Source organism: Chitinophaga sp., assembly GCF_039596135.1.
GTDB lineage: Bacteria > Bacteroidota > Bacteroidia > Chitinophagales > Chitinophagaceae > Chitinophaga.
In genome coordinates this window covers 115,344-173,014 of the sequence record NZ_JBCNKH010000003.1, presented here as the reverse complement: position 1 = coordinate 173,014, position 57,671 = coordinate 115,344, and the positions used below count along the sequence as shown (strand labels likewise).

Genomic DNA, 57,671 nt, shown 5'->3' with positions numbered 1-57,671 from the left:
CAAGGGTATACAGGCTGCTGCCACCCATCTGAATCGCCTTAAAAATGGAGCAGTAACGCCGGGTGCTTCTTCCCGGGTACTGCTCGCAATTTCCCTCTTTAATTCAACAACGTGAGCTGATGGGTCAGAAATTTGCTGAGACAGGGCCTGCCATCCCTGTTCCTTATTAAAAGGTGTAACAGGCATGTTTTCCGCGGCATCCCATAACTGCTTCAGTTCAGCATAAAGCGTACGGTTGGCATCGGATTGCTGTAGCCATTGCCCCAGTGCTGCCTGTTTTTCTGCATTTGCAGGGTCTGTGAGGCAGTCGATTAAAAATTCCCTTATATCATCAACACTCATGATTGTATATTAATTAAGACAATTCAGGAAGGAGGTACTTTGATTGCTATTTTTCTTTTTTTTCACCAAGAAGGTGAGTGCGAAGGTGTTTTAGTGCTACAGATAGCTGAAAGTAAACAGTATTCAGTGTAATATTCAGTTTATCAGCTATTTCTGATGGTTCGAGGCCGTTGACCCTGCTTAACAGGAAAATTTCCCGGCAGCGGGGGGCGAGCCCCTGCACGAGTTGGATCATTTCTTTTTGTAAGAGGATGTAGTCGGCGGTTTCGTACAGGGAGGCAGGGTCGGCCTGCCATTGCAGGATGTCTTCACTCACGTGGCGGGATTGGCGTTTTAACTCATTGATGGCCCGGTTGGTGATGGCACGGAAGAGGTAGTGCCGGACATTGCCGGTGATGATAAGGGTGGCGCCTTTTTCCCAAAGGTGTATGAAGAGGTTGTGTACGAGGTCTTTGGCGAGGTTTTCGTCTTTCACCCATCGGTAGGCAAGCAGGAACAGGTCTTCACTGTAGGTGAGGTATAATTGTTGAAAGACTTCCATATTCCGGTCACGGAGGCCTTCGGTTACGATTGCGGCAGAAATGTCAGTTCCGTACCAGGTCATTTTGATTGTGTCTGGCCGGTAAAATATTAATATTATTTGATAAAATGACTGTTTTTTGAGGGTGGCCTGCGGCAGCATCTATCCTAATAACCCCGCATTATCCTTCAACCCCACCCCCGTAAGCCGCAACCTGATCGCCTCCTGGATCAGATATAAAATCTTCTGCGCAGCTACTTCATACTGCAACCCCTCCTCCCTGATATTGGAAATACAATTCCTCACTTCATCCGTAATCCCTGTTTTCGGCGCAAAAGTAATATACGCTCCCATACTATCTGCCGCACTCAAACCAGGACGCTCTCCTATCAGCATCAGCGTCACCTTCGCTTTTAATATTTCACCTGCCTCATCCCCACTGGCCACCCGCCCCTGCTGCACTATACAAACAGGCGCCAGTGAAAGGCCCGCTTTTTTCAGCAATGGAATCAATATCTCTAAAAGAGGTTGCGTATTTATATTCATCGCCGTTGCCGAGAGGCCATCTGCCAGAATGATAGCAACGTCCTTAAAAAGATACCCGGCTGCTGTTGATTTTAATAATGCAATACTCTCCGCATCCAGCTGCCGGCCTTTATCCGGTCGTTGCAAATATTCATGCCGATCCACTGCTTTGCTATGCAGCAATAAAACAGGTAAATGAAAAGGTTGCAGTTGCTCCTGCAAAACATTTACCGACAGTGCAGAATACACTGCATCCCGGGCATGCGCATGCGCCAGCCTGAAGTCAAGCACTTCTTTTAATGGAATCGCAGTACCAGTACGCCCTAATGCAATCCTTGCCGTTGTATAAGCTTTCAGCGAAGCCCACGGATCCTGTTCTATTATTTCCCGACTCATACGTATTTCAGTAATTTATGTGCACTCCCTACAGGTAATAATTGCCCGGAATGATTCATAATCCCCTGCTGCTGCAACCACCTATCAAACTCCGGCGCAGGCTTCAGACCTAACACCTTCCTCGCATACAATGCATCATGAAAAGAAGTAGATTGGTAGTTCAACATAATATCATCCGCCCCCGGCACCCCCATGATAAAATTACACCCTGCCACACCCAGTAATGTCAACAGGTTATCCATATCATCCTGGTCTGCTTCTGCATGATTTGTATAACAAATATCTACCCCCATCGGTAACCCCATCAATTTTCCACAAAAATGATCTTCCAATGCCGCCCGTATAATCTGCTTCCCATCAAATAAATATTCAGGTCCGATAAACCCAACCACCGTATTTACCAGCAGGGGCGAAAACTTTCGCGCCACCGCATACGCCCTCACTTCGCAGGTTTGCTGATCCACCCCACCATGCGCATTTGCAGACAATGCACTCCCCTGCCCTGTTTCAAAGTACATCAGGTTATTACCCACAGTGCCCCTGTTCAATGACAATCCTGCCTCATACGCCTCCTGCAACAAGGAAAGGTGAATGCCAAAACTGCTATTCGTCTGCTCCGTACCACCTATTGACTGAAACACCAGGTCCACAGGTGCACTTTGCATGATCTGCAATGCCGTCGTCACATGGCACAGTACACACGATTGCGTAGGGATCTCAAACTGCTGCCGCAACTGATCCAGCATTTTCAATAAGGTGATCACCGCCTGCGGACTATCTGTAGCCGGGTTAATACCAATCACCGCATCCCCACTACCATACAATAATCCATCTATAATACTGGCAGCTATTCCTTTCGGATCATCTGTATTATGATTCGGTTGTAAACGCACAGAAAGATGCCCTTTCAACCCAATGGTATTTCTGAATTTAGTCACCACCTCACACTTCTTTGCCACACTGATCAAATCCTGGTTCCGCATCAACTTCGAAACAGCAGCCACCATTTCGGGCGTAATACCCGGTGCTAATTGCTGTAATGTAAATGTATCTGCATGATCACTCAGTAACCAATCCCGAAACTGCCCCACCGTAAAGTGACTCACCAGTGCAAATGCTGCTTCATCATGCGAGTCAATGATCAACCGGGTAATTTCATCCTTTTCATAAGGGATCACAGCCTCCTGCAGGAACGTCTTCAATGGCACATCTGCCAATGCCATCTGCGCTGCCACCCGCTCCTCTGCACTATCTGCACACAGCCCTGCCAGCGCATCGCCAGAGCGAAAAGGCGTTGCCCTTGCCAGTAAAGTGCGCAAATCGCTGAACTCGTAATTAGTATGCTGAATGGTATGCCGGTAGCTCATGAAACCAGGTTTATGATGGCCTTATGCTTATGCCTGCCCATCCCTATAAATATAAGTAATGCCAGGGCCAAACCGGCAAAAAAGATCAAACTTAACATTGGGTAAGTATAAATGATGGCAAAGAGTGAAACGATCGAAAGGAACAATGCAATCCCAGGGAACCAGGGATATAAGGGTGCTTTATAGGGTCTTTCTAATGCAGGTTCTTTATCCCTTAATATAAACAGGCTGATCATACTCAATATGTACATCACCAGCGCACCCATCACCGACAAGATGACCAACTGATCCGTTTTGCCCATATATAAAGCCACCACTCCCAACAAACCGCCTATGATCAGGGATATATAAGGCGCTTTCCGGCGGGGACTCAATGTAGACATAAAAGCTGGCAAATATCCCGCCCGGCCTAGTGCAAACAATTGCCTGGAATAACTAATGATGATTCCATTAAACGAAGCAATCAGGCCAAATAAACCTATTCCTGCAAAGAGCTTCGTGATTCCATTCTGCTTTCCCAGCACAATCCCGATCGCCTCCGGCAAAGGGTAATCTATGGCCGACAATGATTTCCAGTCAGTAATGCCCCCGGTAAATACCATCACCGCTATCGCCAGCAGCATCAGCGTCAGGATCGCAGAAATATACCCTTTCGGAATATTCCGGTGCGGATCTTTCACCTCCTCTGCCACCATCGCAATTCCCTCTATACAAACATATAACCAGATGGCAAATGGCAACGCATTGAACACCCCCGTCCAGCCAAAAGGCATCGAATCATGCAGGAAATTGGTAGTCTTAAAGGACGGCCCTACTATTCCCAGGTACACCAACAATTCTCCTACCGCCAATAAGGTGATAATCAAAGAAAATAACGCGGATTCTTTGATCCCTAACAGGTTGACAATAGTCAACAGGATATAAAAAGCCACCCCGCTTCCCAACACCGGCAGTGCAGGGTGTAAAAAGTGCAGATAGTTGCCCAGTGCCAGTGCAATGGCCGGCGTAGCCAGCAAAAACTCCACTGCAGTCGCATAGCCCGCTATCAATCCGCCAATCGGCCCCATCGCCCTGTGGGTATAGGTAAAAGGTCCACCCGCCTGCGGGATGGAGGTTGTCAATTCCGTAAAACTGAAGATAAACGTAATATAAAGCCCGGTAATGACCAGCGTGGCAATGAGAAAGCCAATCGTACCGGCTACTCCCCAGCCATAATTCCACCCGAAGTATTCTCCGGATATAACTAATCCAACACCAATAGCCCACAAATGAATGGGCCTGATCACTTTTTTTAACGAATGCGAAGACGACATAACAGAACACTACCTTTTGATGAAAAAAGAATGTTCCCAAATCCCTGAAGTGGGCTTAAGATACAAATAAAAATGGGACCAGGTACACCCCGGCCCCATTATACTTAAATAAAAAAACGACTATTTTATTTCCTGCAGCATTTCTTTCACCGCAGCTTCCAGCTGGGCATCCTTACCACTCATCTCTTCTTCATATCTCAATGGCACCCTGATATCAGGCTCTACCTGCAGGTTCTCGGTAGGCCGGCCTTCTTTACCAATCGTAGCAATCATCGGAATACCAAAGATGATGGTTGGATCAATCTGTTTTTCCCACCATACGGCTGTACCGGTACCTGCTACTGGCATACCCACCAGTTTGCCTATGCCATTCTGCTTGTAGATGTATGGGAAGATGAAGGCATCGCTATAGTTGCCCTCACTCATGATCACACAACTGGGGCGTGTCCACCTGTCCAGCGGTTCAGCGCCTTCTACCTTGTCCATCTGGGGGGCAAAGGTGAGATATTGCCTGCCACTCAGAAAGGTATTCAGGTCATTGTGCAACCATCCGCCACCGTTGAAACGGGTGTCCACAATCAGTGCTTTCTTACCCCTGTTGCGCCCCATGACTGCATCGTATACAGAACGGTAGCTCGCATCGTTCATAGACTGTACGTGTACATAGCCTACTTTACCATCACTCAGTTTGTCTACCATATCCTGCATCCTGGTAACCCAGCGTTTGTACATCAGCTCTGTTTCTTCGCCTGCAGCAAATGGTATAACGGTTTCATCCCAACGCTCCTGTGAGGCAGGATTGTAAAGGCTTAACAGCACGTTATCTCCCGTGCGGCGGTTCAGGAAAATCGCCCAGTCTACATCAGGTGTGATCGTTTCGCCATCGATCTTTTCGATCACTATCCCTTTTCGAATTTTGCTCTTTGCCTTGTCAGAAGGGCCACCTGGTATCACTTCATCTATCTTCAGACCATTGCCGGTGAAGGTTTCGTCATACAGCAACCCGAGAGATGCCGTTGCATCCCCCTCCGGTGCAGATGGATAATAACGGCCACCTGTATGTGACGCATTCAGTTCGCCCAGCAGTTCACTCAGTATCTCCTGGAAGTCGTAGTTATCGCTCACGTGTGGCAGAAAACGTGCGTAGTTCTTTGCATACATCTCCCAGTCTACGTTGTGCAGTTTAGGATCGTAGAATTTATCTTTTACTTCCCGCCACGCGTGTTCATAAATATATGCTCTTTCGCTGGCAGGGTTCCAGTTGAACTCTGTGCTGATGCTGACAGGCGTGATTTTGCCGGAGGCGGCATCTACTTTTACCACACTTCCCTTATTGCTTACGAACAGGGTATTGCCATCTTTGCTCAATACGATATCGCCTGATGAACCGCCCAGTTTAGCGAGAATTTTGGTTTCACCGGTACGAGGTTCTGTTACCCACAGGTCATATCCCTTTTCAAAAGAAGCCATGTAATACAGTTTGCTGGCGTCTTTGCTCAATACATAATCACTGATGCTGGCACTGTTGATAGTGAGGCGTACTTTCCTGTTTTCCAGGTTATCGAAGTCGGGTTTGAAAGGCGTTTTGGAAGCAGTATCCTTCCTCGTCGCAGCGGTGTCGTCTTTGAGGAGGTTGAACTGATCTTTGGACAATTTGAAACGATCGTATGCCGCCTGGTCAAAGAACACGGCATAGATATCTTTCTCCTTGCTACCTTGTCTGGCGAGGGAACGACGGCCGTTTGCATTGCTCAGGTACAACAGCATTTTACCGTCTTGTGAAAACTTATTGCCTTCTTCCCCAAAGCCGCTCATTACAGGGTAGATGGTTTTACCATTGCCATCGGCAGGGATCAGCGCGGCGTTGCTGATATCAAAATACCCCTGCTGATCTTCTGTAACGATATACTTACCATCAGGGCTCCAGGCAAAATCCCAGTCTTCGTCGGAGTAAGAGTGGTTGCGGCCTTTCGGTAAGATGGTACGGCTCTTTTTAGCAGCGAGGTTGTAGACCTTCAGGATATTTCTATCTTCTACATAAGCAACTTCTTTTCCGTCAGGTGAAAATACCGGCTGGAACTCCGCAGCAGCAGTGGCTACCAGGGGTTCCTCCTTTAACAGTGTAGCACTGAAGAAGTAATTTTCTTCAGGTCTTGCCAGGGTTGCTTTGTACAAATCCCAGTTACCATTACGCTCTGCAGCATATACCAGGGTTTTGCCATCGGGCGACCAGCTGAGGCCACGCTCCTGTGTAGGTGTATTCGTAATACGGCGGGTCATGTTATTTTCCACGCTGCTCACGAATACTTCACCTCTTGCGATGAAGGCCATCTGTTTGCCATCAGGACTCATCCTGAACTGCGTCACATTGCCGCTTACAGGCAGGTGCTTTACCACCGGTGCACGGCCATCATTCAGTACCTGGATGGATAGTTTCTTAGGCTCCTGCCCTTCTTTCAGGGTGTAAATTTCACCATTGTAAGTAAAGCAGAGGGTATTATTGTCAGCAATAGATAAATGACGTACAGGATGCTTGTCAAAATGCGTAAGCTGTTTCATCTCACCTTTGGTGGTCAGGGAAGCTTTGAACAGGTTTTGCGAAATGCCGCCTTTCTCGCTCAGGTAATACAGCTGGTCGTTTGCACCCAGTACTGGCTCCCTGTCTTCACCTTCGTAAGTGGAGAGCTGGTTGTAAGATTTATTCTTTATATCGTACACCCAGATGTCGCGGGTTACGCTACTCGTATGGTGCTTGCGCAAAGGGTCTTCGTATCCCTTTCTGTCCTGGAATACGATCTGGTCGCCTTTGGCCGAATAGTGTGCATTTTCCGCACCTGCAGAACTGACCAGGATAGCACGGCCGCCTGTCACAGGTACAGTATAGAGATTATTGAACATCCTGACACTGAAGCGGATATCTGAAGCCGGCGCATTGCGGGGGCTGCCAAATAATACCTGCTTATTGTCTGGCGAGAAATCGTAGGGGTAATCGGCAGAGCTGTTGTAAGTGAGCCGTACAGGGTTGCCGCCCGTGGCAGGCATCACATATACGTCGAAGTTACCATTCCGGTCGCTGGCAAAGGCGATTTGCTTACCGTCATGACTCCATACCGGCATCATGTCGTGTGCTTCGTGAATGGTGAGTGGTACGGCAATGCCCCCGTTTACATCCACCCTGTAAATGTCCCCTTTGTACCCAAAAGCGATGGTCTTTCCATCGGGAGAAATGGCGGGATAACGTAGCCATAGTGCATTGTCCTGTGCATGGGATGCTAAAGCCAGGCCACAGGCTGCAAAAGCAAGCAGTAATTTTTTCATATAAAATGGCGATTCAGATTGTTGTTTACCTTTTAAAGGTAACAAATGCTGCTACGGCGCCATTAAATAACTGGATAAAAGGCTGCAAGCCTACAGCAAGGGTTTTTGCAGGCATACACTGTTCTCCATCTGCTCGTAGGGCGGGTAATTGTCCATGAATGTATAACCGGATTTTTGATACAGGGCAATGGCTTCCGGCTGGCGGATGCCCGTTTCCAGTACGGCCCGGGTATAACCCAGGGAGGCCGCCCAGGATTCCAGCTCTTTCAGTATAGCGTAAGCAATGCCCTGGCCACGATGGGTGTCGTGTACAAACATCCGCTTTATTTCTATAGTTTTCTCGTCAAACGGGCGGAAACAGGCACAACCTACCGGCAGGGCATCGACATATGCCACTACCACAGTAGGTATATTTTTAACTTTATCGAGAACTTCGTAATCCTGCTGTACTTCAGGATACCTGACCCATAAATCTTTGTCAAGGGCAATAATCAGATCCAGGAAATGCGGATCATCACTGTTCGTTCTTTTGAGTGCTAGCATATCCGGCTAATTTACTATTCTTTTTACCATATCCAAAGTATACAATAAAACCTAACAGCAGCCATACGATGAGGCGGATCCAGGTATCCAGTGGCAGGGAGAACATCATTACCAGGCAGGTAAGAATCCCTAAGATGGGCACTACCGGCACCCATGGTGTTTTGAACGCACGGGGAATATCCGGTTGCTTTTTACGCAGTATAAGAATACCTAAACATACCATCACAAATGCCAGCAATGTACCGATACTACACATCTCACCTACTACTGAAATAGGCACCAGACCTGCAAAGAGACTGATGAAAATACAGAGCACAATATTGGATTTGAATGGCGTAGCAAAGCGTTTGTGCAACTGGGAAAATACAGGTGGCAATAACCCGTCTTTACTCATGGAATAGAATACCCTGGATTGTCCCAGCAGGTCTACCAGTATCACGGAGGTATAGCCAACGAGGATGGCGCCGATTACTGCCAGGAACAGGTTTTTATAAGGTGTATGTGCGATGGCCACTGCCACGGGTGCAGGGTTGTCTTTAAATTCAGTGTAATGCGCCATTCCCGTCATTACGTAGCCAAACAATACAAAGAGAATGGTACATACGATGAGGGAACCTAAGATCCCTATCGGCATATTCTTCTTTGGATTGCGGGTTTCCTGTGCCATAGTAGCGACAATGTCGAACCCGATGAATACAAAGAATACCACGCCGGCCCCCCTCAGGATACCGCTCCAGCCAAAGGAGCCAAACTCCCCGGTATTGGCAGGGATGAACGGGTGATAGTTTTCAGGGTGAATATATTTCCATCCCAATGCAATGAATACCAGTACTACCCCTACTTTCAGCGCTACTACGATGGCATTGAACAATGCAGAACTTTTGGTACCGCGTATGATAATAGCAGTGATGGCCACAATAATCAGCACAGCAGGGAGATTGATAAACCCGTGTACAAAAGTATGGTCTGCCAGTTCTATTTTTTCAAATGGAGACGCCACCAGCTGGGGCGGAATATGAATATTGTAAGTGCCGAGGAACTTAACAAGATAACGAGACCAGCTAATGGCTACAGTAGAAGCGCCTACTGAGTATTCCAGCACCAGGTCCCAGCCAATGATCCATGCCCACAGTTCACCCAGCGTAGCATAGGCATATGTATATGCACTACCCGCTACAGGTACCATGCTGGCCATTTCGGCGTAGCAGAGCGCGCTGAAAGCACAACCCACAGCCGCCAGTATAAATGATAGAATGACCGCTGGCCCGGTGTTATTCGCCGCAGCGATACCAGTAAGGGAAAAGAGCCCAGCACCGATAATAACACCAATACCGATGGCGATGAGGTTCAGACCTCCAAGACTACGTTTTAATGTATTACTGCCACTTTGAGCGGCTTCCTGTTGCAGGCTGGCAATTGATTTTCTTATCACAGGCAAGTTTTAGATTGGGAGCAAAGGTAAGGGATTGAGATTACTCTACAAAACAACTAGACTTAAACCACCCCTTTGCCCTATTTACCGTTTATAAAGTTTCCGCGCTCATTAACATCGCATTAACTGATGTAAAATGGCTGAGTTGTAACTTAGCGGGATTAAAATTATTATTTCATAGGTATAGGGATATCAGACAGCTGCTCTTTTAAGGGTGGCTTTATTTTTTTAAACCATTACTGTTCGTAGCTGTTACATAAACTATAAAACCACCTTATGGCAACATTAAATCCTTATCTCAATTTCAATGACACTTGCGAAGCTGCCTTCAACCTGTACAAATCTGTATTTGGTGGGGAGTTTGCAACCGTTATGCGTTTCAAAGATGTACCCGGCGAAAATCCACCACCACCTGCGGATGCCGACAAAATTATGCACATTGCGCTTCCCCTGGGTAATAATGGTGTATTGATGGGTAGTGACCGCCCGGGACATATGGGTAAGACCACTTTTGGCGATAGTGTAACGATCAGTATCACTGCCGGAAGTGAAGAAGAGGCACATCAACTTTTCGGGGGATTATCTGCTGGCGGTACTGTCACTATGCCACTTGGTAAACAATTCTGGGGAGCCCTGTTCGGCATGCTAACCGACAAATATGGCATCCACTGGATGGTCAGCTATGACTATAAATAAAGGTACTGCGGCGCGGCATAGTTTGGCATTCATTATGTTCACTATATCTCAAAAGTTAATATTATGAAAAGCGTTAAACTGGCCTTCTATGCCCGCCTGGCCCTGATCTTACATGCGCTTATCCTGTCGCTGCTACTCATGCACCTTGGAAAGACGGTGATTATTCCACTGTTCTTTGCACTGCTCATCTCATTTGCCTTACTGCCTGTATGCCGGCAACTGGAAAAATGGGGATTGCACCGTGGCCTTGCCGCTGCTATTGCTGTACTCCTGTTTGTTGTGCTCATCGGATCCTTTATAGATGTTCTTAGTCACCAGGTGGTGAACTTCACCCATAATCTGCCTGAACTGCAAAAACGGTTTTCCGACAGCCTGGCAGATCTCAGCTCCTGGCTGTTCAATACCTATCATATCGACTATCAGCAGCAAACTGACTACCTGAAGCGGTCAACCAGCAGCCTGCAGTCTACGGCTATGAGCTCACTGGGTGCCACCTTTATCGGGTTTGCCGAAGTCTTCATCCTCACTATCTTCTTCCTCATCTTTACTTTTTTCATGCTGTACCATCGCCGGCTGTTCAAGCGCTTCGTGATCGCTCTTTTCCCTCCCGAAGAACTGCTTAAAGTAGAAGAAGTACTGGCCAGTGCCCGCAGTATGATCAACCGCTATATTATCGGGCTGCTCACTGAAATGTTTATCCTGATCATCTTATTGCTTTCTACACTGGCCATATTGGGAATCAAATATGCCCTGCTGATCAGTGTAATGGCTGCACTGCTGAACGTAATACCCTACCTGGGTATTTATACTGCAATGGTAATCAGCATGATCATCACTTTTGCCAACGGCGCTCCTTCCCAGGCGCTAACTGTTGGCATTGTTTTCATCGTCGCTCATTTCCTGGATGCAAATGTTATTCTGCCCCGTGTGGTAGGTGGTAATGTTAAACTCAATCCCCTTATTACAATTATTGCAGTGCTCACCGGCAAGCTGGTATGGGGCATACCCGGCATGTTCCTGTTCATCCCCCTGGCCGCCATTATCCGTATTATCAGTGAAAAAGTGGATTCTCTGCAACCATGGGCCATTCTCATGGGCGAGGAAAAATAATTTTGGGGCTACTGACATACTGTTGTCACCTGCCCTTTTTTACTTTGTTACAACAAAACAAACCTCACATGAAAGAAATGACCACCACTGTCGCAACGGAAACATTTATGTCCCCGGCTCAACTCCTGAAACACTGGCAGTTGCACCGTAACCTGACCCGCAAAATGATCAATGCATATCCTGAAGACAAACTCTTTAGTTATTCTGTGGGCGGCATGCGTCCTTTTGCTGAGCTGGTAATGGAATTCGTTGGCATGGCCGTACCTACCCTGACAGGGATCATCACCGAAAAATGGGAACAGTTCAAACATGAAGAAGCGCCTACTACCAAACAGGCATTACTGGAATTGTGGGATGAACAAACTGAAATCATAAACACCCTGTGGCCCAAAATTCACGGGGAAAGATTTAACGATGTAGTCATTGCCTTTGGCCAATGGGAAATGCCAGTGTACCTGTTAGTGATGTATGTAGTTGATAATGAAATACATCACCGCGGACAAGGGTATGTGTACCTGCGTTCGCTGGGTATAGAGCCACCAGCTTTCTGGGACAGAGAATAAGATATTTGCCTCATTCTAAAACCTTATAAAAGCTCCTGCTATATGGCAGGGGCTTTTATTTTATCTCTTTTCTGTAAATTACCGGAGACTGTTGGGTATGCTTCTTAAAATAATTACTGAAATGAGTGCTTTCCCCAAATCCCAGCAGATAAGCAATCTCCTTGATGGATAAATCTGAATTTTGTAAGAGCGCCTTTGCTTCGGCAATCGTCTTTTCAGACACCCAGGTACTGATCGACTTGCCGGTCTTGGTCTTGATTACATTACTGAGATAATTTGGATGCAATCCCTGCGATGCTGCATATTCCTGCACCCTGAAAGGCTTATCTGTCACTCCCCTGCTCATATCCCGGTAATGCTTTTCCAAAGCCCGCCTGAAGGTCTTTACGATCTGGGAACTGCGGTTACCTTCATAGATCGGGTTATAGTCCTTCCAGAAAAACTCTTTGATCTTCAACAGCAATACAACGAACAGGTTGCCAATCACCTTGTTCCGATAGGTGGAAGTAGATTCGTATTCCTTTTCTATCAGGAGATATAGCTGTTCAAATACTGCAAACTCCTCCGGGGGCAATACTCTTGGCGGCACAGTCTCTGCCAGCAAAAACGGGAATTCCTCGAAAATGTTCGCATGAACATTCTCTTTCAGGAAAGATTCACTGAGGGTAATGAGATAGACTTCGTCCAGCTCCAGCCACTCGAAGGACTTAAAATGTCCCGGGTTGGTAAAGTAAATGGTACCAGGCTGGGTGGCGTATACCTGGTCATCTGTTGTATAACGGCCCTTTCCATTCTTTACAAATACAAAAGAGAAGAAATTGACACGGTATACAATAGAAGTATAGGGCAATACCGAATGTATGTCCCTGATATTGTGAATTGTAAAATCGGTTTGATCATCAATAAGATCGGTGGGTAAATCCTGAAAAAGGTATTGTTCTTTTAAAGAGTTAAAAACATGCCTTTCCGTATCCTTTTTCATGGGTTGCGATTTAGTCCACGTAGCTCACGATATAAGCATCCTTCTCTTTAGCCTTTTCATAGATAGCTTTCAGCGCCAGCAGTTCTGTAGCCATATGCTGGGCATTGAAGGATACACCTTCTTTTTCATCGTCTGTCCATACCTGGCCAGGTTCTATGTCATGCTCATTCAGTTCTGCATGGTCAAACAGTGCGATAATAGTACCTGGTTCGATCGGCGACAGCAGGTCTGCAATATCCGATACGGTAGCCGGATCATTGAAATACAGCGGTTGCTTGTCGAAGTCAAAATCATCAGGAAGTTCGTCGATATCGATGTTTTCAAAATCGATCTCCTCTCCTATATAAGCCTCAGGGTAAAAGATCTGCCTAACGAGAGAAATGTCCTCAGGTCTGCTACCTTTGGTGATCAGAAATAACAATCCTTCGAAGGATTTCTCAAAAGTTGTTTTTTCCCCGGCAATATTGGCCACTGGATATTCAGGATCGTCCCCTATTTTGGAAAATTCGTTCCTGTCCACGAGAAATAGTGTAGCACTTTGTCCCATAAGAGCGTTTAAAGATTCCGCAAATTTATTTGAAGATATTAACATCTGCCAAAAAAAGCAAAAAGGATATTTTATTGGGGATTTAACCAAACATAAAGGCTTCTGCCGGAGGCAGAAGCCTTTATGTTTGGAATAGCGGGCCTGCGGCCGGCTAAGGGAGGAACGTCTTTATTTTATAATGCCAATTTCGGCGATGCCTACATACTGCTTGCCATCCTTAGCTGGCAGCACATGCACTGGCTCAAACCTGAAATATCTTGCGGTGACTGGTTTTTCCAGGTCAATCCTTTGCTCGATCGGGTTTGCCTTGATATTAGAGAACTCCCCTTCTTTTTGGAGCTCCCAGGTCTTGCCATCCCCACTGGTGTAAATTTTATACTTGTCTACCAATCCTTTATCTTTCACAGGCAGGTAGTTGAAGCCAATCATCTTCAGCGGGAACTGCATATCTACAATCACGCCTTTGGGTGCGATCTTTTTGAAAGTAGACATATCCATCTGTACCGCACTGGTGGCATCCCCGTCAATAGCGGCGGAGAATTTGGTATCGTGCGATTTCCACTGTGTCTTATCCACCACCTCGTTTTTATTATTAGTGGCAGTCTTTACTTCCGGCGCTTTGAACAAGGCTACATCACTGAGACAGATACTCGCAGCACCCTTTGTGATGCGAATCCTCACTTTATCAGTCGTCACCATCCGATCACTACGGATCAGGCGGCAATAACCAATCGCTGTACCTTTCTTCAGTTCTACCCACTGGTTATTTTCCCATACATCTACAGCCCAATCGTCTATGCGCTGTCCCAGTTTGATGTTCTCACGGAGACGAATGACGTTGAATGTCTTAGTGCCTGCCAGGTTCAATACCAGTTCGCCGGTGTTCACACCGTCTTTAGTACCCCAGTAGGTGTATGGGTCATTGTCCAGCACATTTTCAGCAGCATATGCCTTATCTTCACTTCTTACATCACTGGCCTGCACGGTTGCGCCTGCTGCGAAGTTGACACGGTACATTTCCTTAATGATATCGCCAAAGCCTTTCAGGGAAGCCACGTCAATTTCGTTTACCAGGCCCCGTTGATCAGGAGGTACGTTCAGCAGCATGGTGGTACCATGACCTACAGAAGCAAAATAATGGTTCAGCAGATCTTCCGGTGTTTTCACTTTGCCATCTTCAGTAGCATGGTAGAACCATCCTGGACGAATGGAGAAGTTTGTTTCTGCCGGCATCCATTGTTTACCATTGCGGGTACCATTCAGCCCTAATTCGTATAATACCTGTCCTGGTGCAGGATTGGAAGAATCCTTGTCGCCAATGGGGGTATAAGTAGCCCAGCACGGATCACCAGAGAAACCGGTTTCGGTACCGACCCATCTTACATCTGGTCCGATATCGCTCATAATCACTGCATTTGGCTGCAGTTGTTTTTCCAGTCCCCAGGTTTCAGGCCAGTTATAATAAGAGAAACGGTCGATTTTTACTTCTTTGCGTGCACCGCCATAATAGCCATCACCACCGTTCGCACCATCATGCCATATTTCGAATACAGGGCCATAGTTGGTCAGTAATTCTTTCAGTTGCGCGCGGTAGATGCGTACATAATCCTGGGTGCCATAAGCAGCATTGTTCCTATCCCAGGGAGAGAGGTAAACACCAAATTTGATTCCCTGTTTTTTACAGGCGTCTGCAAATTCTTTTACCATATCGCCCTGCCCATTTTTCCAGGGACTTTTGGTGATGTTGTGGAATGTGGTCCTGGTTGGCCAAAGGCAAAAACCATCGTGGTGCTTACAGGTCAGTATCAAACCTGTCAGTCCTGCAGCCTTGATAGCCGATACGATCTGATTGGCGTCAAAGTTTGTAGGATTAAATATTTTCTCGTCTTCGTCGCCATAGCCCCATTCCTTGTTAGTGAAGGTATTGACAGTGAAATGTACAAAGGCGTACATATCCATGGCCTGCCATTCCACCTGTGGTGCGGAAGGCAATACGCCGTAAGGTGCGGGTGCACCTACCTGTGCGTTGCTACAGCTGGCCCCAAGCATCAGCATAGCAAATGCCAGTCCCCTGCTGCCTATAAATTTCTTCATGCAGTATTGTTTTTTGTTAGACCTGTGTTCACATGAGCTATAAAAATAGGGTGTTTTATTAAGGAAAGGAATTATACGGAAAATAGTATTACCTATACTCAAAATACTATGAGGGCCCGCATATGCAGGCCCCCATTACAATTCAAATCCATATCAGTTAAAAAATATATCTCAGCCCCAGCTGCATCTGCCACCTGGATGGCAGGTCAGGACTGGTAGTAAAAGTCCGTGTTTGTCCGGGGTCAAACTGGTAAATCGCCTTGCCATCGGCATCCTTGCCGGTATAGGCCAATGGCTGGTAGTAACCTGTGGTGCTGGCGTATTTACGCAATCCCCATTTACTGCTGATCAGGTTTCCGAGGTTCACAATGTCCAGGCTCACCTGGATGGTGCTGGTATGGTCCTTTCCTTTGAAGTTGAAGTCCTGCAACAGGCGAAGGTCCAGCTGACTAAACCAGGGTGAGGTGCCATCATATTTTCCCGTATACTGTCCCCTGTGTGAACTGAGGTATTTATCCTGCTGGATAAATCTTTCCAACGCTGCTCCCTGGGCTGCCGCATCCTGTACGTTCCCATTTGCATCTGTCAATGTTGCAAAGTTCATTTTGCTGATCTCTGACTGTGTAGGTACATACAGGAGGTCATTGGCTGCAGAGCCATCATTGTTCACATCACCACCATATACATAGGAATAGCGGTTACCGCTGGTCCAGTTGCTGAAGAACGAAATGGTGGTCGCATATTTCCCTTTACCATATTCAAACTTCTTGATACCTGCCAGTGTAAAACGATGGGTATTGCCATATAAAGAGTGCGACTCTCTCGCTTTGTTTGCATTGCCCAATACCGGGTTACGGTCAAAGGCATCGCCTGAAATCTCTGCGGAGATGGAGCTGGCGTCTTTTGCAATCAGGTAGTTATACCCAAACATCAGGAAATAACCTTTACCAAACGTTTGCTGCGCCTGGAAAGAGGCATTGAATGAATAACCAATCTTTGTATTGGTAAATACATAGGTAGCGGTATTGCCTTTATCACTGGCCTGGTATACCTCGCGTGTATCGCCTGTACCAGAGTTCAATACCCCTGTTGGTGTACCCAACCCGTAGTCTCTTACCATCATTGAGTTCAGGTCTTTTGAATAAGCCAGGTCACCTGTCAGGATAGTTCCTGTTGGTAATTTATAATCCAGCCCGATATTGGAACGCCAGATCTGTGGCCACTTGAAGTTGTGCGCTGTCACATCGTAATAACCGGTAAAAGGGTTACCGATCTGGTTACCTATCCATACAAATGGGAAACGGCCGGTGAATAAACCGGTACCACCGCGGAGTTGTACGGTTTTATCCCCATTGATATCCCAGTTGAAACCCAATCTGGGAGAGACTAAGATCTTACCGCTGGGCATGCGGGTATTATCAATGGTCTGACCGGGACCATTCTTCACGGGGTTTCCATTTTCATCGAACAGGGTCAGGTTATCTGTATTAGGTACTGTAGGTGACCCTTCTACAAAGGTGCCTGCAAAAGTACCGTCTGCATTGATATTCGGGCTCTTGTAACTGGCCTTGGAAGGATAATACAGGGCCTTGTCAAAGCGTACACCATAAGTAAGCTTGAAGTTAGGTACGGGGTTCCATTCATCCTGTGCATAAGCAGAAGCCTGCCCTACAGTGAGGTAATACCAGGTCCACTGATCAGCGGCGGCGCGGTTTTTTGCATAACTCACATTCGCATCGTATGCGCCAGCTGCAGCTGTTGTGAGGAAAGTATTGATATCAACACCGGAGAAGAGTGTAAACCCAAAGCCAGTCAGGTTAAAAGAGTTGCCAAATTTAAACTGCTCGTACGAACCGCCAATGGTGATGGTATGCTTTGGCAGAATGATGTTGAAGTTATCTGTCAGCTGCAGTGCATCCTGGTTCAGCACATTGTTGATAGAGAACGGTTCATAGCCTGCTACGATATAAGGCACACCATATTTCGTAATATTCAAAGCCGGGAAAGGAGAAGAGAATGGATTACGGTTATCCCTGAAGATCGTATACACTGCCCTGAATTTATTGGCGTAGGTATCATTGAAGTTTGATTTCAATTCCAGTCCAAATGAGTGCAGTTTATTGACCATCTCATATCCTGAATTTCTGAATTGCAGGGTAATGGCATCAGGTCCGCGGCGGTTGATGGCATTGGGGTGAGCAGTTTTTTCCTGTGAGCCATTCAGACCATTATAAGTAAAGGCCAGTGAATGTTTATTGCTGATCACCCAGTCTATTTTTGCCAGCCATTTATAGTTACTTCGTTTCAGGTTGTAATGTTCGTAAGGTCCTGTGTTATAGCCATACTTGGAACTCAGCAGGTCACTCACCGCCTGCAGGTCAGATGCCAGTACGCGGGAGGTGGTAATGTCGCCGGCATTGTTCGCGGTTTGTGCTACATATGCACTGGCTTCATCCTTGCGCTGTTCTGATTCGAAGTTGACAAAATAAAACAGTTTGTTCTTTTTGATGGCTCCACCCAGAGAAAATCCTGCCTGAAAGGATTCGAGGGTAGGCACAGTAAATTTTTGTCCGTCTATTTTACTGCCGGACAGTGCATCATTACGATAGAAAGCGTAGACGGTACCACTGAATTTGTTGCTACCGCTTTTGGTCACTGTGTTCACACCAGCGCCGGTAAACCCTGACTGGGTTACATCATAAGGCGCGATGTTGATCTGGATCTGATCGATCGCATCGATAGAGATGGGTTGGGCATTGGTTTGCCCGCCGGGTGTGGGTGCATCTAACCCAAACGGGTTGTTGAACACCGCTCCATCCAGTGAAAAGTTGTTGTACTGCCCGTTCCTGCCTGCAAAGGAGATTCCATTGTAAGTAGGGGAAGCCGATGGTGTAAGACGCAGGTAATCGTCTGCCGAACGGGAAACGGTAGGCAGCTGACGGATCTGGGTGCTTGAAATGTTGGTTGAAGCACCCGTGCGCTGATCATTAAAAATGGTAGAGCGACCACTCACCACTACTTCGCTGAGGGTACCTGCAGCCTGGGAAAGGCGCAGATCCAGGGAGGTCGTTTGGCCCAGGTTCAGAAATACCCCGGAAGCAGTTTTAGTCGCGTAACCAGTAAAAGACACTACCACCGTGTAAGGCCCTCCCACACGGAGGTTGGGTACAAGAAAACTTCCATCTGATTTGGTGATCAATCCTTTGTTGATACCAGCATCCGACCAGGTTACCTGTACAGTGGCCCCGGGTAAAGCCTCCCCCGCTTCTGTTTTTACTACACCGCTCAGGCTGGCGGTCGTCACCTGGGCAAATACACTACTTAATGAAATACAGGCAATTAATAAGCTCAAAAGGAGCTTGCGTAGATTTGGTTGATACATCTTTATGATATTGGTGAGTAATGGCTAACATTCAAAGAACAAGTACAGCACCATTCAAATAACATACTGTACAATTTACCATAAAAACTGCACAATTCCGCCGGGTTTCCTGCAAATTATTCAGGCAAGGGCTTCAAAATAAATACATAAAGTTTTTTAGTATATATATAGGGCACCATATTCAAACAAAAGCGTTACTCTATTTTAGATAACAGGTCGGTCAGCCTGCTAATCGGTTCATTCTCCAAATTATCAATAACAGCGATGAGCTCATTCCTCCTCTCACCATCAGTCGTATCTTTTCCTAATAAATGTACCTTGTTCACCACGTCATCCCATTCCAGCGGCCTTGTATAAAATCCCTTATAATCCTCCTTCTTTTCTGCTATCACTGCTCCATTTTTTAAATGAATGGTGATCTTTGCCGGCATTTTCTCCGGATAAGGGGCTGTATAAGGATCCAGTACCTCTGCTACTTTTCGGGGAGATTTCAGGGGCAAACCTGTATCTACAAACACATGTTCAATAAATGCCTGTACATCCGGTCTTCTGATCCGGTCTGGTAACAATTGTGCCGGCAGTACTTCTCCATCCAGCATCGCTATTGCCAATAAATAGGGTAAGCTGTGATCAGCCTGTTCTTTGGTTTGTACCAGCTTACGGTCGCCGTATTTTCCACCGCCCACTATATTATAAGCGGTGAGAAAAATCGTGGCATCTATCCGGGCCACATCTTTTGCGGCAATATTATGTTTACACCTGAGTTCAAGCAATGCTTCAATCGCAGATTGTGTATGTACTTCCGCATTATAGCTCTTTAAGATACAACGTTCAATTCTTGAAAAGTCTCCCGGCTCACAGTTAAATTCGGGATCCATATCAAATTCTTCCCTGAATCCCATCGGACCTTCGAAATAGCGGAGAGGGCCTGTCACTCCTTCTTTTGCCAGCAGGGTTGTATTGGTACAGGCCAGTGCCACAAGTGAAGATGCATATCCTTTCCATTCGTAGGTATAAGAAGCCCTGGTGGTCACGGTTGTATTGAAGGTACTGCCATTAATCCCAATGGCATGCGCCGCCTGTTCCAGCGTGAGACCGTATAGCGGACTGAGTGCTGCCGTCAGCGACATGGCCAGCAACGCTGTATGGTCTATTCCCTTGGCCATCAGTGGCATCTGGTCTATAAGGGTACATTCTACCTGGTAACCTATAGCCATGGCCGTAAGGAAGTCACGCCCACTGGCATTCACAGCCTGACAGGCGGCCAATATCCCACCTATATTATCGCTGGGATGACAGGTGGCATGCTTTCCCAGGTAATTGTCCATAAAGTCAGGATACCGTATCAATAATGTATACAACTGGGCAGCCCGGTCCACACCTGTTTTCCCCAATACCGGTACAGGCACAGGACCGTCGCACTGCAGGTATCTCAGCTGCCGGAATAATTTTTCTACCGTCGGGGCCTTCATGGAATAGAGCATGGAACCGGCCGCATCCAGCAAATGCTTTTTCAGTTGCGCCCTGACAGCGGGTTGCAGGTGTTCAAAAGACGAGAAAAAAGAAAACCGGGCAATTCGTTCCGTAATATCTGATACCGACATAACTGCTTTTTTTCATGTGGAATGCTATTTTCCCGTCCAATTAGCATGCCTGTTACTATCGCGCCAGGGGTAGCCATACACTCATATCACTCTTTCCCCTGTTTGCCCAGGCGAAATAAGGTATCAACTTTATTATAATTGGTTTGGAGTTATTATTTAATTCCTGGTACAAGGTATTGTACCATTGCTGTTGTTGTTGCAAATGAGCAATGCCTTGCAGGGCTATCACTTCTTCATTACCTATCTTCATCGGCTTAGGCTGCCAGATGGTTTTAGCGGGTACTGTGATGTCGGCAATTGTTTGCCCCGGTGCCAGGTCTGTAGACTCCAGGCAATAAACGAGTGGACCTTTTTTTAAAGCTACCTGGTTTTTGCATTCTTCTACCAATGGATTGGCAGCTATGAGGGTGGCAGGCATATCGAGTACCAGGGAGATCTTGTCTCCGGGTTTCCATTTACGGCTGATGTGCAGATAGGCGCCGGCAGCAATTTCCTGGTTCAGCGGTTTGTCATTGATTGTGAGACGGGCCTTTTTGCACCAGCCGGGAATGCGGAGGTGAATGCCGTAACTACTGGCTGGTGCTTTTTCCACAGCGATGTTGATACGGCCATCCCAGGGGTAATCGGTTGTTTGTGTAATGCGGATATCTTTTGTATCCAATGTATTGCCTCCATATAGGTCTACATATAAACCATCTGCTCCTATGCTGTACATATAGCCGCTGACTTCGGCGATTGTGCGTACCACATTTGGCGGACAGCAATTGGATAATGCAATGTAAGGTTGTCTCCCGCCTGCCCAGCGTAAGGTGTAGGGATAGTCAGCAGACGCAGCCAGCGGGTTCGTATAAAAGAAGCTGGTCCCATCCAGGCTTACGCCACTTAGTACACTGTTGTATAAAGCCAGTTCCACTACGTCTGCATACTTTGCATCGCCGGTAAGTTCCAGCATGCGGCGATTCCAGAGCATATTGCCAATGTTGGCACAGGTTTCGTTGTGTGCTGACAGGTTAGGTAGCTGGTAGTTGCGGCCATAGGCCTGGTGAACCTTTTGTACAGTATCGGGATTGTAGGAGATCCCATCTACAGATACCCCATCGTAGAGGGCACCACAGCCGCCGGTGACGTACATCTTACGATCGGTCACATCTACCCACATCCGGTCGAGTGTGTTGAGTAAACTGCTATCACCGGTTTCTGCATACAGATCTGCTGCCCCTGCAAAGAGGTAATTGGCCCTTACGGCATGGCCTGCTACCCGTTGCATCCGGCGAAAAGCCACCCTGTCTGAGTTATCGTCTGTGCCGGCAGTTTTGCCCCTGAGGTCGATTAGTCTTTCAGCCAGGGCCAGGTATTTTTGATTGCCGGTAGTTCTGTAAAGGTCTATCAATCCCATATAATGAGATGGACACACTGCAGGCGTGGTGGTGGTAGCAGCGGCATCGAGAAAATCTGCTGCTTTCTCTGCTACCGTTAACAGGCTCGTTTTGCCTGTAGCGCGGTAATGCACACAGGCAGCCGTCATGAGATGGCCAAAGTTGTAAGATTCAAAACTGAGTTTATCATCAAACTTGCCTTTGCCTTCAATGATGGCTTTTGTATAGATATAACCATCTGGCCTTTGCGCCTTCGCGATGACGGCGATGGCGGTATCCATCATTTTGTCTAATAATGGATCTTTGGTGCCTGCGTACATAGCAGCTACTGCTTCCAGTGTTTTATAGAAATCTCCATCATGAAAAGAGGGGCCTACGAAATGACCAGTGTCAAGGCCGGCAGCAATCTCAAAGTTCCTGTACGAATGGCAGAGCTGTGGATCGTGATAGGTAGCCCAAAGCTGGGGTACCATTGTGTTTTTACACACGGAGAAACGATCTGCCCAGAAGCCGGAAGTCCATTGCACAGCACCTGCATCTACGGGGTGCAATTTTGCATAAGGGCTTTGTGCTGCTACATTCAGACTGATGAACAGAACCATTATTAAATACCGCATCATTTTACAGATTGATAGTTGATCACATAAGTGCTGCCCGGTGATAAGCTCAGCTCATACCAGTTGTCTTTAGTTTGTTGGATAGTGCCGGTTGTGCATGTAGGCCTGGTGCTGCTGCCAAAGCGAAGAATACCATTGCCACCGGCAGTAGTAATCTTCATTTCTTTGGTACTGACGTGCAAACTGATATTCCCTGCTGGTGTGGGTACAGTACCCTCCATCCATTGCAATCCACCCAATGCAGGTTCCACTACATAGGTAGCATAACCGGGTGCTGTAGGTTTTACACCCAGGTAATACTTACCGAGTAAGTAGATGGGACTGGCTCCCCATGCATGGCAAAGGCTTTTGCCAAATTCACGGCCATACATGGCATAGTGTGCAGGCCCGGACTCATGTGGGTCATATTCTTCCCAGAACGTAGTAGCGCCGAGTCTGAGCATACCACCCCAATAGTTTTTTATTTCTTTTAAAACATAGGATTGCTCGTGCATGGCACATAAAGCTTCCAGTTCATAAAAGCGCATATAGGGTGTGGTGATATGCTGAATGCTGTCATTTAGTAATACAGTATGTTTGACGGCTTCTTTTTGCTGTGCGTTGAAATAATCAAAGAAGATGGCGAACATGTTTGCATAGCGGGTCACGTCGTCATTCACGGTGCTGTGTACTAAAGCCTGTTTCTGATCATTCCAGTAAATGCGGAAGAGTTTGGCCTTCAGGTCGGCGGCTAACAACCTGTATTTTTCGGCGTCGGGTTGGTTGCCGGCAATATCTGCACAGAGGCTCATGGTTTCGAGACTACGACAAAACAGTAACTGCTCGAAACTGAGCGGTCCTTTTTTGCTCAGGCCATCTGCCCAGTCAATAAATATCCAGTCGCCAACCTGTCCTTCCATCAATCCATCTTTATCTCTTCTGCCAAGACAATAGTCCATGAGTGGCTGCATACGGGGATAGATCTCTTTTATGAAGGTGCGATCGCCTGTATACATGTAATAATCATATACACCAAGGAACCAGTAGAAGGTGTAATCCATAATGGTGTTGATATGACTGGTCACCGGATCTTTTCCTCTCAATGCATATATGGTTCTGAGCACAGTACCTTTATCAAAGAAGAGATAGTAGTTCATAAGGTAACTCTGGTAAGCATCGCCACTCCATACCCAGCGATCTCTTTTAATGCCGTCAATAAAGAATTCACGGGTATTGAGGTGAAAGGTATACTTTGCTACATCATAGATCTGGTTGAGTTCATCATCAGAACATCTGAAACTACCTGGCTCATTGACGTCTGCATATTCATAGAGCATGGATACATTGTCTATATGAATATCTCCTGCTGTAACCATGCGTACATAGCGGAATGCTTTGGATGCAGGCAGGGTACTATCCTGGCTTACCGCTTTATCAAATGTAAGCCAGTCTACATTTACAGCGCCTTTGTCACTCATCGCTTCTTCTTTGCTTTCGCCGTAGTAGAGTGTGATTTTACCTTTGCCTTTTATGCCATTGAGTTTTACATAGCCAAAGGTTTCTTTTCCAAAATCTATGAGCCCGTTTTCGGTTTTTACAGCGGCCATTGGTTTTACAGGCAATGTAAATGCAGAAGGCAATATTGCAGGGTCATTGAAATTCCAGCTACCAGCATGTAACCATTTGGTGGCAGTAATGTCGGAGGTCTTCCCTGTTTCGTCAATCCATTCTTTATCTTCATAAGTTACAAGCCAGCTACTGTCGGAGATGATCTTATTACCTTGTATGTAGATGGCAGGAACCGTAGCCTGGCTAAATACTTTTACATTGATCCGGTGCTTACCGGCAGGGATAGTTATTACTGTAGGTGTGCCTTCAAACGGCTGCCCGTCCAACTTTACATTGTAAGTACCTTCTGCATAAATGCGTACCTGTTCCGGTTCGGAAAGCGTAACATCTTTATGAAAATCCATTAAGGGATAATGACTATCCATTTTCCAGAAGACAGGGAAAAACGTGCCCCTATCGGTACGCCTGTTCTGCATACGGTTGCTTAACCATATTTCATAATCTCCCGGATACCAGATCCAGGTAGCCTGTGCCAGTGTGGCGGCAGACAGGAAACAGAGACAACAAAGGATGAGCAATTGTTTCATATACTATAAGTGATTGCATAACTGCACAATGTAGTGGTCAGTAATAAGTGTCTTAACGTGGCACATTCCATAGTCTTTCAAGTTCTGCGAATCCGTGAATGGCATGAGGGGGGAGTTTTTCTCCTTTTTCGCCGAACACGTACATCGCAGCGGGTTGTTCAATCGTGACGCCGGTTTCGTTCGCAGCAGTAAGATGGAGATATTGAGCCATGAATGCATATACTGCCTTGCGCTTGTTGATACCAAAGTCATGGCCTTCTGCAGGCAGGTGTACATTCGATACCTTGCCGGCCTGGTCGTAGTAACCATAAATCTTTTGCAGGTAAGGGAAATCGTGTTCAGGCATTTTATCTGTCCAGTCGCCGCCATCGCTGACTAACAACTGTGGCCTGGGTGCTGCCATCGCAGCTATTTCTACATTATCGGTTCTGTTGCCACAACCATGAATGGGCATACCGCTTTCACAGGGACAGCCACCATAGAAATAAGAACTGATGGCCACTACAGGTGCGCTCACTTTGATACGGTCATCAATGGCTGTCATCAATACCGTATGACTACCGGCGCCTGAACCACCGGTGATGCCTACCCTGCTGGTATCTGCATTTTTAAGAGACAATAAATAATCGAGGATCCTGATGGTGCCGAGGGCCTGTACACTCATGGCTAAACTGCGGCGGTGATCGGCTTCTTCAAATTGCAGTTGCGACTCGCCCCAGGCAAATAAATCGTAACTGAAGGCCATGGCTCCCATACGGGCCAGGGTGGCACAGCGGTATTGGCAATCGGGCCTGTATCGCTGATCTTTCCAATGCCCGTCGGGATTGAGGATGACGGGTATCTTTCCTTTACTTTTGGCAGGTGCATAGAGCGACCCGTTAATATATACACCAGGCAATATTTCTATAGCGATGTTGCGTACTGTATATCCGTCAAATTTTCTCTCTGCAGTAATGATGGGGGCAGATGCAGGTTTGGGTGGTAAAGGAGACAATTGTAATGCCTGCAGGATACAGGGTTTCAGTTCCGCTTTTCGGCGCTCCCACTCCTGTGCATTATGATATTGCGCAGCAATTCTATCCAGCTCTGCCCAACCATCGGCTACTGGCCAGCGGTAGTATTCAAAACTGGTGAGGCGGTATTGCTTGTCTTTTTCCTTTCTTACTTTCAGATCGAGTGGTGCCAGCACATGCTCAAGTGTTGCTTCGGCATCCGGGCGATAACGCCAGTCAGCATAAGTCACCCACCTGCCTGCTACCTCTGTTGCTGTGTACCGGATTTTAATGCCATAGCGATGCTGGATATCCACCAGTACATCCTGCAATGGTTTCTTATATCCGCTGTCGGAGTTTTGCTGTGCGTAGGCACACTGTACCAGCAACAGGCAGAATAACAATCTTATCATGGGAAAACATTAATAACGTGGTCACAACGGTGGAATTAAGTGTCAATCAAACAAATATATTTTATTTGCCTGAGAAATCAAAATACAGGGTAAGTTGTAATGCCCGCGCCGGATCTTTTTCATAGTCGTAAAAGATATTTTTCATGCCCATCGGGCCGGTGGTTTCACTACGCTGGGTCTTGGTGCCAATGGCACTGATGCCCTGCATAAAAGAGATATCGCCGTTCGGGAAGATCGGTTCATAATTATGCCACTGATCCGTTTTCCATGCCGGGGTGAACAGGCGGAGAAAAACGTCTTCTGTGGTGGTGTATACGGTGAAAGGTTTGCCACGGGTAATGAATTTGCACCAGTACAATTGTGAGTAGTAACCTTTGAACTCCGGGTAGTTCCACCGCTCCCCTGTTTCTGTATCGTTATAATCTTTATGCCAGATACCGAAACGGGTACCCTTTAAACGGTTTTTCCAGACCCTGTACGGCCCGTTCCCCATATAATCGACTCCGAGGATGTCTTTTTCAGGGAAAGAGAAATTTAGCCCTGTAAACGAGGTAAAATAAGCCCCCGGGAAATAGTTGACATGCAGCCTGACTATTCCGGATGGATAAATGGTCCATTGCAGGGTATTATAACTTTTTTGCCGGTCAAAGGAGCTACGGATGACCAGGTTGTTTCCCTCGTAAGCATAACTAAATCCGCTGAAGTTGTTTTCGCCTTCCTGCAATATGGGGCCGTGGTGTAGAGGTACCCCTTCCAGCAGGCCGGTATATTTATTGAAAGCGAGTTGGATCTTATTGGCCGTAACCTGCCACAGGGAGTCGGTTTCTTTAACTACAGGTTTTGTGCTGCCGGAGGTGTCTAATAGCTTTTGCGCGGTGGCAGCAGGTGTGGTTATTGGGAAGCTCCATGTAAACAACTCCCTGTGATAAGGGTCTTTTGCGGTGATATATAGTACATCGTAGTCTTTCCAGTTGGCAGGCAGCCTGAGGTGAAGATCCCCGTTCTGTCCCGGAGCAATATGTGGTGCAGCAATCTGTCCGCTGTCAGCTCCCAGTTTATAGCTAAAAGTACACTGGTCAGTATTGGTAAAATGGTACCTGTTTTCAACATGCATATTGGCATCCAGGTGAATCGGGCTCCATACTTCTTTGACGGTATAAAAACTTCCTTCCTTTTCGTGATGTGGGCCTACTATGCCATCGGCCCCCCTGAAATGATCTGTATCGATTGAATCATTTAAATCATGACGGACTACGCCTTCATCTGCAAAATCCCACAGGAAGCCGCCGGCGCTCAAAGGATTGCGCCACATTTTTTCCCAATAGTCTTCCAGTCCTGCACCATGACCACCATCGAATTGTCCATGCAGGAATTCGGTAGGCATGACAATGTCCCTGCCATTTTCATAATTGCCGATGCCATAATTGTATTCCCGGTAATGTTGGGTTTCAATGCCACTGAATAATAACCAGGGGTGTAATACAGGGCGCCGCTGCAGATCCTGTTCGGGAAAGAGGTGATCTAATTCTAAATTGTGACCACCTTCGTTGCCATTGGCCCAGAAGATGATGCTGGGATGGTTCACATCGTGGGTGATCATTTCTTTTACCAGTTTGGTGCCGGTAGGTGTATCGTAATGGCCATGCCATCCGGCCAGCTCATCTATCACGTACATGCCCAGTGAATCACATACATCCAGGAAATGTGCATCCGGCGGGTAATGAGACATGCGAACTGCATTCATGTTCATTTCTTTCATCAGGAGTACGTCATCTATGCTCACCTGCTTGGTAGTTGTTCTACCTGTTTCGGGTGTAAAGGAATGCCTGTTTACACCTTTGAATTTTATTTTGGCACCATTGATATAGACGCCGTCCCTGGGCCGTACCTCTACTGTACGGAAACCGAAACGCTGCCGCACGATGTGCGTTTTTAGTGTGAATACTGCGGTATATAAATTCGGGAACTCGGCAGACCAGGGTTGAATATCATGATAAATGGTATCCAGGTGATGCAAGGGTGTACCGATCTTTTTCCCATTTGCATCGTACAATTGCATTGTCACTTCTCCGGGAGCTTTTACCTGTGCTGTGAAATGTCCGTCTGCATTGGCGTTGATAACAACCTGTTCTATATGTTCAGCAGGCAGTGCTTCGAGGTATACAGGCCGGAAGATGCCGCCAAAAATCCAGAAGTCGCCTTGCCTTTCGGCCGCATTGACAGATCTGTTGGCACTCTGTTTATCTACTTTTACTTCCAGCAGGTTGCTGCCGCTTTTTAATAAATGCGTAATGTCATATTTAAAAGCATAGAAGGCACCCTGGTGCATTGCACCTGCTGATTTACCATTTATTCTGACGGCCGCATCTGTCATGACACCCTCAAAAACGATATTGATCTGTTTGCCTTTCCAACCCCTGGGTACATGAAAAGCATACTTGTAGCAGCCACTTTCTTTTCCCCTGACGCTATCTTTTGCAAAGCCATAATCATATTTTCCAAATCCCTGTAGTTCCCAGCAGGCGGGTACAGGTATCGTCGTCCACTTGCCGGAATTTGCACCTGCAGTGCAATAAAAGTCCCAATTGGTACCTGATAGATACTGGATTTCGGTTTCCTGGGCATACAGGCAATATACGCCTGTTAAAACAATACAGAGGGTCAAAAAGGTCTTCTTCATAAGCTTTTCAACTATTTCCGGTGAAGCCGTATCACCTGCATACTCAATGCATCCAGCGTGAGACTCCCTTTCGTTAACCCTGTTTCAATGGTCACAGGTACGCCCCTGTCTTCTTTGAACACAGTTACCTGTGCCTGTGGTTGCAATGCGCCCAATGCTTTCAGGTTGATGTTTACTTTGGCATCCGTACCTCCGGCATTTACCATCTTCACAATGAGATCTCCGGTCTTCGTATCCTTTACGCAGGATGCAGCCAGTGTAGAATCTTTCTTACGGTCAAAGGTCACCACGTCACTGATATATACATCTCCTGTATTCATGGAAAACAGCTGTTGTACATAGTAATTTACAGTTGGATATACACCTGTGTTATCAAAGTAAATCAGGTCGGGATTCCAGTTGGTATTTCCTTTCTTTGCCAGCAGCGGTGCATACGAAGCCATGTGAACCACATCGCCGTTTCTTTCCAGGCTGGTCATGTATGCCGCTTCAGAGATGGCGTTGATAAACTTATTTCCTTTGGAAGCATATTCCCCGATATACACTTTTGCTTTCTTCCTATCGTACTTATCGTAGCGCAGGTTATTCTTCAGGAACCATTCAGGGTCCATGTAGTAGTGTTCATCTACTACCGGCACTTTCAGTTTATTCACAATATTCCATCCTTTTTCATAGTCTTCTCCTTCAGGAAAAGGACCTGCTGTACCGATCACTGTAATTTCCGGATGCTTTGCTTTCACGGCATTATAAATCATGGTGAAGCGCGCTTCAAATTCAGGGGTCATTTTATCTTCGTTGCCAATGCCCAGGTATTCCAGGTGGAATGGCTCCGGATGACCGGCAGCCGCACGTTTGGCACCCCAGGCAGAAGTAGCGGGACCATTTGCATATTCTACCAGGTCCAGTACATCCTGGATATAAGCCTGCATATCCTGCATAGGTATTCCTTTCTGCCCTGTACCGCCAATTACCCAGGTACCACCGGAATTCTGGCAACTTACAGCCGCAGCTAAGATAGGTACGGGCTTGGCACCGATATCTTCACAAAATTGGAAATATTCAAAGTAGCCCAGTCCTACTGACTGGTGGTAGTTCCAGATGTTGCGCTGGTCAATGCGCGCCTCTAATGGACCAATGGTATTTTTCCAGTTGTAAATGTTGGCGATGCCGTCTCCATGTACCAGGCATCCGCCGGGAAAGCGCATAAACCGTGGATGCAGATCAGCGATTGCCTGTGCCAGATCTGCTCTCATCCCGTTTTGCCTGTTCTTAAATGTCTTTGTTGGAAAAAGCGATACCTGGTCCAGCGCCAGTTTGCCAATACCTTTTGCGATAATCACCAGGCAGGCGCTGTCATCACTTTTATTCACCGTGATACGGCCGGCATATTGCTGCCAGTTTTTATCTTTTATATCGAAAGTGGTTTCGCCGTAAATGTCTCCCTTTTTATTGCGAAGGCTCACGGTGACAGGCATGGCATTGCCAGCCAGTTGTTTTGCAAAGAGCGATAAGTCGTATTGTTCACCTTCTTTTACGGGGATGCCGTTAAAACCGTAGTTAGTTAGTCCAAGCCCTTCCCGGCCTGCATCCTGTATATCCAGCACTATATAATGCGGATTGTTTTCATTGAGTGGCGACTTTGTTTCCAGCGATATTTTGCCGTAAGCAAATCCCCTGGGTGTATACTCCCATGCGGTCATTGGGTTCCATCCCCTGTGGTCCGATCCGGTATATTCGAAGGAGCGGTTCTGGATAAGTTCTGCATATAATCCTCCATCAGCAGCATAACTGATGTCTTCAAAGAAGATACCAAACAGATCAGGGCTGATAGCCTTTTGTCGTTGAGCAAAGGTAGCCGTGGAATAAAGGGCGATGATAAATGTAAATAATGAACGTTGCATATAAATTGTAATATACGATAGCATCAATATACAACAATGAGTATAAAAATCTTTAAATATCATTTTCTTTTTAAATACCGGCTACTTTTCAGCTAACTAATCGCCTCAAAAAACCTAAATTTATTTGCTAATATTTTTAGTATTTTGAGCTAAATTATTTAGTTTTGTGCAAGTAGAAATAGAACAAATTTTTGAAGGTGCATACTTCCTGCAACAGGGAAAAAAGATCAGGATAAAAGGTACGGATTTGCCAAACATCCTGCAGGTAATCGATACGCTGGAACCAATATTGATCGAACGTGCTGAACTGTCGCTTTTCCGCTTCTCCACTATGGATGTCAGCACCGGCACAGTTCTCCGTCCTACCTCTCTTGGCAACAAGTTTTGGCTGAAGCCTGGCATGGGAGGAAAATGGTTTGTAGGTGTAGATGAAGTCCTGACTTCTGCTTACATCTACTACATTCATCAGCTGCAACGGCTCTTCTTTTCCCTCTTTGAAGAACAACTCAGGTATTCCGGTGACGAAACACCCACTGGTAAATCTGCGAAAAAAAACTACTACTATAAACCCCAGCACCAGGTAGGCTCAGTAGTAGTAGCAACCAATCATCCGCACACAAAAAAAGGCGATTCCAGGAATGCAATCCTGGAGCCTGTGCCGGATGAATTGTATTACCTCACTGCCGACATGCGGCTGCTGATCCGGTCCAAAAGACTGGGATACGCCATATGGGAAGTAGTAGCAAGTCCGCCACTCTTCGTGCACGACGGCAAGCCCTGGGGCCTCAAACTGGCTGCAGGTAAAACCGTTACCGAAGAGGAAACGGCAAAAGCAGGGAAGTGGCTGCTGGAACACCTGACAGGAATTGAAACGAGTTTTACATAAACAACAACGGGGACAGGAAATACAAACAAACGACCGGGGAACAGGTACTATACGCAAAAAAGACACAGCACCCTCAGGCTGTATATCTCAAGGTAACCAGGAAATCTGATTCAACATGAACTATTCAACATCTCAGTAGCCAACTCGTTTCTGAGCTGTATCCATGCCAACGCAACGGATGATCAGCATGCATTGTTTCTAAACAACAAAACAGCACACACTTTGTGCAGGTGTTATAGCCATGCCATCACCTCACCTGTGTCAGTTAGGAGTACTCCGCACCCCGGGTTACCCCTAACTGCGCGGGTGGCTTGCTCACAGCCTGCAAGCGTTTAGGTTTTTTTTATGAAAGTAGTCGATCGACAACTTTTTATTCTCCAAAATGTGACCATTTTTCATCCGGAATGTCTGAACTAAAAGTAATATTAAAAGAGCTCGGCGGAAAGATCAAAGCAATTCGTAAGCAGAGAAGAATGACCCAGCTGGATCTCGAAGTTTCTTCCGGTGTACATGCCGGAGATATTTCGAAAATAGAAAATGGCATGAAAAATCCCGCTGCGACTACCCTCATTAAATTAGCCTCCGCACTCGAAGTAGAGCTGAATGAATTTTATCCCATCAGGAGGAATGAAAAATAATTGTCTGGCTGACAAAACTATATATTATTAAGCCTTTTGCCCCTACCGCTCACACCACACCCCTGAAACCCCACTGCTGTCACTGACAACGGTGGGGTTTCGCTTTTCACTCAGCTTTTTATTACATTTGATCAGCCACGTAATGATATGACTTTACTACCCGAAAGCCGCCAGCAAAACCTTTCATTCCATGATCTCCGCCTGGAATCCAACTTTGAAATCTTCTTCAAAGCACTCTATCCCCAGTTGTGCGTATACTGCAAACTCAAATATAACTTCGACATTCACCTCGCCGAAGACATCGTGAATACCTCCTTCTCCAAACTATGGGAAGCCCGCTATACCCTGACCCCTACCCTTTCTGCCAAAGCATATCTCTTCAAAATAGTTAACAACCAATGCCTTAATACCCTTAAACACCAAAAGGTACAAGATCAGTACACCCAATACCAGCTCAATGCACCCACGCCTTTGTCTCCCACCGACGATCTCGACCTCAAGCAACTCCGCGATGCGATCGATGTCGCTATTGCAGAACTGCCCGACCAGATGCGAAAAATATTTGAGCTCAACCGCCACGACGGTCTCAAATACACAGAGATCGCCACACGCCTGAATTTATCGATCAAGACGGTAGAAACACAGATGAGCCGGGCGCTGCTTAAACTCAGGAAGAAACTCGCGGCCTTCATCCGCTAAAAAATTTATTCTCCCCTTGTAGGGGTAAAATTGTTTTCACTTGTATTAATACCCGAGCGCATGGAAAATACAATCAACGATGAACTCCTGACCAGGTACCTGGCAAATGAGGCCCCGGCCTCCGAACAAGCCCTCGTCGAGCGCTGGCTGGCACTTAGCGAAGAAAACCGCCAATACCTCGATACACTGCGCCAGGCATGGCAACTGGCCGATGCCCGGCAGACCCTGGATTATGTGCTGGATGAAATGAACATGGACGAAAAATGGGCGCAATTCAGACAGTCAGGCGCAAAACAGGTGTCATCTAAAAAACCGATCGCTATGCTGGCCGCTGCCGCCGCCATCGGCCTGCTTGTCATTGCCAGCTGGCAGTGGCTGTACAAGCGGCCCCATACTCATATCGCAGCAGTAAACACAGCGCAAAGTGTGCCGCATGACAGCCTGCACCACGAAGTGAACACCACCGGCAAAGAAAAGAAACTGACCATGGCGGATGGTACCAGCATACTGCTGGCCGATCAGAGTGCGCTCACCTGGCGGGAGCCATTCACAGACAACCGTGCGGTTAGTATATCGGGGAAGGCATTTTTTCAGGTAGCCAGCGACCACCAACATCCATTTACAGTGATCAGTGGAGATATCTCTACTACAGTATTGGGAACGGGTTTCGAAGTAAATACATTTCATGATATCACGGTCAGGTTGTACACCGGCAAGGTGATGATCACTTCTTCCAACACCAGGAGAATGAAGAACAAAGTATACCTCTCTCCCGGTCAGGAATTTATTTATGGCAACCAGATCATCGTACGCTCCTTCCTGCAGAACGTATCTTCCGTGACGGGAGATAAGCATCCTGCTGAAGACCCATACATTGCCAGTGGCGAAGAGAACAACTGGTACATGTTCAACAACCAATCGCTGGAAGAAGTGCTGAACCAACTCGAAGCACTCTATAAAGTAAAGATTATTTATAACAGCGCCGATATAAAGAATATCTATTTCACAGCCAGATATGAAAGAACTGAATCGCTTGCATCGATCTTGCAACGAATTGCTAAGTTGAACAACCTTAAGATTACCGACAATGATAGTGTGATGATAATTAAAAAATAAAACCCACGTACATATTTTCCACGTATAGCCCATCTTATCAGTCATATCGATTGATAACAGGGCTGTTGTTTCCTGATAAAACTACAAAGCTGTATGAAATGTAAGCAACCCTGGACCCGGGCTTCCATGATAGCCCTGATCTTCCTGCCCTTATGGACCTTTGCACAAACTAAAATGAGCGACGTAAAAGGGATTGTACACAGTGAAGATAATCACCCCGTGCCAGGCGCCACTGTCATGATCCGCAACACACAAAACAATTTCACGACTGGTGCCAAAACCGACACTGCCGGTATATTCAGTATGCGGGTACCTGCCGGTGGTCCTTATCTCTTTTCCATTACCAGTATTGGATTTGAGCCTAAAACCTATTCAGGGTATCAGCTCAGACCCGGTACTACCTTTACGCTGGATGTATCGCTGAAAGCAGCTGTGGGCTCGCTGGACCAGGTGATAGTAGTAGGCTATGGTACCCAACGTAAATCCAACCTGACAGGTGCTGTAGCTTCGCTCAATACTGAGAACCTGGAACAACGACCCGTGACCCGGGTAGACCAGGCACTCATCGGCCAGATGGCAGGTGTAGCGGTGAAACAAACTACAGGCACACCCGGCAAGGCTTTTAGCGTGCAGGTAAGAGGAGCCGCATCTATCTCTGCCGGCAATGAACCCCTGTATGTCATTGATGGTTTTCCCCTGTCTACTGCCGCCCCCGGTTCTGCAGGCAGTTTTGGCAGCGGTAACCCACTGGATAATATCAACCCTGATGACATCGAATCTATACAGGTATTAAAAGATGCCGCCTCCGCTGCCATCTATGGTTCCAGGGGTGGCAATGGAGTGGTGCTCATCACTACTAAGAGAGGTAAAACCGGTAAGGCAGAGATCAGTTTCAATGCCAATGCAGGTTACTCCAAAGCTGTTAAAAAACTGGATGTGCTCAGTGGCAAAGAGTGGATAGACAGGGCTACTGAGATGATCAATCAACAATGGGTTAACTCCGGTGCCAACAGAACGGCAACGCAAAGTAATGATGAGAGAAGAACATTGCTGGGCTTACCTGCAGGTGGTATTGACATCAACTACATGACAGATGACCGCTGGACGCAACCTGGTTATGGCGGGCTTAAATTCATCGACTGGCAAGACGAAGCCTTCAGGCAGGCAGCGTTACAGAACTATCAGTTGTCTGCCCGGGGTGGTACGAACGTACTGAATTATTTCCTGTCAGGTAACTATACAAAAACAGACGGATTGGTTAGAAAGACAGATTACACGCTGTATTCTGTAAGAGCCAACTTCGAGGTAAAGGCCAACGACAAATTGAAACTGGGATTAAACATCAATCCTTCTTACTCCATCACCAATGATCCCGGCGTAGAAGGTAAAGACAATATCCTGCACCAGCTGGTATCTGCTTCGCCAGTACAACTATACGATGCAGAAAATGTAAACGTATTTACCTACGACCGTTACCCATGGTCAGTTTCAAATAACAGCCCCGTTGCAAAGCTGCTGTATTTTATAGGCGCTACCAAACGATTCAGGACACTGACCAGTGTATATGGTGATTATGAAATAGTGAAAGACCTGCATTTCAAAACAACGGTGAACCTTGACAATACGGACAACACTTCCAAAACTTACCAGCCCAATGGGGTAACTGTATCCTCTTATTCTACCCGGCTGGCATCACCCAATGCCGGTACGTACGGGGCCCTTACCCAGTATCGCCGCCAGACCTTCGTGAATGAGAATACCTTTAGCTACAATCATAATTTCGGAAAGGCACATGATGTATCGTTGCTGGCAGGTTTCTCTTACAACAGTGACTACCTCTATGCTAACCTGGAAAGGTCATCGGGCGGTTTCAACTATAGTAATATCACTACACTGAATGGCGCTGTAGCCATTACAGGCAACAGTACGGAGACACAGAATAAACTCCTCTCCTTCTTTGGCAGGGCGCAATATGCTTACAAAGGAAAATACCTGCTGTCTGCCAGTTTGCGCCGCGACGGATCATCCCGTTTTGGAACCAATACCAAATGGGCATTATTCCCTGCGGCTTCCATAGGGTGGAATGTAACAGACGAATCTTTCCTGCACAATATAAAATCGCTGAGTAACCTGAAACTGCGTGTGAGCTATGGAGAGACCGGTAACTACAACATTGGTGACTATGCCAGCATTGCATTGCTCACTGCCGCCAATGCTTCGCTGAACAATACCTCGGTAGCAGGGCAAACGCAGGGTTCTATCGTCAACCCCGATCTTACCTGGGAGAAGAGCCGGACCATCGACGGAGGTATTGACTTTGGATTATTCAATAACCGCCTTACAGGTGCTATCGATTATTACAACAAAATTACATCCAGCCTGTTGCTGAACGTGCCGATTCTTGCTACCACCGGTTTTCAGACCTACCTGAGCAATGCCGGCAGAGTGAGAAACAATGGCTGGGAATTTGAACTGAATGCGAAGGTAATCAGCACCAAAGATTTTAGCTGGAGCCTGGGTGGCAACCTCACCCTCACTAAAAATAAACTGGTGGCATTACCGAATGGACAAACACAAATTGTGATTCCTTCCAGCCTGGGTGATGCTGCCGTGCATAGCATTCTGAAAGTAGGTGAGCCCATTTACAGCATCTATGTGCTGAAAAGAATCGGGGTACTGAGCCAGGAAGATATCGACAAAGGTGTGCCGCTGTATACCAGTGAAACTGCCGGAGATCCTAAGTATTACGATGCCAATGGAGATGGTGTGATCAACAGCAGCGATCGTGTAATCATGGGCAAACCAAGCCCTGACCGCATATGGGGCATCAACAGTACTTTCCGGTACAGGAACTTTGACCTCGGTTTTTTAGTACAGGGACAAAGCGGTGGCTCCATCTATTCCCTGCTGGGCAGGGCCATCAACCGGGTGGGTATGAGCTCCCTGGAAAATACCCTGGGCATTATGCGTGACCGCTGGCGCTCTGCCGATGAACCGGGTAATGGTATCACCAGCAAGGCAGTAACCAGTACGACCTATATCGCTAATACCGACTGGTTATACTCCTCCAACTACTGGCGGGTGCGCAGTATCACCCTGGGATATAACCTGGGCAAAGCATTGAAGACAAGACAAATCAATGCAGCCCGGGTATACATCACGGCAGAAAACTACTTTGTCCATGACAGGTACTACGGCGGTTTTAACCCCGAAGCAGCCAACACCGATGTAAGTGGCAGCACCTCCTTTCCCGAAGCCGGCGACTATGGCGGATTGCCACTGCCCAAATCACTGATACTCGGTTTAAACATCACCTTTTAATCGCATTCCACATGAGAAATTTACTGATATTACTGGCCATATTCCTCATCTCCTCCTGTAAGACCGACCTGGATCTGCAACCTGTTTCGTCCGTAACGACAGACAACTTTTTCGCTAATTCAAATGACTTTGTACAGGGAACGAACGCTATTTACAACGACCTGCTCAAGTACCCTGACAGATTGTACAACCTGTCTGAGACCCGCTCTGACAACCTGTATGCTGTATCAGATGGTGGGGTCAGGGATTGGGAAGGCGTGAATGATTTTTACAATGATCTTTCTACCAATGCGTATATGTCTGAGGCGTGGGTGACTAACTACAATGGTATTTTCCGTGCGAACCTCGTATTGGAAAACCTGGCAGACAGGGGTACGCTCGTTACAGACACTATACTACGTACACGCCTGCAGGCAGAGGCCAGGTTTCTCCGCGCCTTCTTCTACTTTGACCTGGTAAGACTGTTTGGCAAGGTGCCCCTCATAGACAAAACGGTACTGGCAGCAGAAGCTGCCACCATTGGCAGAAGCCCCGTATCCGACATCTATGACCTCATCATCAGCGACCTGGAATATGCTGCCGGTCACCTGCCATCCAGGAATGGTACCACCGCTACAGCAGATACCTATGCCGCTGCAGACAGGGGCCGGCCTACAAAGTATGCAGCCAAAGGTATCTTAGCACTCGTATACATGACCCGCTCTGCTCCTACCTATGGCATAGAAGGTCCGGGACTGGGATTGAATGAATGGCAGCAGGCAGCAGACCAGCTCAATGAAATCATCAATAGCGGCAACTATGGTTTTCTCTCCTCATTCACGGATATTTTTTCGTACAGCAACGAATACAATAAAGAGGTCGTTTACAACATCGACTATACTTCCGGGGCCTCTCCCTCAGTCGGGGCCTCTTACCCCGGGATTTTGGTTCCTGACACCTATTTTTCGGCTATTTCCAAAAACACACAGGGTGGGTTGACCATTCGCCCGGTGTCGACTGACCTGCTGAATAGTTTTGAGGCAGGCGATATCCGGAAGGCATTTACCATCCAGACAGGGTATACGAATACCAACGGACAGGTAGAGACCCGCTCCTTCCTGAAAAAGTATGTAGATATCACGAAAGTGCCTACAGTGACACAGGACTGGTCTATCAACTTCATCGTGCTGCGCTATACGGATGTATTGTTGCTGAAGGCAGAATGTATTTTACATGGCGCTGCGGGCTCACAGGGGGCCGATATAGACGCGATCGTGAACCAGGTGAGGGTAAGAGCCGGGCTAACAGGTGATAAGGCAAATGTGACCCTCCCAGAACTGATGGAAGAGAGAAGAAAGGAGTTCGCGGCGGAGGGAACCAGATGGCATGACCTCGTAAGAAGTGGGTTGATCACCTCCATAATTCCTGCCTGGATCGGGTCAGAAGACGTCCAAAATAAAATTCAACCCTTCACACCGGACTACATTATTTACCCGGTACCTAAATCACAGTTAGATATAGCACCAGGGCTGTATACACAGAATAACGGGTACAACTAAACCGGGTAGCAGTTAAAAAAGAGCGTATCAATATGATTTTAAAACTCATCATATTGATACGCTCTTTTTCATTTTGTAACGCAAAAAATTTCAAAACTTTTTTTCATTTTAAAAGTCCTGTAAACATTGAAATTTAATACCACAAAGGGTCCTGACCGGCATGTCGGAGAAAAAAAACTGCTCTTTAAAATTGAAAAATTCAAAAGGAGTCATGAACTTTCACCCTGAAAAGAACAATGTGTTGCCTGATTAACCATCAAAAAGACCCGCTTGATTTTTTAGAAACAACATTATTAAATCAAACCCTTAAGTCAATTATGAACCGTAAACGACCAAAACAGATCCGCCTTGATCAACCCGAAATGGAAAAGAAAAAAGCGGATGACAACTTTCCAAATGCATTTGCAGAAATGTTCTGGAAAGTGAACAACATTCCCGTTGAGGCCAGGGAATTAATCTGTAAAGAATGTGACTGGAGTATTCCCACATTTTACAGAAAACTGAGGGCGGCGACCCGTCTCCGGGTAGGAAGCGATGGCAAGGTACGTGGCGTAAGCAGTGCTGAATTAATCAGCATCAAGTCCATTTACTTAAAGGTTTTTGAAGACACATTAGCGCAGCTGAAAGCTACTGATACACGTCTTCCAAAGTAAAGTTGGCCTGTTTACACTAACGTGCCCCGCCGAGCTTTTTATCTCAACGCTGCTGTCCCGTAAGACGGCAGCGTTTTTACACCTGCAATCTGATTTTATTATCACCGGCTTTGATGGCATAGGATTTCCCTTTCCAGATAAATACGCCGAAAGTATTGGCAGGCAGGCGAACATCCAGGTTCCATTGGCCAGCGTTGTAAACATAGCTTACATTGATCCTGCCAAAAGGATGGGGCATTTCGCCATTTACATTTTTCAATGTACCCAGGTGGGGTTCGATTTTTATCCTGCCAAAACCGGGGGCATCGCTATCGATGCCTAATACGGTTCTGAAAAATTCGATATTAGGGCTGCTGCCCCATGCATGACAGTCAGAACGGGAATACCCCACATCGGAATATTCTGCCCAGGTAGTGAGGCCCATGGCAATGTTTTCTTTCCAGATGCCCAGCCAGTTGATATAGTCATCTCCCAGGCCGGCTTTTACCAGTGCCTGGTGCAGGTAGTATTTAAAGTAGATGGAGCACTGGGTGAGCGAAGTATCCTGAAGTAATTTTTTGCCGAGCGCAGTCATGCCTGTTTTATTCACGAGGCCCGTCAGGATGGCGAGTGAATTGGCGTGTTGGGAAAAGTGATCTTTCTCTTTTGTATCGGCGAATACACCTTTACCCGCGTCCCAATATTTCTGTTTGATGGTTTTGGTTAACTGCGCCGCTTTCTGATTGTACATGGCAATATTAGCAGGTGTGGTTTCCATTTGAGCCGCCCATTGGTAAGCCCATAACAATTGCATGTCTACAATAGCGGAACTGCCATCTCTGCCTTTGGGAGGCGCGCCTACAAACCAGTCTTTTCCGGAAGCCCAGTCTACAAAGTTCCAGTAAGGGGTATTGGCCAGGGAACCGTCTGCCTGCTGGTACTTGCTGAAGAAGTCAAGAATACCTCGCACACCGGGGAGCTTTGCTTTGATAAAATCATTGTCATGCCTGTACATGAAGAAATCGTGTAGCATACCAATGTACCACAAAGAAAAAGTAGAAATTACCTGTGTGGTATGACTGGGATAGCGGCTGAGGGTCACGCCTTCAGGGAGCCGGGATTGATCCATCAGGTCAAGGGCATGACGGGCAAGTCTGTCATCGCCGCTATAGTAGTAAGAGATCATGGCCTGGATGCGGGTATCACCTATGTATTGCAACTGCTCGTAGAATGGGCAGTCGGTGTAAGTTTCGAAGGCATTGAGGCGGGCGGTGCGCCAGCCGATGTCGAGTATTTTTGGAATGACAGTATCTTCTGATTTGAAGAAAGCAGTCTGTTTAAACGGATAACCGGTGAAAGTACCGTACAGGCTATCGATGACCAAAGGTGCATCTTTGGTATGTACAGTTAACCGGATGTATCGGAAAGTACGGAAGTTAAAGGGGGTGAAAGTTTGCCCCCGGGTACCATTGCTGGTAAGGCTGTCTTTTACACCAAAAAAGTCTTTGCCCGCTACATCGTTTCTATTGCTCTTGTGGGAACCGTAAGGTTCCTGGTGGTCATAGAGTGCTTCGGCATAGCTAAGGGAGATGCCGGCGTCTTTACCGCCGCTGAAACAGATGGTAGGGTATGCGTTTGTTTCGTAGGTCTGATCGAGTAAGATGCTTGTGGTTGTATTAGCCGGAATGGTTGCCGGCAGAGCAGCCCCTTGGCGAATGACAGTGACAGGCTGGTAAGTCAGCTCTCTTGCCGGGATAGTACTGGGTACGAGCATGTAGCCAAACCCATCGCCAGCGCCTTTTAACTGGCCCTGGAACAGGTTGCCGGCGGGTGGCCAGGTACTGTCGTCAAAGTCTTTTGCCTGCCAGTTGGGGATGGTTTTGTTCATGTCAACAATTTCGCCATTGGTAGCGGCAAAGAAACCCCAGAGCGGAGAGAATGCTTTGTCCTGTACACACTTCCAGCTATCGTTGGTGTTTAAGATGTCTTCAGCAGGTGTATTGCCCTGAATAATAAATGCGGTTCTTAAGGTCATCTGCCATTCGGGGCGGAATTCGGCTTCGTTCCATACGATAGCGGCAATGCTGTTTTTGCCCTGGGTGAGGTAGGGTGCCAGATCGATCGTTTCATAGTTCCAGTTGTAAAAATCGCCTTTGGCAGGGCCGATGGATACGAGCTGGCCATTTACGTACAACTTGTACCGGTTGTCGGCAGAGGCATGAATCATGAAACTTTGCGGCTTTTCCCGCAGATCGATGGACTTTCTGAAGTAATAGACGCCGTAGCTTTTGCCATTGTCAAATGGAGCTTTCAGCCCTATCCACTGGGAGTTCCAGGAACGGGAATGCTGACCAAAACAGAGATTACTGCATAGTACAGTAAGGGAGAGTAAGGTATAAAGTAACTTCATAACGTGAATTTGCTGAATCAATTTAGCAAGGATTTATTTAAAGGGTGTCCCAGTCTTTCATAGTACCGGTCTTATCGTCTGCCATGGCGGTTGTCAGGGCAAAAACGTCCCCATATAATTGGACTACCGGCTTTTTTTCGTTTTGGACCATTAAAATGAAGGACTATTTGTCTAATTTAGCCGATTCAACCTGCAAAAAGGCTCATGGACAATACCACAACTGTAAAAGCCGTTTTTTTTGATATTGATGGTACACTCATCAGTTTCAAAACGAAAACCATCCCGGATTCAACTATGCGCGCACTGGAACGCCTGCGCGAAAAAGGGATAAAGGTTTTTATTGCCACCGGCCGCTCTATCAATGCCATCAGCCATATTCAGCACCTGGATTTTGACGGTTACATCACTTTTAACGGCGGGTGCTGTGTAGCCAGGGATAAAAGTGTGCTGTTCAGGCAAACACTCGACCCACTGGATATTCAGCAATTACTGAATTATACCCGCCATCGGCCCCTGAGTTTTTCACTGATGTACGAAGACTGCCACTTTGTTAACGAGGCAACGCCGGAAATTGTCAACATGTATGCTTACCTGAACCTGCCCGTACCCCCACTGGTAGACAGGAATAACCCCGATACCGCCAATATCCTGCAGGCGAATATCTTACTAAACCCGGAAGACGAGCTGGACTTTATGAATAACGTCATGCCCAATAGCATCGCTACCCGATGGGCACCACACTCTGCTGATATCAACCCCAAAGGAATCAGTAAAAGGGTGGGTGTAGAGGTTTTTTGCCAGCACTTCGGGTTTCATATATCAGAGACCATGTCTTTTGGAGACGGTGGGAATGATATCGAGATGTTAAAATGTACGGGTATTGGCATCGCCATGGGAAATGCCACTGACGATGTAAAAGCAATTGCAGATTATGTGACGGATGATATTGATAATGATGGGATTTGGAAGGCTTTAATGTACTTTAATATTTAACCTGTTGCTGGCATCCCCTGAATCTCAATAGTAGTTTTCTCACTTCTTAAAGGAATCATTTAAAAGGATTGGCCATCCATCCTTCGGTATTTCCTGTGCATAAACAGGGAGGTAACCCGTAGATATCCCGTATATAAGCCGTATGTAAGCCGTAGATATCCCGTATCTATAGAGATACGGAATATCTACGGTTTACCACCGGGATATGACCGGTTGACCCTTATGGTTGTGCTATCTTCAGACCACATCCATGATTAGTCCATACTTCCCCCGGATTTGTCCATATTTAAATAGTGCGGGTCAGTGTAGCTTTATCATGATGAAACAGAAACCCACCATACCAGTATATCACTTCCGGGAAAGAGCTGATAAAAACTTTGAAATGTCTTCGCTCTCCAATGCAATTCATATTTCTCACTGGAACCAGGCTCACCGGGACGAAAACTATCTGCTGTTCTTTCAGCTGGAGGGGCATAGCAGATTGGTAGTTGATTTTCAGGAAGTGAACATTCATGGGTGTGCAGTCTATTGCCTGCTGCCGGGACAGGTGCATTATGGTTTGTCTATGGTGAATTCCATGGCATGGGTGCTGGCTACGGATGCTGTTCGTATTAAGGAAAATCACAGGGCTGTACTGACTGAATTCGCTATCCGGAATCAGCCTGTGGCAATGCCTGCTTCAAAAGGCAAACTGCTGAGAGATAGCATCCTGCTGCTGGAAAAACTGGGCGATGAATATCCTGAAGACACCTCTATGCTGGAAGTGTGCATTGGTCAGTTTGTAGCCGCCTGCCAGCGCGATCAGCTTTTGTCAGCACATGCTCCACTCCGGCCACTGCTCATCACCAGGCAATTCAGAAGTTTGCTGATGGTGAACTTCCGGGATATGAAAAGCCCTTCGGAATATGCATCTGCACTCAACATCTCTCCCTCTTACCTTAACGAAGCAGTAAAAGATACCACCGGCCATCCTGTTAGTTACTGGATTCACCAGGAAATCATGCTGGAAGCAAAACGGATGCTTTTCTATACCAACAGCACCGTAAAAGAAATTTCCCACCTGCTGGGTTATACAGATACCTTTTATTTTACCAGGTTGTTTACCAGGACTACCGGCATGCCGCCACTTCAATTTCGCAGCAACTCCCGCAAATAATCCAGACTTTCCCTGCATTGGTTCATTGTTTCGCCCTGGCTTCCTTCCGTCCTTTGCATTGATAAATCAAGACAAAAAATGGAAAAGAACAATAGGATCAAGTGGCTCATCGGGATGTCGGTGGCACTCCTCGCACTCGGCTATGGTATCAATGCCTATATCGCTGCCAGGGCTTATGAAACCACTGACAACGCCCAGTTGGACGGCGATCTGCTACCTGTCAGAGCAGGCATCACCGGGTACATTTCCGACATCCGGTTCAGGGATAACCAGGAGGTGAAAAAAGGAGATACATTGATTGTGTTCGAAACCACCGAACTAAAAGCAGATACCAGCCGTATTGGCGCCGAATTGGAGTACGCCCGGCTGAATGTTACTGTTTCACAGGGCATGGCAGCAGCAAGCCTTCAAAATGCGAATGCGGCGATGTTTGAATCCCAGTCTGACACACAGGGCATCGCATCTGCCAAAGCCACTTACGACAAGGCCGTTACCGACTTTAATCGCGCCAAACAACTATTGGCCATTAAAGCTATTACCCAAACTGACTACGAACACTTTGCCACACAGGTAGCTATCACCCAGGCTACTTACCTGAAGGCCAAAGCAATGGAGCAGTCCTCTGCCAGCAACAGCTATAGCCTGAAAACACGTGCCCTGACTGAAGAAAAACAAATTTCCCTGGCACAGAATGTTATTCTTCAGAAACAGGCAGAACTGGACGCTGCCAAAGAACGTCTTCGCCACGCATATGTGATTGCGCCTTTTGATGGCATCGTTACCAAACGCAATGTACAGACGGGGCAGTTCATCAATGCGGGCCAGGCACTCTGCGCTGTCATCAATCACCGGGCATGCTGGGTTACAGCCAACTTCAAGGAAACGCAGATGAACAGGATTAAAGCAGGACAAAAGGTCAATATCTCTGTGGATGCTTATGACGGCGTGCAGCTTACCGGCACAATAGACTCGTATGGCGGTGCCACAGGTGCACGGTTTGCCCTGGTACCACCAGACAACGCCACGGGCAATTTTATAAAAATCGCCCAGCGCTTTCCTGTACGGATCAAACTGGATCCGCAAACGGTAAAGGAACAATTGTATCCTGGTCTCAGTGTATTTGTCAAAGTTAAAGTGAACTGATATGACGGCGGAAACTCAATATCCTACCGGCGCTGCAAAGTGGATTCTTGTATTGACCTGTGTTTCCTGTGCGGTGATGGAACTGATCGACAGCACCATTGTGAATGTTTCGCTCAGGGAAATTAGCGGAAACATCGGCGCCACCGTGACCGAAATTGGCTGGGTATCTACAGCTTACGGTATTGGAAATGTAATTGTCATTCCCCTCTCCGGTATGCTGGCAAACCTGATTGGCCGCAGGTTGTATTTCACCAGTTCTGTGGTTGTTTTTACATTGACTTCTTTATTATGTGGTCTTTCGTCCAGCCTGTGGATACTGGTGCTGTGGCGGTTTATACAGGGTGTGGCCGGTGGTGGGTTGCTATCAACAGCTATGTCCATCGTGCTGGGTGCTTTTCCGCCGGAACAGGCAAAGACAGGTTTTCTCACCTTTGCACTCGGCATCATGATCGGCCCTATTTTCGGTCCTGTACTGGGCGGGTTTATTACCGATACACTTTCATGGCATTGGATCTTCTTTGTGAATGTACCCCTGGGGGTGATTGGCGCTGTATTGTCCTGGCGCTACATCACCGACCTTTCCGGCGCCGTCCGGCCGCCAAAGATCGACTGGGCAGGTATTGCGTTTATTGCCATGGCGCTGGGATCACTACAGTATGTACTCGAAGAGGGTTCTGTTCATGACTGGTTCGATAGTGCGGCAATACGCATCTTCTTTGCCATCTCCATCTGTTCATTCATTGCCTTTGTATGGAGGGAGCTCACCACTGATCATCCGGCTGTAGAACTACGCCTATACTCGAACTTTGACCTGGTGCTTGGCAATGTGATCGGTATGATGTATGGCATTATGGCGAATGGCACCTTGTTCATTTTTCCACTCCTGGCACAGGTATCACTTGGCTGGACAGCTACGCAGACAGGTGCCTTCCTGATCTCTGGTGGCGTAGTGGGGGCTGTCGGGATGATTTTGGGCAAGAAATTGCTGGCTAACGTGAGTCCAAAAATCCAGATGATTGCAGGAATTATAATAGTCATCATCTCGCTGGTACCAATGGCATTTATCTCTCCCGATGCATCGAAGGATGATTTCTTCTGGCCGTTCATTATCCGCAACATGGGCGTGGCATTGGTAGCACCTAATATGATCGGTATTGCAGTAGGCACACTACGTGGTAAAGACCTGGCCCAGGCTACAGGATTGTCTACCATGACGCGGCAATTGGGTGGGGCCATCGGTGTGGCTGTCATCAGTATATATACGACAAGGAACAGTGCATTTGTACGGAGTAACCTTGTCGGCCATATTTCAGCATACAATACTGTCACACAGGAAAGAACAGCTTTGATGACACAAAACTTCATCAGTGCAGGTTTTGCCAGTGACGAGGCAACGGCTGCTGCCCACCAGATGCTGGACCACAGCATCATCAGTCAGCAAACACTGCTCAGTTATAACCATGGTTTTATCACTTTCGCATTTCTCTTTGCGCTTTGCATTCCGGTCATTATGCTGATCAAAACACCCAAAGGCAACAATGCTGCTGATGCACACTAATCAACAATCATAACAATGAAAAAGAATATATTCCTGATAATATTCCTGGTAACAGGGCGGATGAGCTATGCACAGACTACACTCACCCTGTCGCGCAGTGAAGCGATTCAGCTCGGTTTGAAAAACCGGTTTGACGTACAAGCGAATCAATATGATGTAGCCATTGCATCGGCCAGGGTAAAACAGGCTTCCAATAAGTGGCTGCCAGACATGAGCGGTGACGGGCAGGTAAAGTACAGTCCGCAGTTGCAGAATTCCGTAATTCCAGGTGGTGTACTGCCGGGATATAATGAAACGACGTTATTGCCGCTCATGGTAAAAAATGAAAGTGTTTTTGGATTAAACCTCGTGCAACCACTGTTCGACGCCACGCTAAATAGTGAGATCAAACTGGCAAGGACCGAACTTGCCTTACAGGAAGAAAAGAACCGTGCTGCACAGATAGACATTATGCTACAGATAAGCCGTGCCTACCTTGACGTACAACTAAAAGGATTGCAAAAACGTGTAGCTGCAGACATTGCCGCACGTAATCATGAGTATGAAATGATTGCAACGGGTATGTACAATAACGGTACGCTGATTGAAAACCACTATCTCCGGGCCAGGCTGGATCGTGAAAATGCCGATCAGCTGAGTAAACAGGCCGATCAGAATTATGAACTGAGTGTAATGCACCTTCGCTACCAACTCAATGTTCCTGATGATACCCCTCTCCTGCTCAGCGATTCGCTGGATGCCGTTACAATTGCCTACGATAAAACAAATGGGGAGCGAACAGAACTCCGGCAGCTGAAACTGCAACAGGAAGAAAATAGGATCCAGCTGCAAAAATATAAACAGGAGCTGCTCCCTTCCTTATCTATAGGTGCCAATTATTCGCAACTATTCCTTTCTGATAAATTCAATTATGGGAATGGCAGGTGGTGGAGCCCATTCAGTTATGTGGCACTCAATGTGCACGTACCTATTTCCAGTCACGTTAAGAACAAATCAGTCTTAACAACTTACCGGCAAAAGATCAGTCAACACGAATTACTACTCCGGCAGCGAAATGCAGATATCAATTACGAAGTGCAGCAGGCACGGACTTCACTGGCCAATGCTATGCTGAATCAGAGAAATGCGAAGGACAGTTATGAGTTATCAAAGACCATCTTTCACAATCAACAGGCGCAATACCGGCTGGGCGCTTTTGACTATAGTGCGTTGCTGGATACAGAGAAAAGCCTCAGTGCTACTGAACGCAATTACATTCAGAGTGCTTATGAACTAATGCTGGCGCAGATACAGCTGCAAAAAGCAACAAACAATTTTTGAGTTATGCCTAATGTACCTAAATGGGTAGCCGACCAGATGGAAAACCTGCTACCCTCAAAATTTATGGATATCGAAGTTGGTACAATTACCCGATACAGTTCCGAGCTAAAGCAAATAACCTTTCGGGCAGACCTGTCTAAAATCGATTCCTTTCCGGGTAGTGCCATCAATTTCCGTGTGAGTGATACGGAGATAAGACACTACACCCCAATTGATTTCGACAAGACAAACGGCACTTTTGATGTCCTTTTTCATATACATGGAAATGGACCGGGCAGTCATCTTGCAGATAATTTAAAACCTGGGGACCGCCTGAAAGTATCGGTACCCGGAGGCAGAAAACTCTATGATCATAGTAAGCATTCTCATTTTTTCTTTGGAGATGAAACGAGCCTTGGATTCTATATCAGTTTGCTCAAAGAGATCAATAAAAATAATGGTAAGGTATATGGGATATTTGAGTTGAACGAACCGAATCTTACGATTCCTTATGATATTAAAACGGTTCCAAAAACGGGAGACGCAGCGCTGGCAGCATTGGACAACTACATGCATGACTTCAGGGATTCAATCTTTTACCTGACAGGAAATGTAGCTGCTGTGCAGCGGTTTAGAAGTGCATTGAAAAAGCATGATATCAGTTCCCGGAATATTAAGTTGCAGGGATATTGGGCAAACGGAAGTGCAGGGCTCTGAAACATGAGCCACTCAGGCAAACAATTTGAGCTATCCGGGCAATATACCATAAGGCATTACTACCGAGCTTTGTATTGTTAAAAAAAGAAAACAATGATTCAAATAGCTTTAGGTAAAAATGGTCCGCTGGTATCAAAACTGGGATTAGGTTGTATGCGTATGTCAACATCCTGGGGTCGTACAAACGACGAAAACGAAGGTATTGCAACCATTCAGCAGGCACTCGACAACGGTATCAACTTTCTGAATACCGGTGACTTTTACGGCCATGGCGCCAATGAGCTGCTGGTAGGTAAAGCCATCAAAGGCAGAAGAGACGATGCATTTATCAGTGTGAAGTTCGGCGCTATGTGGCACAATGGCCAATGGACCGGCCTGGACCTGCGCCCTGCTGCCATCAAAAACTTCATCAGCTATTCGCTCGTGCGCCTGGGTATAGATACCATCGACCTCTACCAACCCTGCAGACTGGATAACAGTGTGCCCATAGAAGATGTAATCGGCACAGTCGCCGACCTGGTCAAAGAAGGGAAAGTACGCCATGTGGGTGTATCGGAAATTACTGCGGACCAGTTGCGCAAGGCCCATAGTGTATACCCTGTATCCGCACTGGAAATAGGCTACTCCCTTGCAGACCGCCAGATTGAAAGCGACCTGCTGCCAACTGCCAGAGAACTGGGTATAGGCGTTGTTGCCTTTGCCAACACTGCCGAAGGATTACTGACCGGTGAGCTAAAAGCCCCACTTGCGGATAATGACTACCGCCTGCACTTTACCCGCTTCCAGGGAGAAAACCTGCTCAAAAACCTGGAAAAAGTGGAAGTATTTAAGCAGATAGCCGCCGAAAAGGGCTGTACGCCTACACAACTGGCGATTGCCTGGGTAAATGCACAGGGAGACTACATTATGCCATTGGTGAGCATGAGCCGGAGATCAAGGTTGCCAGAGAATATGCAGGCCATGGAGATCGTGCTTACACCAGCAGAGATAGCGGCACTGAACCATGAATTTGCGCCGGGTACGATTGCTGGCGGCACTTATCTGCAACGATAATTTTGTAATTTCATACCATGCAAAATCCGACTGAGATCATTCCGGGCGTCATCTTTTATTCTTTTCTCACCTCTTCACGCAGGGATGTAGTGGCATTCCTGGGGCATAATAAGCTTATCCTGATGGTGTCCGGACAATTGACGTTCGAAACATCCAGTCAGAAAACTACGCTGCAACAAGGCGATATCATGCTGGTAGGTAAGAACCAGCTGGCACAACTCACCAAAACACCTTCACCCGAAGGTAGGTATGAAACGATCGTCATCACGCTGCAGGAAGAGCTGCTGCGGACAATAGCACTGGAAGAAAAGATAGAGATCCGGGAAAAATACAATGGTCCTGCTTTTGTGTTGATTCCTCCGAATGATTTTATGCAGGGTTATTTTCAATCGGTGGTACCATATGTGCGTAATCCAAATGAAAAGATAGCAACCGCCATGGGTATGATAAAAGTTAAGGAAGGCGTGCAATTGTTATTGCACGCCATGCCTGCGTTAAGTAATTTATTGTTCGACTTTTCAGTACCTCATAAGATCGATCTTAAAAAATTCATGCTGGCCCATTTTCATTTCAATGTATCTGTTGAAAAATTTGCAGAACTGACCGGGAGGAGTCTGGCGGCATTTAAGCGTGATTTCAGTAAGGTATTTAATGCTGCCCCCAGGCAGTGGTTACTGGAAAAACGATTGCTGGAGGCACGTCATCTCATAGAGAAAAAGCATAAAAAGCCATCTGCTATTTACCTTGATTTAGGGTTTGAGAGTCTTTCTCATTTTTCACGCACCTTTAAAAAGATGTTTGGCAAAGCTCCTTCTGAGTGGGTATAAAATTCCTAATCATTAAAGCACAATGCTTCTATCACATCCAATACCCCTTCTTCATTATTATTCTTTTCTGTCACGAAGTTGGCTGCCTCAATGATTTTCGGGTATGCATTCTTCATGGCATAACTATATTTTGCGGCTTTCATCATCTCATAGTCATTCATAAAATCGCCAAATACCAGTGTTTCATCCGGGCTGATACCATTCACTTGCTGCAGCATCCGGACGGCTTCTCCCTTGTTGGCATCCGTACGTGTTACATCTACCCAGAGGGCGCCGCCCAGGGCAACTTTCATACGGTCTGCAAACTGTATATAGTGCGGGTAGCTATGCTGATCCGCACCTTTTAAATCGAGTACGGACATTTTTAAAATAGGATCTTCTACCTTTGTAAGGTCATCTACGATTTTAATATTCTTCTGGTAGATCAGTACTTTTTCCAACAGCACTTTGTCCTCGCTTTCCAGGAACCAATAGTCCTTGCCGCAAAGTACAGGATAGGTATCGGCAATACCCCGCGACGTATGGATCAATGGCGCTAATTCATGGTGTGGCAATGGTTTTGACAATATCTCTCTTTTATCATGCATGATAAAACTACCATTGTCCGATATGGCGTAGACATGAGCCATCAAAGGAGGGAAATTTTCAGTAATACTGAAATGTGGTCTGCCAGTTGCAATTCCGAGCTTAATTCCTTTTTTAAACAGGCGGTTGGCTATATCCCAAAAGCGTTTAGGTACTTCGTGTTGATCATTCAACAGTGTACCGTCCAGGTCTGTAACTACTAACTTGATCATGCCGCAAATTTACTATTTTAAGTTGTCTGAATTCCATTTTCTGACCGGTTGGGTGATTGGGTTATATTTCCGCGACCCGGACAGTAATTTGCCGGAGGTAAGCAATCTCATATAACGGCAGGTACAATTAATTGTCAAAATCACACCTAATTTAGTATATTTATGCCTGTATACCACAAACTAAATTACAGGTCAATAATTTCCATGATATGATAAAACGTACGTTGCTATGCTTCCTGGCGACCGCACTTGCCGGTACAGAAGCCTTCTCTCAACAAAACGATGCACTTGTAAAGAGCCCGGATAACCAACTGCAGGTGAATGTCCGGCTGCGGGAAGGAAAAGCTTATTATAGTGTTACCTATGCCGGTAAACAGGTATTGGAGCCATCGCAACTGGGACTGATGAGCAGCATCGGCGATTTCTCCCAACAACTACGATGGGCGGGGGCACAAAAACGGGGCGTGCAGGAACAATATACGCTTGACAGAGCCAAGGTAAGCAAGGTCGATTACAAAGCAAATGAACTGCGTTGTGCTTTTACCAATGTTAACAAAGATACAATAGAGGTGCTGTTCCGCGTAAGTAACCGGGATCTGGCCTTTTCTTACCGCATTCCTCAAAATGGCAAGGGGGCGGTAGCCTGTACGGTAGAAAAGGAAGTAACCGGGTTTGACTTTCCTGCAGCCACCACTACGTTTATTACACCGCAGGCATTGCCGATGAGCGGCTGGATGAAAACAAAACCTTCCTACGAGGAAACATATACCCTGGAAGAGCCGGTGGGTACAGCTTCACAATATAAAGCAGGCTATACCTTTCCTGCATTGTTCCATGTAGCAGGCCGGGCATGGGCCCTGGTTTCTGAAACAGGTGTGGCAGGCAACTATGTAGGCACACATTTAAGCGATGGTACAGCCGATGGCTTATATACAATTGCATTTCCGCAAAGCGGTGAAAACAACGGGCAGGGGCCGGTAAGTGCTACGGCGGCATTGCCATTACAAACTTCATGGAAAACCATTACTGTAGGTAATGACCTGAAACCGGTGGTTGAATCGACGGTAGCTACTGATGTGGTAAAGCCGGTTATCAGCTCTCAAAAGATATTTTCTCCCGGCCGGGCTGCCTGGAGCTGGATTGTATGGCAGGATAGCAGTGCCAACTACAATGACCAGGTGACTTACATCAACCTGGCAGCAAATCTGAAAGCAGAATACGTATTGATCGATGCATTTTGGGATACACAAATCGGGAAAGAGAAAATGGAAGAATTAGCCCGTTATGCGGCCTCAAAAGGGGTTGGGCTGATACTCTGGTACAACAGTAACGGATCCAGGAATGATGCGCCGCTTACGCCCAAAAACCGTATGAATGAAAGGGCGGTACGCCGGGCAGAAATGGCCTGGTTACAAAAAACAGGTATTAAAGGATTAAAGGTGGATTTCTTTGGTGGAGATAAACAAGCGACGATGCAGTTGTACCACGATATTTTAGTGGATGCTGCGGACTTTGGCCTGGTGATTAACTTCCATGGCGCGACCCTGCCCAGGGGCTGGGAAAGGATGTATCCGAATTATGTAACCAGCGAAGCCGTACTGGCATCAGAAAACCTCGTGTTCCAACAGGCCTTCTGTGACAACTATCCCAAAACAGCGACTATATATCCATTCACCCGTAATGCTGTGGCGCCAATGGATTTTGGACCGGTATTTCTGAATAAACGCTTAAGCCGTACCCAGCAAAAGGGATCCCTGAGACGTACGACGGATGCTTTTGAGATGGCGACGGCCGTATTGTTCTTTTCACCGGTACAGCATTGGGGTTTAACACCAGATAACCTGCAGGGAGAGCCGGAATACCTGCTGGATTTTATCAGGCAGGTACCTACTACCTGGGATGAAACCCACCTGATTGATGGCTATCCGGGAAAATACTGTGTGATAGCAAGGCGCAAGGGAACTAAATGGTATGTAGCAGCAGTGAATGGAGAGCCGGAAGAAAAGACACTGACCATAGCATTGCCTATGCTGGCGAATAAAGAAGTGTCTATTATAAAAGACGGTGATGGGCAGGCATCCACATTGCAAAAACAGCGACTCGGTACAACGGTAACACTTACATTGAAAAAAGCCGGGGGTGCTGTACTGTTTAATTGATATTAATTACAAAGGCAGGCGGATCGCCTGCCTTTGTAATTATTTCAACGTTTCCAGGTAGTACTTAAGCTGCTTTAAATACAGTACATACGGACTTCTGCTATTCTCTAATTTCCCAAAGTTGCGTACTCCCCAATAACCAGACATTACAAACATTGTCACCTGCTTTGCATTGACATCTTTACGTATCGTACCGTCTTTCTTTCCCTGCTCGATAGTGGAGATCATTAACTTTGTCCACTGCCGGGTCACTTCGTTCAATACATTGTTAAATTCTTCATTCCAGGGACTCATTTCGCTAGTCAGATTAGCCACAGGACAACCATACTCCACTTTCAGGAATTCATCCTTCATCAGCAAATGATACATCAGGTTATAGATAGCATCCAGGGCTGGCCCTCCCTTTTGCAATGGCTCTATAAAACTACCCGTGAGTACAGGTTTCATCAGTTCATTGATGATAGCAACTCCCATTTCGTCTTTATTTTTGAAATGGTAGTAAAATGCGCCTTTAGTGACCTGGGTAGTAGCGATAATATCATCAATGCTGGTTGCCTTATACCCTTTGACATATATTAACTCAAATGCTTTCTGTAAGATATTAATCCTTGTTGCGGCTGCCTTTTTCATCTGGATGTATTGTTTAATCACCTTCTTTTAGGAATTGTATGATTGACAACACAATTTCGGATTTAATTTCCGGAGTTTAAATCTTTAATATATTTCCTCACCAGCTGTAATCCCTCCGCGTCAATAATAGTCGTCCCGGTTTTGGGCATATGAAACTCACCCATCGTACTCATCCTGATGAGCATATTCTGCTTATTAAATTCAATGCCTGTTTTGTCATAGGGAGTAAAATAGCCCAGCATTACTGAAGTATTTGCCGCCATTCCGGACGGCTGATGACAATGTGCGCAGTTTATTTCCAGGTATGCCCTGGCCCTTATGGAAACGGGCAATGTTGTATCACTGTAAGCAGGCAAAGACGCAATGGAAGTAATATCAGCATGCGCAATCATGCCTTTGTTCATAAGATAGGCTAACTGGTTTTGCTGGCTGCCTTCCCGGTGAACCGAAATATTCAGGTTCGCAGCTTTAGGGCCAATAGGGCTTATTTCATTTCCAGATCGATGACAGGACCCGCAATCGCCCTGACTGGGAATTTTGTATGCCAGCTTTCTATTTCCTAAAGAGACGGGCACGATTGCTCCTGCCGTTAACAACGTAGCATTCTTCTGGTCTTTATCCCAGCGATACGTTGCCACATTCCATTTATGATCCTTTAATAACAGCAGGCGGGTTTCAATAATCTGCCTGGCTGTTGGGTAATAGAATGTTTTGGCAATGATGGTACCTTCCGGAAATATGGGCAAACTATCGCCATTCAGCATCACTTTTTTTCCGGCAGGTAACTTTAGTAGCCGTTGTTTTTGCGCATAATCTGTAAACAGGGGGGAGGCGATTTCTATCACTTCCACACCTGCTGCCGGCACTAATTTCTGCATATCTCCCTGGAATAGTTGATATGCAGAAAGTTTGTTCTCAAAAATTATATTGTTACTGGCGGGTTGTGGCGATTGATTGCAGGCTATAGCAATGATCAAAATAATAATTGCGAAATACTTACCTGTTTTCATTATTGGCTTGTGGCGCAAGGATATATTTATCAACATAAAAAGTCCCAAATGGTATGATACAGGCGATTAACAATTTCCACTTCCATTTGTACGCCACACCTACGCTGAGTGTAGTGATTACAAACAGGGTAAAAAGTAATCCATGAATGGGTCCCATTATCTTTACCATGGCGGGCTGACCGCCCCAGTACTTTAATGGCACAGCAATAAATACCAATATCAGCAGGGAAATTCCTTCGAAAAATCCGATGATCCTGAGTCGGCCTATTGGCGTTTTGAAAAGATGTAACATAACATTGAATAGGATTAAAATGATCTGAAATAAGGGCGGTTAGCTAATGGTGAAAAAGGCCATGGAATGGCGATTAGTATGATTAACAGGGCCAATGAAAACCATAACAGTATCGTTCTGAATTTTAATTTATCTGTTTCCATACGCTTTGCTTTGGCAGATCCTATTGTTATTATAATAATAGCAGTCACCATCAGCAGCAGGTGTATGTAACGGAAGAATATATGTTCACTAACGATACCATTGAAAGACGATTCGAATACATTGTACCTGACGATGGGACTAATCATATAGAGGTAAAGACCGAGCATTAATTGTACATGTGCAATCGTGGCGGTCAGATGCCTGAAAGTATTGTCTGAAGCGGAAAACGCCTTGTTTTTACGCAGTCCGTTCCAGGCCATTACAATACTATAAACAAGGCTGATGAGAACAAGGTACCGGTTAATGGAATGTAATATCAAAATCGTCTGATGCATAGTTATTCACTTGAACAATGCGAAGGTAATACAAAAACATACTACTTAGTATGTTTTTGTAAAATTAAATAAAAAAGGCAGCGTTGCCGCTGCCTCTATCCTATTAAAACATCAGGTTTTTATATTGTTGCGCTATCGGGCAAGGCATATTCAACCTCTTCTTTTTTGGCTACCAGTTGTCCCCATTTCAAACAGGTAGCACCCCACGAAAACCCTGCACCAAAGGTAGTGATCAGTAAGTTCTGACCGGGTTTAAAATCTTTCGCAAAATCCCACAGAACCAGCGGTACTGTTGCCGAAGTGGTATTGCCGTACTTTTCAATATTTATCTTGACCTTGTCAAATGGGATATTGAGTCTTTCGCTGACAGCCTGAATAATTCTTTTATTTGCCTGGTGTGGAATGACCCAGTCTATTTCTTCCGCATCCAGGTCATTGAGATCCAGGGCTTCGCCAGAAGCATTGGCCATGGACTCGACTGCATTCTTAAACACCAGTGCTCCATTTTGTTTAATATAATGCGCCCTGTTCTGCACGGTTTCGTGGGTAGCAGGGAATCTTGATCCACCTGCTGGTACCAGCAACGCGTCTGTACCTGCGCCATCAGTTTTCAGTACACTGTTCATCACGCCATAGTCGTCGGTAGTGGGTTCGAGCAATACAGCACCGGCGCCATCACCAAAAAGAATACAGCTGTTTCTGTCTTTGTAATCTACGATGGAGCTCATCTTATCTGCCCCAACAACAATGACTTTCCTGTATCGGCCGCTTTCTATCAGGCTGGCCCCTGTGGTCAGACCAAACAGGAAACCGCTACAGGCACCATTGAGGTCAAAACCAAAGGCATTGGTAAGTCCGCTCTTTTTACAAACGAGGCTGCTGGCTGGGGCCAATAAATGATCGGGAGTAGCGGTGGCCAGGATGACCGCATCAATCTCGTTGGGGTTTACCTGGTAGGTATCCAGTAAGTTCTGTATGGCTGATGCCGCCAGGTCTGAGGTGGCTTCGTCTTCTGCATTTGCAATACGCCGTTCTTCAATACCAGTGCGCTGCCTGATCCATTCGTCGGAAGTGTCTACGATTGTCGATAAAAACTCATTAGTTAATATTGTCGAGGGTACATAGCCTCCTAGTGCGCTGATGGTAGCTCTGATCTCCTTTCTCATTTTCATTAAATCTATCACAGAAAAATTGGGATGCAAAGTTAATTCAAAGTAAGAGCAGTTGAACTTTTTTTGCCAAATTTAGCTGTGACATGACAAATTCATTGATTTTAATTATTTATATATGAAATATAACATCCAAAATCAATTACCATCGTAATATTGCGATCTAACTACCAGGGAGCAGAGTGAGCTAATCACCATGGGCAATTAGCCGGTGCCGGAAAATACTCCTCACTAAAATATTGTCCTGTAGGACCATTCTGCCCGACCAATACATATTTAGCTATTCTTTGTCCTGCTTCTT

45 protein-coding genes (2 of these 45 cut by a window edge) are annotated in these 57,671 nt (G+C 46.5%); 19 read left to right on the top strand and 26 right to left on the bottom strand.

The features are described from left to right. The 8 genes from ABDW16_RS04120 to ABDW16_RS04085 all read right to left on the bottom strand — a co-directional run. Nucleotides 1-342, bottom strand: the 5' portion of a protein-coding gene (locus ABDW16_RS04120; RefSeq protein ID WP_343667900.1) for a FecR domain-containing protein. Its footprint begins 579 nt before the window's first position; 342 of the gene's 921 nt are visible here — the first part of the coding sequence; the start codon lies at nucleotides 340-342; the stop codon falls past the left edge of the window. Between the two features lie 46 nt (nucleotides 343-388). Then, nucleotides 389-946 (bottom strand): sigma-70 family RNA polymerase sigma factor, encoded by a 558-nt coding sequence (locus tag ABDW16_RS04115; RefSeq protein WP_343667899.1) that lies wholly within the window; start codon nucleotides 944-946, stop codon nucleotides 389-391. Nucleotides 947-1,024: 78 nt separating this feature from the next. After that, nucleotides 1,025-1,783 (bottom strand): ethanolamine ammonia-lyase subunit EutC, encoded by a 759-nt coding sequence (gene eutC / locus ABDW16_RS04110; RefSeq protein ID WP_343667898.1) that lies wholly within the window; start codon nucleotides 1,781-1,783, stop codon nucleotides 1,025-1,027. After that, nucleotides 1,780-3,150, bottom strand: a complete 1,371-nt coding sequence (locus ABDW16_RS04105) for an ethanolamine ammonia-lyase subunit EutB (protein WP_343667897.1) — start codon at nucleotides 3,148-3,150, stop codon at nucleotides 1,780-1,782. Before ABDW16_RS04105 ends, eutC begins: the two co-directional genes overlap by 4 nt. Then, nucleotides 3,147-4,463 (bottom strand): ethanolamine permease, encoded by a 1,317-nt coding sequence (gene eat, locus ABDW16_RS04100; protein ID WP_343667895.1) that lies wholly within the window; start codon nucleotides 4,461-4,463, stop codon nucleotides 3,147-3,149. The genes ABDW16_RS04105 and eat overlap by 4 nt, the downstream gene beginning before the upstream one ends. A gap of 120 nt (nucleotides 4,464-4,583) precedes the next feature. After that, entirely contained in the window at nucleotides 4,584-7,781 is a 3,198-nt protein-coding gene (locus ABDW16_RS04095) for an LpqB family beta-propeller domain-containing protein (protein ID WP_343667894.1), read from the bottom strand. Nucleotides 7,782-7,871: 90 nt separating this feature from the next. Next, a complete protein-coding gene (locus tag ABDW16_RS04090; RefSeq protein WP_343667891.1) occupies nucleotides 7,872-8,324 on the bottom strand; it encodes a GNAT family N-acetyltransferase in 453 nt (150 codons plus the stop codon). Next, nucleotides 8,296-9,756, bottom strand: a complete 1,461-nt coding sequence (locus tag ABDW16_RS04085; protein WP_343667889.1) for an amino acid permease — start codon at nucleotides 9,754-9,756, stop codon at nucleotides 8,296-8,298. Before ABDW16_RS04085 ends, ABDW16_RS04090 begins: the two co-directional genes overlap by 29 nt. A gap of 276 nt (nucleotides 9,757-10,032) precedes the next feature. On the opposite strand from ABDW16_RS04085, the gene ABDW16_RS04080 reads away from it, so the two are divergent. From ABDW16_RS04080 to ABDW16_RS04070, 3 genes are all read left to right on the top strand, one after another. Further along, nucleotides 10,033-10,452, top strand: a complete 420-nt coding sequence (locus ABDW16_RS04080) for a VOC family protein (RefSeq protein ID WP_343667887.1) — start codon at nucleotides 10,033-10,035, stop codon at nucleotides 10,450-10,452. Nucleotides 10,453-10,515: 63 nt separating this feature from the next. Continuing rightward, nucleotides 10,516-11,562, top strand: coding sequence for an AI-2E family transporter (locus tag ABDW16_RS04075; RefSeq protein WP_343667885.1), 1,047 nt, complete (start codon nucleotides 10,516-10,518; stop codon nucleotides 11,560-11,562). Between the two features lie 68 nt (nucleotides 11,563-11,630). Next, nucleotides 11,631-12,125, top strand: coding sequence for a DinB family protein (locus tag ABDW16_RS04070; RefSeq protein WP_343667883.1), 495 nt, complete (start codon nucleotides 11,631-11,633; stop codon nucleotides 12,123-12,125). A gap of 55 nt (nucleotides 12,126-12,180) precedes the next feature. Here the strand turns inward: ABDW16_RS04070 and ABDW16_RS04065 are convergent, their stop codons facing one another. The 10 genes from ABDW16_RS04065 to ABDW16_RS04020 all read right to left on the bottom strand — a co-directional run bounded on the left by ABDW16_RS04065 (nucleotide 12,181) and on the right by ABDW16_RS04020 (nucleotide 30,848). Then, nucleotides 12,181-13,107, bottom strand: a complete 927-nt coding sequence (locus tag ABDW16_RS04065) for an AraC family transcriptional regulator (RefSeq protein WP_343667882.1) — start codon at nucleotides 13,105-13,107, stop codon at nucleotides 12,181-12,183. Between the two features lie 10 nt (nucleotides 13,108-13,117). After that, the gene (locus ABDW16_RS04060) at nucleotides 13,118-13,654 is read right to left on the bottom strand and encodes a DUF1877 family protein (RefSeq protein WP_343667881.1); all 537 of its coding nucleotides are present in this window, start codon (nucleotides 13,652-13,654) and stop codon (nucleotides 13,118-13,120) included. Between the two features lie 168 nt (nucleotides 13,655-13,822). Next, complete coding sequence (locus ABDW16_RS04055) at nucleotides 13,823-15,748, bottom strand: alpha-L-fucosidase (protein WP_343667879.1); 1,926 nt, start codon at nucleotides 15,746-15,748, stop codon at nucleotides 13,823-13,825. Between the two features lie 157 nt (nucleotides 15,749-15,905). Further along, nucleotides 15,906-19,100, bottom strand: coding sequence for a carboxypeptidase regulatory-like domain-containing protein (locus ABDW16_RS04050; RefSeq protein ID WP_343667878.1), 3,195 nt, complete (start codon nucleotides 19,098-19,100; stop codon nucleotides 15,906-15,908). A gap of 224 nt (nucleotides 19,101-19,324) precedes the next feature. Continuing rightward, complete coding sequence (locus ABDW16_RS04045; RefSeq protein ID WP_343667877.1) at nucleotides 19,325-20,734, bottom strand: MmgE/PrpD family protein; 1,410 nt, start codon at nucleotides 20,732-20,734, stop codon at nucleotides 19,325-19,327. 55 nt (nucleotides 20,735-20,789) lie between these two features. Beyond that, nucleotides 20,790-22,712 carry a glycoside hydrolase family 127 protein gene (locus tag ABDW16_RS04040; RefSeq protein WP_343667876.1) on the bottom strand — a complete coding sequence of 641 codons (1,923 nt, stop codon included), beginning with the start codon at nucleotides 22,710-22,712 and terminating at the stop codon, nucleotides 20,790-20,792. A gap of 14 nt (nucleotides 22,713-22,726) precedes the next feature. Then, nucleotides 22,727-24,862: an alpha-L-rhamnosidase C-terminal domain-containing protein gene (locus ABDW16_RS04035; protein WP_343667875.1), complete on the bottom strand. Its 2,136-nt coding sequence runs from the start codon at nucleotides 24,860-24,862 to the stop codon at nucleotides 22,727-22,729. 52 nt (nucleotides 24,863-24,914) lie between these two features. After that, nucleotides 24,915-26,267: an acetylxylan esterase gene (locus tag ABDW16_RS04030; protein ID WP_343667874.1), complete on the bottom strand. Its 1,353-nt coding sequence runs from the start codon at nucleotides 26,265-26,267 to the stop codon at nucleotides 24,915-24,917. Nucleotides 26,268-26,328: 61 nt separating this feature from the next. Further along, nucleotides 26,329-28,947 carry a glycoside hydrolase family 2 TIM barrel-domain containing protein gene (locus ABDW16_RS04025; protein ID WP_343667872.1) on the bottom strand — a complete coding sequence of 873 codons (2,619 nt, stop codon included), beginning with the start codon at nucleotides 28,945-28,947 and terminating at the stop codon, nucleotides 26,329-26,331. Nucleotides 28,948-28,958: 11 nt separating this feature from the next. Further along, the gene (locus ABDW16_RS04020; RefSeq protein ID WP_343667871.1) at nucleotides 28,959-30,848 is read right to left on the bottom strand and encodes an alpha-L-arabinofuranosidase C-terminal domain-containing protein; all 1,890 of its coding nucleotides are present in this window, start codon (nucleotides 30,846-30,848) and stop codon (nucleotides 28,959-28,961) included. A 166-nt stretch (nucleotides 30,849-31,014) separates the two neighbouring features. Here ABDW16_RS04020 and ABDW16_RS04015 point away from each other — a divergent pair, with 166 nt between their 5' ends. The 7 genes from ABDW16_RS04015 (at nucleotide 31,015) to ABDW16_RS03985 (ending at nucleotide 39,699) form a co-directional block, all read left to right on the top strand. Beyond that, on the top strand, nucleotides 31,015-31,734 hold the full coding sequence (locus ABDW16_RS04015; protein WP_343667870.1) for a hypothetical protein: 720 nt from the start codon (nucleotides 31,015-31,017) through the stop codon (nucleotides 31,732-31,734). Nucleotides 31,735-32,138: 404 nt separating this feature from the next. Further along, nucleotides 32,139-32,372, top strand: a complete 234-nt coding sequence (locus ABDW16_RS04010) for a helix-turn-helix transcriptional regulator (protein WP_343667869.1) — start codon at nucleotides 32,139-32,141, stop codon at nucleotides 32,370-32,372. Nucleotides 32,373-32,519: 147 nt separating this feature from the next. After that, nucleotides 32,520-33,071 carry an RNA polymerase sigma-70 factor gene (locus ABDW16_RS04005; RefSeq protein WP_343667868.1) on the top strand — a complete coding sequence of 184 codons (552 nt, stop codon included), beginning with the start codon at nucleotides 32,520-32,522 and terminating at the stop codon, nucleotides 33,069-33,071. A 60-nt stretch (nucleotides 33,072-33,131) separates the two neighbouring features. Continuing rightward, entirely contained in the window at nucleotides 33,132-34,187 is a 1,056-nt protein-coding gene (locus ABDW16_RS04000; protein ID WP_343667867.1) for a FecR family protein, read from the top strand. 93 nt (nucleotides 34,188-34,280) lie between these two features. Beyond that, nucleotides 34,281-37,508: a TonB-dependent receptor gene (locus tag ABDW16_RS03995; protein ID WP_343667865.1), complete on the top strand. Its 3,228-nt coding sequence runs from the start codon at nucleotides 34,281-34,283 to the stop codon at nucleotides 37,506-37,508. An 11-nt stretch (nucleotides 37,509-37,519) separates the two neighbouring features. Further along, the gene (locus ABDW16_RS03990) at nucleotides 37,520-39,046 is read left to right on the top strand and encodes a RagB/SusD family nutrient uptake outer membrane protein (RefSeq protein ID WP_343667864.1); all 1,527 of its coding nucleotides are present in this window, start codon (nucleotides 37,520-37,522) and stop codon (nucleotides 39,044-39,046) included. A gap of 317 nt (nucleotides 39,047-39,363) precedes the next feature. Beyond that, nucleotides 39,364-39,699, top strand: coding sequence for a hypothetical protein (locus ABDW16_RS03985; RefSeq protein ID WP_343667862.1), 336 nt, complete (start codon nucleotides 39,364-39,366; stop codon nucleotides 39,697-39,699). A 76-nt stretch (nucleotides 39,700-39,775) separates the two neighbouring features. Here the strand turns inward: ABDW16_RS03985 and ABDW16_RS03980 are convergent, their stop codons facing one another. Further along, nucleotides 39,776-42,088 (bottom strand): alpha-L-rhamnosidase C-terminal domain-containing protein, encoded by a 2,313-nt coding sequence (locus ABDW16_RS03980; protein ID WP_343667860.1) that lies wholly within the window; start codon nucleotides 42,086-42,088, stop codon nucleotides 39,776-39,778. A gap of 204 nt (nucleotides 42,089-42,292) precedes the next feature. On the opposite strand from ABDW16_RS03980, the gene ABDW16_RS03975 reads away from it, so the two are divergent. The 8 genes from ABDW16_RS03975 (at nucleotide 42,293) to ABDW16_RS03940 (ending at nucleotide 50,834) form a co-directional block, all read left to right on the top strand. Further along, nucleotides 42,293-43,081: a Cof-type HAD-IIB family hydrolase gene (locus ABDW16_RS03975; RefSeq protein WP_343667858.1), complete on the top strand. Its 789-nt coding sequence runs from the start codon at nucleotides 42,293-42,295 to the stop codon at nucleotides 43,079-43,081. Between the two features lie 316 nt (nucleotides 43,082-43,397). Beyond that, nucleotides 43,398-44,237: an AraC family transcriptional regulator gene (locus tag ABDW16_RS03970; RefSeq protein ID WP_343667857.1), complete on the top strand. Its 840-nt coding sequence runs from the start codon at nucleotides 43,398-43,400 to the stop codon at nucleotides 44,235-44,237. Between the two features lie 78 nt (nucleotides 44,238-44,315). Continuing rightward, nucleotides 44,316-45,380, top strand: coding sequence for an HlyD family secretion protein (locus tag ABDW16_RS03965; protein ID WP_343667856.1), 1,065 nt, complete (start codon nucleotides 44,316-44,318; stop codon nucleotides 45,378-45,380). Between the two features lies 1 nt (nucleotide 45,381). Beyond that, the gene (locus ABDW16_RS03960) at nucleotides 45,382-46,938 is read left to right on the top strand and encodes a DHA2 family efflux MFS transporter permease subunit (protein WP_343667855.1); all 1,557 of its coding nucleotides are present in this window, start codon (nucleotides 45,382-45,384) and stop codon (nucleotides 46,936-46,938) included. Nucleotides 46,939-46,953: 15 nt separating this feature from the next. Continuing rightward, complete coding sequence (locus tag ABDW16_RS03955; protein WP_343667854.1) at nucleotides 46,954-48,258, top strand: TolC family protein; 1,305 nt, start codon at nucleotides 46,954-46,956, stop codon at nucleotides 48,256-48,258. Between the two features lie 3 nt (nucleotides 48,259-48,261). Then, on the top strand, nucleotides 48,262-48,954 hold the full coding sequence (locus ABDW16_RS03950; RefSeq protein WP_343667853.1) for a siderophore-interacting protein: 693 nt from the start codon (nucleotides 48,262-48,264) through the stop codon (nucleotides 48,952-48,954). Between the two features lie 93 nt (nucleotides 48,955-49,047). Further along, nucleotides 49,048-50,007 carry an aldo/keto reductase gene (locus ABDW16_RS03945; RefSeq protein WP_343667852.1) on the top strand — a complete coding sequence of 320 codons (960 nt, stop codon included), beginning with the start codon at nucleotides 49,048-49,050 and terminating at the stop codon, nucleotides 50,005-50,007. Between the two features lie 17 nt (nucleotides 50,008-50,024). Next, on the top strand, nucleotides 50,025-50,834 hold the full coding sequence (locus ABDW16_RS03940; RefSeq protein WP_343667850.1) for an AraC family transcriptional regulator: 810 nt from the start codon (nucleotides 50,025-50,027) through the stop codon (nucleotides 50,832-50,834). A gap of 5 nt (nucleotides 50,835-50,839) precedes the next feature. Here the strand turns inward: ABDW16_RS03940 and ABDW16_RS03935 are convergent, their stop codons facing one another. Then, a complete protein-coding gene (locus ABDW16_RS03935; RefSeq protein ID WP_343667849.1) occupies nucleotides 50,840-51,631 on the bottom strand; it encodes an HAD family hydrolase in 792 nt (263 codons plus the stop codon). Between the two features lie 209 nt (nucleotides 51,632-51,840). Here ABDW16_RS03935 and ABDW16_RS03930 point away from each other — a divergent pair, with 209 nt between their 5' ends. Further along, on the top strand, nucleotides 51,841-53,790 hold the full coding sequence (locus ABDW16_RS03930) for a glycoside hydrolase family 97 catalytic domain-containing protein (RefSeq protein WP_343667848.1): 1,950 nt from the start codon (nucleotides 51,841-51,843) through the stop codon (nucleotides 53,788-53,790). 39 nt (nucleotides 53,791-53,829) lie between these two features. On the opposite strand, the gene ABDW16_RS03925 is transcribed toward ABDW16_RS03930, so the two are convergent. The 6 genes from ABDW16_RS03925 to ABDW16_RS03900 all read right to left on the bottom strand — a co-directional run. Then, the gene (locus ABDW16_RS03925) at nucleotides 53,830-54,420 is read right to left on the bottom strand and encodes a TetR/AcrR family transcriptional regulator (RefSeq protein ID WP_343667847.1); all 591 of its coding nucleotides are present in this window, start codon (nucleotides 54,418-54,420) and stop codon (nucleotides 53,830-53,832) included. A gap of 62 nt (nucleotides 54,421-54,482) precedes the next feature. Next, nucleotides 54,483-55,298 (bottom strand): hypothetical protein, encoded by an 816-nt coding sequence (locus ABDW16_RS03920; protein WP_343667846.1) that lies wholly within the window; start codon nucleotides 55,296-55,298, stop codon nucleotides 54,483-54,485. A gap of 118 nt (nucleotides 55,299-55,416) precedes the next feature. Then, complete coding sequence (locus tag ABDW16_RS03915) at nucleotides 55,417-55,722, bottom strand: DUF3817 domain-containing protein (RefSeq protein WP_343667845.1); 306 nt, start codon at nucleotides 55,720-55,722, stop codon at nucleotides 55,417-55,419. Between the two features lie 14 nt (nucleotides 55,723-55,736). Further along, nucleotides 55,737-56,201: a hypothetical protein gene (locus ABDW16_RS03910; protein ID WP_343667844.1), complete on the bottom strand. Its 465-nt coding sequence runs from the start codon at nucleotides 56,199-56,201 to the stop codon at nucleotides 55,737-55,739. Between the two features lie 119 nt (nucleotides 56,202-56,320). Continuing rightward, complete coding sequence (locus tag ABDW16_RS03905; protein ID WP_343667842.1) at nucleotides 56,321-57,367, bottom strand: beta-ketoacyl-ACP synthase III; 1,047 nt, start codon at nucleotides 57,365-57,367, stop codon at nucleotides 56,321-56,323. Nucleotides 57,368-57,561: 194 nt separating this feature from the next. Beyond that, nucleotides 57,562-57,671, bottom strand: the final stretch of a protein-coding gene (locus ABDW16_RS03900; RefSeq protein WP_343667841.1) for an SDR family oxidoreductase. It continues 616 nt past the right edge of the window; the window shows 110 of its 726 coding nt (coding positions 617-726); its start codon lies off the right edge, out of view — the gene reads right to left on this strand; its stop codon occupies nucleotides 57,562-57,564.

Bases quoted from the DNA above. Each gene is read 5' to 3' on its own strand.
- eat (WP_343667895.1), bottom strand. From the start codon at position 4,463: ATGTCGTCTTCGCATTCGTTAAAAAAAGTGATCAGGCCCATTCATTTG.
- eutC (WP_343667898.1), bottom strand. From the start codon at position 1,783: ATGAGTCGGGAAATAATAGAACAGGATCCGTGGGCTTCGCTGAAAGCT.
- ABDW16_RS04010 (WP_343667869.1), top strand. From the start codon at position 32,139: ATGTCTGAACTAAAAGTAATATTAAAAGAGCTCGGCGGAAAGATCAAA.
- ABDW16_RS04070 (WP_343667883.1), top strand. From the start codon at position 11,631: ATGAAAGAAATGACCACCACTGTCGCAACGGAAACATTTATGTCCCCG.
- ABDW16_RS04060 (WP_343667881.1), bottom strand. From the start codon at position 13,654: ATGGGACAAAGTGCTACACTATTTCTCGTGGACAGGAACGAATTTTCC.
- ABDW16_RS03945 (WP_343667852.1), top strand. From the start codon at position 49,048: ATGATTCAAATAGCTTTAGGTAAAAATGGTCCGCTGGTATCAAAACTG.
- ABDW16_RS04065 (WP_343667882.1), bottom strand. From the start codon at position 13,107: ATGAAAAAGGATACGGAAAGGCATGTTTTTAACTCTTTAAAAGAACAA.
- ABDW16_RS04000 (WP_343667867.1), top strand. From the start codon at position 33,132: ATGGAAAATACAATCAACGATGAACTCCTGACCAGGTACCTGGCAAAT.
- ABDW16_RS03950 (WP_343667853.1), top strand. From the start codon at position 48,262: ATGCCTAATGTACCTAAATGGGTAGCCGACCAGATGGAAAACCTGCTA.
- ABDW16_RS04030 (WP_343667874.1), bottom strand. From the start codon at position 26,267: ATGATAAGATTGTTATTCTGCCTGTTGCTGGTACAGTGTGCCTACGCA.
- ABDW16_RS04035 (WP_343667875.1), bottom strand. From the start codon at position 24,862: ATGAAACAATTGCTCATCCTTTGTTGTCTCTGTTTCCTGTCTGCCGCC.
- ABDW16_RS03970 (WP_343667857.1), top strand. From the start codon at position 43,398: ATGATGAAACAGAAACCCACCATACCAGTATATCACTTCCGGGAAAGA.
- ABDW16_RS04005 (WP_343667868.1), top strand. From the start codon at position 32,520: ATGACTTTACTACCCGAAAGCCGCCAGCAAAACCTTTCATTCCATGAT.
- ABDW16_RS03925 (WP_343667847.1), bottom strand. From the start codon at position 54,420: ATGAAAAAGGCAGCCGCAACAAGGATTAATATCTTACAGAAAGCATTT.
- ABDW16_RS04115 (WP_343667899.1), bottom strand. From the start codon at position 946: ATGACCTGGTACGGAACTGACATTTCTGCCGCAATCGTAACCGAAGGC.
- ABDW16_RS04055 (WP_343667879.1), bottom strand. From the start codon at position 15,748: ATGAAGAAATTTATAGGCAGCAGGGGACTGGCATTTGCTATGCTGATG.
- ABDW16_RS04045 (WP_343667877.1), bottom strand. From the start codon at position 20,734: ATGTCGGTATCAGATATTACGGAACGAATTGCCCGGTTTTCTTTTTTC.
- ABDW16_RS04090 (WP_343667891.1), bottom strand. From the start codon at position 8,324: ATGCTAGCACTCAAAAGAACGAACAGTGATGATCCGCATTTCCTGGAT.
- ABDW16_RS03940 (WP_343667850.1), top strand. From the start codon at position 50,025: ATGCAAAATCCGACTGAGATCATTCCGGGCGTCATCTTTTATTCTTTT.
- ABDW16_RS04025 (WP_343667872.1), bottom strand. From the start codon at position 28,947: ATGAAGAAGACCTTTTTGACCCTCTGTATTGTTTTAACAGGCGTATAT.
- ABDW16_RS04095 (WP_343667894.1), bottom strand. From the start codon at position 7,781: ATGAAAAAATTACTGCTTGCTTTTGCAGCCTGTGGCCTGGCTTTAGCA.
- ABDW16_RS04040 (WP_343667876.1), bottom strand. From the start codon at position 22,712: ATGGTTCTGTTCATCAGTCTGAATGTAGCAGCACAAAGCCCTTATGCA.
- ABDW16_RS03955 (WP_343667854.1), top strand. From the start codon at position 46,954: ATGAAAAAGAATATATTCCTGATAATATTCCTGGTAACAGGGCGGATG.
- ABDW16_RS04020 (WP_343667871.1), bottom strand. From the start codon at position 30,848: ATGCAACGTTCATTATTTACATTTATCATCGCCCTTTATTCCACGGCT.
- ABDW16_RS04080 (WP_343667887.1), top strand. From the start codon at position 10,033: ATGGCAACATTAAATCCTTATCTCAATTTCAATGACACTTGCGAAGCT.
- ABDW16_RS03995 (WP_343667865.1), top strand. From the start codon at position 34,281: ATGAAATGTAAGCAACCCTGGACCCGGGCTTCCATGATAGCCCTGATC.
- ABDW16_RS03935 (WP_343667849.1), bottom strand. From the start codon at position 51,631: ATGATCAAGTTAGTAGTTACAGACCTGGACGGTACACTGTTGAATGAT.
- ABDW16_RS03930 (WP_343667848.1), top strand. From the start codon at position 51,841: ATGATAAAACGTACGTTGCTATGCTTCCTGGCGACCGCACTTGCCGGT.
- ABDW16_RS03920 (WP_343667846.1), bottom strand. From the start codon at position 55,298: ATGCAGAAATTAGTGCCGGCAGCAGGTGTGGAAGTGATAGAAATCGCC.
- ABDW16_RS03910 (WP_343667844.1), bottom strand. From the start codon at position 56,201: ATGCATCAGACGATTTTGATATTACATTCCATTAACCGGTACCTTGTT.
- ABDW16_RS04105 (WP_343667897.1), bottom strand. From the start codon at position 3,150: ATGAGCTACCGGCATACCATTCAGCATACTAATTACGAGTTCAGCGAT.
- ABDW16_RS03915 (WP_343667845.1), bottom strand. From the start codon at position 55,722: ATGTTACATCTTTTCAAAACGCCAATAGGCCGACTCAGGATCATCGGA.
- ABDW16_RS03975 (WP_343667858.1), top strand. From the start codon at position 42,293: ATGGACAATACCACAACTGTAAAAGCCGTTTTTTTTGATATTGATGGT.
- ABDW16_RS03990 (WP_343667864.1), top strand. From the start codon at position 37,520: ATGAGAAATTTACTGATATTACTGGCCATATTCCTCATCTCCTCCTGT.
- ABDW16_RS03965 (WP_343667856.1), top strand. From the start codon at position 44,316: ATGGAAAAGAACAATAGGATCAAGTGGCTCATCGGGATGTCGGTGGCA.
- ABDW16_RS03960 (WP_343667855.1), top strand. From the start codon at position 45,382: ATGACGGCGGAAACTCAATATCCTACCGGCGCTGCAAAGTGGATTCTT.
- ABDW16_RS03980 (WP_343667860.1), bottom strand. From the start codon at position 42,088: ATGAAGTTACTTTATACCTTACTCTCCCTTACTGTACTATGCAGTAAT.
- ABDW16_RS03905 (WP_343667842.1), bottom strand. From the start codon at position 57,367: ATGAGAAAGGAGATCAGAGCTACCATCAGCGCACTAGGAGGCTATGTA.
- ABDW16_RS03985 (WP_343667862.1), top strand. From the start codon at position 39,364: ATGAACCGTAAACGACCAAAACAGATCCGCCTTGATCAACCCGAAATG.
- ABDW16_RS04075 (WP_343667885.1), top strand. From the start codon at position 10,516: ATGAAAAGCGTTAAACTGGCCTTCTATGCCCGCCTGGCCCTGATCTTA.